Genomic DNA, 56,070 nt, shown 5'->3' with positions numbered 1-56,070 from the left:
TTGCCCGGCGTCCGCATGGTGACGGAGAAGGACATGCTTCCGATCCGGATCTCCAGCGGTTCCTCGACGGCGAGGACGTCTTCCCGGTGGCGGACGGGGAATTCGAGGGCCTGCGGGGAACCGTCGAGGACAATCTTGTGCACCTTGCGGCGCTGTGTCACGCGGCCCATCCGATACTCCTAAGCAACATGGTGTGTGATTTTTTGGACGTTACGTTGTTTCCATCATTGCAAGCGCCCGACCCTGAAGCCAGCGCGGCAGAGGCCGGGGGCGGGAGCAGGGTGCCGGGCCGTCGATATTCAGCCCAGGAGGGCGCTCCAGTCCACCGGCCCGTCGCTGGTCGAGGTTTTCCTGGCCGTCCGCTTCGCCGCCGGCTTGGGTGTGCCGGAGGCTGCCGCGGCGTCCGGGAGCGGTGTGCCCCATGGAAGCGCGAACGCGGGCACCAGTTCCCCCAACTGGACGCCGTGGGGCGGGACCACCAGTACGCCGTCGGCCGCGGCGAGGCCCCGCATCATGCCCGGGCCCGTGTGCTGCGCCGGGGACGCCATGCCGTACAACAGCCGAAAGGGCATGAGCCGAGTCCGGCCGGGATCGGCGTCAATCGTCGAACCGCAGGGGACCTCGCTGAGCGGCGGAATGGAGCAGTGGCCCAGGGCCGCGAGGAGCGGGGCTCCGATGGTGGACAGAGCCATCATGGCCGCGAGCGGGTTCCCCGGCAGGCCGAGGATGTACCTGCCGTCGGGCAGCTCGGCGAGAACGGCAGGGTGGCCGGGCCGCATCGCGATCCCGTCGATCAGCAGGCGGCCGCCGAGCTCGTCCACCGAACGCCGGAGATGGTCCGTTGCGGAACGGCCGGTGCCGCCGGTGGTGATGACGACGTCGGCGGGCAGGCTTTCGGCGGCAGGATCGGCAGCCGGCGGAGCAGCGGACCTGCCGCCGGACGCGTCGCGGAACGGGATGTCTGACGCGCTGCTTGACTGGCTGCTTGGCTGGCCGCTCGACTGGCCGCTTGGCTGGCCGCCGCCCGCGGGGACGGGCTCCCCGTCCTCAAGCGCGGCGAGCCATTCGGCGTAGGTATCGCCGATTTTCACCTCTTCGGTACAGATGCCGCCGAGCATCCCCACTACTGCCGCCAGTTGAGGACCGAACGTATCCCGAACTTGCCCGGGCGCCGGTAATCCGGACGTCACCACCTCGGAGCCGGTGAGGACGAGGCGGACGAGGGCCTTGCCGAGCACGGGCAGGGTGTCGTTACCGGCCAGCGCGGCGAGGGCCAGGTGAGCCGGGTTCAGGACGGCGCCGCGTTTGATCAGAACATCTCCGGCGGCCGCCTCTTCGCCGGCTTTCCTGATGTGGTCACCGTTGCGCGGATCCCCCGGCTTCGCGCTGCCGCCGAGCTTCAGGACGGGCAGTCCGTCCTCGTCGGTGCCGATGACGCCGCTTTCACTGCGCAGCACGGCCTTGGCCCCGGCGGGGATGAGGCCGCCGGTGGCAATCCGGCTGGCTTGGTGCGGCGCCAGCCGCTGGTTGGGCTCGGCCAGAATCCACGGACCGCTGCCGTTGACGGCCCAGCCGTCCATGGCGGAGGAGGCGTAGTGCGGCATGTCCTGCAGGGCAACCACGTCCGCTGCCAGGGTCCGGCCCAGTGCCTGGCGGAGCGGGACGGGGGCTGCGGGGATGGGAGTGGCACAGTCGAAGGCGAGCTGCCGGGCCTCCTGCCACGTGTGGGCTAGATGCCGGTGCTGGACGTCGGCACTGTCCTGGTCGGCGGCGTCCTTGTCGGCACTGTCCTGGCCGGCGGCGTCCTGGTCGGCGGCATCGTGACCGGCAATGCCCGGCCCGGCAGAGTCTGGTGTGTGAGCGTCCAGGGCGCCGGCTTGGGGGTCGCCGGGGACGGCCTCCAGGCCGTCCTCAAAGCTGTCCCCGGCGCCGCTGTCCCCGGCGCCGCCGTCGACGTTATTCCCGCGGGGGACGCTGGTGGGTCCGCTGCCGTCTGGGGCCGCAGGCGTCATGCCCCGGAAGCTTCGGCGGCTGCATAGTCTGTGGCGAGCCGGCGGGCTACTGCCATGGCGGCCTGCATGGATGAGGCGTCCGAGGCCTTCCCGGAGCCGGAGGCCAGGCCTGCTGCAAAGCCTGCGATGAACGTGGTCAGCGGCGCCGCCGGTCGCACCACCGAGTGGGCGGCTACGCCTGCCAGGGCAAGGACCTCGTTCACGTCAATCTCAACGCCTTCCAACTCCAGGGCCTGGAGCAGGGCACGGCACCAGTCTTCAAGCGTTTCATCCTGGCTTTTCACCGTTTGCCTCCATGGTCGAGTTCAGCTGCGGAGTTCCGGCCCGGAACCCGGACCGGGGTCTGAAGTCCTGCCGGATACCCCTAGTGCGGAAGCGTCATCCCAGGTGTCAACGTCATCCGTGGAACCGGGGGGAACGCGAACTTCCCGCACGTCCAGCCTAGCAAGAAGGGCGAAGACGGACGCGTTTTCCAGGCTGCCCGCACGCGCGGCGTCCGCGGCACTTCGTTGTAGCGCAGCTGTGCCATAAAACCCAACGAGCGGCTGCTTCCGGCCGTCGGCCGACACGGCCATGACGCCGTCGCCCGTCTCCCCCGGCTGGTCAGCGGCTGGCGCCGCGTCCCCGGCCTCTGCCAGGTTCTCGGTCACCGTTTCAGTCACTGCCTCCGCCAGCATCTCCGCCAGTGTCCCGGCCAGGGCACGGACCGCCACGGCAGAGCGCGGCATGTCACAGGCCAGGACAAGGGTGAACGGCGCGGGAGCGCCGGCGTCGGAACGGCCGGCGTGCCCGGCGGCCAGCGCGTTCAGTCCCGCGGCGATCGCGGCGGCCGGGCCCGCGAACGGCGGGTCTTCCCGGCAGTTCAGGGTCCCGGCGGGCAGGTCCCCGGGGTCAGGACCGACGACGACGACGCGGCGGGCCCCGCCCGCGGCGCGCAGCGACCGCTCAAGCAGGGTGGCGCCGTCGTAAGTCAGCCGCGACTTGGGCACACCGCCCAGGCGGGCCGACCTTCCGCCGGCGAGAATGATGGCATCGAACTCCACCGGATCAGCCTAGCGCGGCGCGGGCTGCCCGGAGGCTCAGGCGCCAGGGCCGGGTCCTGGCCGGGGCCGCCGTAATGCAGCAGCCGGGGCAGCGGTTCAAGCGATGGGTCAGGCGGCCGATTCCGGTAGCAGGAACGGATCCCACGCGGGGGTCGGCTTCTCGAGTTCCTTGATCTGCCAGATGGTGCCCTTCGGGGGACCCGGGACAAATCCGAGCTTCCAGCCCATCTCTGCCGGCGTGTGGTCGCCCTTGGCATTGTTGCAGCGCAGGCAGGCGGCCACGAGGTTCTCCCAAGAATCAGCACCGCCCCGGGACTTGGGCTGGACGTGATCGATCGTGTGGGCTGCCTTGCCGCAGTACGCGCAGTGGTGGGCATCGCGGCGGAGCACGCCGCGGCGGCTGACCGCCGTCATCGTGTTGTACCGCGGTCGGATGTAGCGGTTCAGGAGGATCACGGACGGGCGGCCGAGAATGTCCTGCGGGCCGACAACGGGGTCGTCCCCTTCAGCCACCACGCTGGCCTTTCCGGTCAGGACAAGGACGAGCGCCCGGCGGAAGGTGATGACCGCCAGCGGTTCATATCCAGCATTCAGAACGAGAGTGCGCATCCGCATACCTCTTCACGGCCGCACCCGCCAGGGGCACGAGGGCCGGCTGCCCTGTGCATGGTCGGGCTATGGATCGACAAGACAAGAGTAAACACTCAACTGCCAGATCACCGAATGTTTTTTCGGCGGCGCGGCCTCCTGCGCGGAAAATTCATATCCCGGTAACACGAAAGACCCCCGCCTCAAGAGGCGGGGGTCTTTGAAAGTGCGGGGGCTTGTGCCTAGCCGCCGACGCGGATGAAGACCGGGCCGGAACCGACGTTCACGCTGTAGAGAGCGGTGGTGCCGCCGTTCCAGCCGCCGTGGACTGCCATGCCGTTGCCGACGTAGACAGCGATGTGGGCCATGCCCACGCCACCGTTCTGGTAGTAGGCGAGGTCGCCCGGACGAGCTTCGGCGGCGCTCACGGTGCGGCCGAGGGACAGGTAACCTGCCGGCCAGCCGTGGTAGTGGATACCGGCCGCGGCCAGGGCGTTGGTGGCAAGGGCGGTGCAGTCCTGCGCCACGCCGAGCTGTGCGTAGGCAGCGGCAGCGATGGTTGCACCGGCGCCGCTTCCGATTCCGGCGGGGGCCAGGGCAGCTGCGCCGCCGTTGACGCCGGCCTGGGCGCCGCCGGCCTGGGTAGCTGCGGCGGTCTGGACCTGCACGACGGGCTTGGGAGCCTCGACGACGGGAGCCGGCGACGTGGTCACGGCGGGCTTCTCGTAGGAGATCGCGATGGTGGAAGCAGCCGAAATCGTGGCCGGAGCCGACGACTGGACTTCCAATGCGGAAGCGGAGGTGGATTCGCGCTGAACATTGGTCTCAGCAGCGTTGGCTGCGATTCCACTGGTCAGAACCAGACCGGAAGCTGCGGCGATGACCGCGGCCTGACGGCCCATGCCGCCGGCGTTGTCGCCGACTGCCTTGGCAATAACAGCCAGCGAGTTGGTCTTGGTGACCTCGGCGCGGTGCCGTGCAACGGTTGCACGAGTAGTCATTAAGTTCTCTCTTTCGTGATCCTTGGACCGCGCGTTTTTGGGCGCGGACTGAGGACGCTCCGGCATCTTGGGGGTACGCCGGATCGCCCCGAAATGGGTTACTTAGCGAAGGGTGTACTGCGAAGACGCGCCAAAAGCGGAAACTGCATGCTGTCCGGACTCGGTAGAAAATGAGCCAGCGGAACGTGATCCCATCCGGGCGCCGGCAAGGGCGGCACGTGATGTGGATGTCAGCGGGCTCAAAAGAGCCGCGCCAGTGCGCATACGCGCAGCATTGTGGCGTGAAGACACGAAAGTAGCCTCTCCCAATGCCTACGAGGTGAGCTGTCGGATTCGGATGGGAGTCACCCGGCCGCGCTGCTTCCTGGGAAGCGTTGCGACTTAACCCCTAGGCCTTCTTTCGAAGGCCAAAATTGGTTCCCCCGCCCCTGCCAGACGATGTAATGCGAACGGACCTTGAGCGGTGGCAGAGCTAGGCAATCCACTCAAGAGCGCCAACTTCGGAAAAGTTGGCGTGCTTCAAACCCTACAGGACTCCGGACTCAATGTCACATTCAGATCACGGCGTGTCACGGGAATTTGAGAGTTCTCCATCGTCTTTATTAGAGCCAGCCGAGGGGGTCAACAACGTCGCCGTTGACCATCACTTCAAAGTGGAGGTGGCAGCCCGTGGAGGCGCCGGTGGTCCCGCTCAGCGCGACGACATCGCCGCGGGAGACCTTCTGGCCGACCTTCACCGAAGACGAGGACAGGTGGTTGTACGTGGTCTCCAGACCGTTGCCGTGGTCAATGACCACACGGTTGCCGCCGCCGTAGGGGTGCCATCCGTTGAAGGTCACGGTGCCGCTGGCGGCGGCGTGGACCGGCGTGCCGCACTGGGCGGCGAAATCCTGGCCGCGGTGAAACTCCCCCGGGCCGCCCGTGATGGGGCTGACACGGTAGCCGAAGGGCGATGCGGTGATCAGCTGGTCCAGCGGCGGACCCAGCGTGCCGGCTGAAGCCGCCCGGGTAATGCTGCCGACGGACTGGGCGCTCAGCAGTTGCTTGAGCTTCCCGTCCGGGTCGCCTTTGGTGGCGATGGCCGTCCGGCTGAAATCGAGCTTTGCGGCGGCGGCAGCCGTGACGTCCGGCTGTACTGCGGCCGAGACTGCGGATCCGTCGGTGTTCGAGGCCATGACGGGACTCGTGACGGGGACCGTCACCGTGAGGACCAGACCGGTGGCGGCCAGCGCGATTCCGGCCTTCTGCCCCACGCCGCTGGCGGCGGCAAAGTCCGTTACCTGACGGAACGGGCTGCGGCGGCTGCGGCGCTCGTCGCGGTGTGCGTCACGCGGGCGTTCGGCCGTATGCGCGACGACGGGGCGCGGCTCCGGAGCGGGACCGGTCGCGCGGCGACGGCCCCTGGCGGTCTGGGTGGTCAAGAACGGTTCCTCTCTGAGAGCCTGCGAAGTTAGCTGTCGGATTCGGGTCAGAGAGATCAAAGACCCGGTCCGCCGTTGCAAGCACCCGGTCACCGAGGCGTCCTTAGGGGATCGTTCGATGAAAGCTGCTTGCCGCTGACGGACTTCACCCCAAGGCTGACGAAGAAGCAGCCGATAGTGGTTCCCCCGCCCCTGCCAGGAGGTGGTTCTGCGACTGATCCGCTGGCAGGGCTCGGCTTCGGATCAGGTAACGCTTTGGTATCGGTACAGGGCACTAACTATAGGTGATTAAGCCGCTCGGTGATAAATCCGTGATCGCGTTTGTGCAGAACTCATGGGTCGTCCCATGACGGTGACGTTTTGGCTGGTCAGGCGACTGTTACAAAGACATGCGCGGCAACCTCTGGCGGCAGCTCCAAGGCGCCCTCGATATCCGGGACCCGGACCGAGATGTACTCCCCCACCCGCTCCAGCGAGACGAGCGCACCGGGGCGGATTCCGCCCTCATCGAGCTGGGCCAGAAGCTCCGGTTCCACCTGGATGGGCTCCGCGAGCCGGTTGACCGTGATCCGCGAATCCGCACCGTAGCCGGCCATGGCCTCCAGCAGGTTCACGACCCCGTCCGCGTGGGCCCCCGAGGGTGCGCCGCCAAGTTCCGCGAGCCCCGGAATCGGGTTCCCGTAGGGCGAAACGGTCGGGTGGTCGAGCATCTCGAAGATCCTGCGCTCGACGCGCTCACTCATGACGTGCTCCCAGCGGCACGCTTCCTCGTGAACGTAGGCCCAGTCGAGCCCGATCACGTCGGCGAGCAGGCGTTCCGCGAGGCGGTGCTTGCGCATAACGCCGACGGCGCGTTTCCGTCCGGTTTCGGTCAGTTCAAGGTGCCGGTCGCCGGAAACAATCACCAGGCCGTCGCGCTCCATGCGGCCGATGGTCTGGGAAACAGTGGGGCCGGAGTGGCGGAGTCGTTCGGCGATGCGGGCGCGGAGGGCGACGATGTTTTCTTCTTCAAGTTCCAGAATGGTCCGGAGATACATCTCCGTGGTATCAATCAGATCCGTCATTCAGCTCAGCTCCTCGAACGCAGTCCTTGCGTCATTCCCACCGTACCGCGTGCGGGCTGCGTGTAAGGATGCGCCCTGGCGAGATCCGCCGTACGTTCGCAGAACAGCCTAGCCTATTTTGAATTACTCCGGATAATTTTTGATCCGGACTGCGGACGGTCCCCCGGCGCCGGCCGGCCGGCCCCTCGGGCCGTCTCAATGACCGGACTATGACAGAGGCTTTTCCGTATCGCCGGCGGCTGTCAGGCAGAATAAAACAGGCAGAATGACAAGGGGTGTCCGTTGTAGCCATCCGGCCAGGCCACCTCCCAGCCACGCTACGAACCAGCCGAAAATTGGAGCCACTGTGAGCGACACCAGCATCACGATCCCCGCCAACCTCCTGCCCAAGGACGGACGGTTCGGCGCCGGCCCGTCCAAGGTCCGACCGGAACAGATGGAGGCCCTCGCCGCGGCGTCGACAAAGCTGCTGGGGACCTCACACCGCCAGGCACCAGTGAAGAACCTCGTCGGTTCGGTCCGCAATGGCCTCAGCGAGTTCTTCCGCGCCCCCGAGGGCTACGAAGTGATTCTCGGCGTCGGCGGCTCCACCGCATTCTGGGACATTGCCAGCTTCGGACTCGTCGAGACCAAGGCGCAGCACCTGTCCTTCGGTGAATTCGGCTCGAAGTTTGCTTCGGCTACCAACAAGGCGCCGTTCCTCGCCGAATCCTCCATCATCAAGGCCGAGCCCGGCACCCGCCCCACCGCCCAGGCAGAGGCCGGCGTGGACGTATACGCGTGGCCGCAGAACGAGACGTCCACCGGCGTGGCCGCCCCCGTCCGGCGCGTGGCCGGCGCCGACGAAGGGTCGCTCGTGCTGGTGGACGCGACGTCGGCCGCAGGCGGACTGGATGTGGACGTGGCGGAGTCCGACGTCTACTACTTTGCGCCGCAGAAGAACTTCGCGTCCGACGGCGGTCTGTGGCTTGGCCTGTTCTCCCCGGCGGCGCTGGAGCGGGCGGCCCGGATCAAGGCCAGCAACCGCTGGATCCCCGACTTCCTGGACCTCCAGACCGCAATCGACAACTCCCGGCTGAACCAGACCTACAACACCCCCGCGCTGGCCACCCTGGTGACCCTGGATGCGCAGGTGCAGTGGCTCAACGCCAACGGTGGCTTGGACTTCGCCTCCGCCCGGACCGCGGATTCCGCCGGCCGGATCTACCGCTGGGCCGAGGCGTCCGGCTACGCCACGCCGTTCGTGGCCAAGGCGGAGGACCGCTCCAACGTGATCGCCACGATCGACTTCGACGAGTCGATCGACGCCGCGGCCATCGCCAAGGTGCTCCGCGCCAACGGCGTCGTCGACACCGAGCCGTACCGCAAGCTGGGCCGCAACCAGCTGCGCATCGCCACGTTCGTGGCGATCGAACCGGACGACGTCTCGGCGCTGCTTGAGTGCATCGACTTCGTCGTGGCAGAACTCAAGAAGTAGCCTCAGCGTCCGACGGCGTCGTCCCGGCCACGTGCCGGTGCGGCGCCGTCGTCGTTTCCCGGCATGCTCTCCGGCTGGGCGGCCGGGCCCGCGCCGGCTGCATCGGCCCCGGATCCGCCGGCTCCAATTGCGCCGGCGCGGCTTGCCACGCGGAAGTACCGCAGCCCGCGGGCCCGGCGGTTGAAGTGGAGCCGCAGCTGCTTCGCCCGGATGATCCACAGCAGCCCGATCAGGGCCGCGAGCAGGCCGGCAACGGCCGCGACACCCATGGACCAGCGGGGGCCGGCGATGTTTGCCGCCCAGCCGACGAACGGCGCCCCGATGGGCGTTCCGCCCATGAAGATCGCCATGTACAGGGCCATCACCCGGCCCCGCATCACAGGGTCCGTGGTGGTCTGGACGTACCCGTTGGCGCTCGTCATCATGGTGATCGCGAACAGCCCCACCGGCACCAGCGCGACGCCGTACCAGAAGTAGTTGGGAGCCAGGGCTGCTACGCCGGAGGTCACGCCAAACGCCCCGGCCGCCGCGAAGATCACCCGCAGGCGCGGTGTGCCCCGGCCGGCGGATAACAGGGCCCCGGCGACGGAGCCGATCGCCATGATCGAATTCATGAGGCCGAAGGCCCCCGCGTCGAGGCCGAATTCGGTGCCCACCATGGCCGCGATGAACAGGGCGAAATTCAGCCCCAGCGTTCCCACGATGAAGATGGCCACGAGCACCACGACGAGGTCCGGACGGTATCTCACATAGTGCAACCCCTCGCGGATCCTGCCCTTGCCGGCCGCTGCCCGCGGCAGCCGGCGCAGCGACGCCGCCGGGATTTTCGCCAGGCTCAGCAGCAGGGCGGCGAACGTGAGGGTGTTGATGAGGAAGACCCAGCCTGGCCCGACGACGGCCGTGAGCACGCCGGCCACGGCGGGGCCGATCATCCGGGCCACGTTGAAGGAGGCACTGTTGAGGGCCACGGCGTTGGGAAGGTAGTCGTCCTGGACCAGTTCCGAGACGAAGGTCTGGCGGACGGGGGCATCCAGCGCGGAGACCACGCCGAGCAGCAGGGCGAAGGCGTAGACCTGCCAGAGCTGCGCCGCGCCCGTTATCACGAGGATGCCCAGCCCGGCGCTCAGCAGCGCCATCGCGGACTGGGTCAGGACCAGGAGCCGTTTACGGTTGAAGCGGTCCGCGACCAGTCCGGCCACAGGGGCCAGGAAAAGCTGCGGGCCCAGTTGCAGGGCCATCGTAATGCCCACCGCGCCGGCGTCGTGCGCCGTCAGGTGCGCGAACACCAGCCAGTCCTGGGCGGTGCGCTGCATCCAGGTACCGATGTTGGAGATGAGGGCGCCGACGAACCAGATCCGGTAGTTCAGGATGTGCAGGGATTTGAACGTGGACATCAGGCCCAGCCCTCGCTATGCACTCTCCCGGACGCTTCCAACCGCTAGTCGGCCTCGTCGGCGGAGCGTTCCCGAGCATCCTCGGCGTCGTACTCGGCGGCGTCGTCTTCGGTGGCGTCCTGCTCGTCGTCGTCCTGCTCGCTGGCGGCCCGGGCATCGCCGTCGTGCTGGTCGCCGTCGTGCTGGACGTCGTCCTCGGCGTCGGGCCCCTGCGACGGCGCCTGGGCGCCGGCCGCTTCCTCGGTCTCGTCCGTCTGCGCGTCTTCGGGGCGGACCCGTTCAGCCCACGGGACCCAGGCCGGCGCCAGGATGGAGTCTTCCGAGGGCAGCAGGCCGAGCTCGTCGACCGTCACCACTTTGGACCGCGAGTTGCGGGTCAGCACGGCGTACCACTGCCAGCCCAGGTATCCGGGCAGCCTGGATTCGAACAGATGGGTCACCAGGCGGTCGCCTTCGCTGCGGGCACCGAGGTGCTCGCCGATCTGCTCGGCGGGGGCGATGCTTTCCACGGCGGCGCGGGCGACATCGACGGCGGCGGCCAGGAAGGCGTCAGGCTTGCCGGTGCGCCAGACGGGCACGCCGGCGCGAGGGCGGGGCCCCTGCTTCGGGCCGGTTCCCTTGGATCCGGCCGGCACTTTGGATCCGGCATCCGGCGCCGGCAACTGATCAGGTTCCTGAGTCATCAAGAGCCTTATACGTCCAGCTCGTCGGCAACCTTACGCAGGGCGGCTGCAATCGCCTTGCCCTTGTTGCCTTCCGGGTACTTGCCCGCGGACAGGGTTCCGGACAGGTTGTCCAGCACGCTGACGAGGTCCTGGACCAGCGGGGCAAGGTCCTTGGCGCTGGGCCGCTTTGCTTTGGCGATGGACGGTGTCTTGTCCAGCACCCGCAGGCCGAGGGCCTGGGCCCCCTTGCGGCCGTCGGCTACCCCAAATTCAACGCGCGTTCCGGCCTTGAGGTCCGTGACGCCCTCGGGCAGCGCGGACTTGGGCAGGAAGACTTCCTGGCCGTCCTCGCCAGCGAGGAATCCGAAGCCTTTTTCCTTGTCATACCACTTGACCTTGCCGGTAGGCACGTAATCAACCTTCTTCGTTCTGCGGGGACACGGCCGGCGGTCACCGCATCCGCATGGATACGCGGGTTCAGGGTATGACTGCCCGGACCGTGTTGGTCTGTATCTCCAAGGTTATCCTGCCTTGTTCACTTTAGCGGCGTGAGGCGCGGGCGAGGCCGGACTGTTAGCGTTGCCCTCATGACACTGACGCGTTACCGGCGGCCCTTCATGATCCTTGCGGCCGCCATTGCCGTGCTGTCCCTCGTCGCCGTCGGCGCTGTCATGGCCCTGGCGTTCAGCCATGTCGTGGCGCCCGTCTGGATTACCTCGGTGGCCCTCTACGGGCTCCCGGTGGCATTTATGCTCATGCTCGCCCTTGTTGTCGACGCGGCGGTCGCCCGGCGCCGCCCGCGCGGGCCCGGCGAAAGGTAACGTTGGATCGATGTCCCTCATCCGCGCGCTCAGCAAGGAACTTCAGGCACGAAGCGACGACTCGTTGCGGGCCCTGTTCTCCGCGCGGCCGGACCTGATCTCTCCCGGCGTCCCGGACTTCGCCGCCCTGGCCGCCCGCGCCAGCGGACGAGTCAGCGTGCAACGGGCACTCGAGCGGCTCAACCGTCCGCAGATGCAGGTGCTGGAAACCTTGCACCTGTGCACCAACGCCGACACCGGACACAGCGCATCCGCGGCAACGCTGAAGAAACTGATCAATGGCTCCTCGGTTGCCGCGATCGACCGCCTGCTCCATTCCCTGCAGGAACTGGCCCTCGTCCACCGCACCGATCCACCGCACGGCGCGACTCCCGCCGCCGCCAAGGCGCGGCACTACCTCCCTGTCGGCAGCCTCAAGGATGTGATCGGCATCTACCCTGCCGGGCTGGGACGCAGCTACACCGAGCTCGTGCGGCTCCAGCCGGCTTTTGCGCAGCGCGTGGTGCAGCTGGTGGGGGAACTGCACCGTAGCGGGGCATCCATCTCCCCCGCCACGACGCCGATGGAAGCGGCCCTGGCGCTGCAGCACTGGACGGCAACACCGGAGTCTGTCCAGGGCATCCTGGCCAGCGCGCCGGAACGCACGTCCGCGCTGCTGGCCCGGTTCGGCAACTGGGCCATGGGCGCCGTTCCGCAGGCGCAACGCCGTGCCACAGTGCTCCACGAAAGTTCCGACGTCGGCCCGGTGGACTGGCTGCTGGCGCGGGGACTGCTGGTGCCGCTGGACGCCGCGCACGTCGAACTGCCGCACAGCGTCGGCGTGTCGCTGCGTGGCGGGTATGTCATTGAGGACTTCTCCCTCGTGCCGCCCGTACCCCGGCTGGGCCTCACGAGCGCCGGGCTGCGCCGCAACGCCGCCCTGGGCGCCATCGCCGAGACGCTGCGGCTCGTGGGCGAAGTGCTGTACACCGTGCGTGAGCAGCCCCTGGCGACGCTGCGCAGCGGGGGCGTCGGGGTACGGGAGATGAAGCGGCTGGCGGATTCGCTGCGGATCGGCGTGCAGGAGGCCGGGGTGCTCGCGGAGCTCTGCGGCATGGCAGGCCTGCTCCGGCTGGATGTCGACAGCTCCGCGTGGGTGCAGCCGCCGCAGCTGGAGTGGCTGGCCCTTCCCCGGCAGGAACAATGGCTGTGGCTGGTCAACGCCTGGCTGGCGAGCGAGCGCGCCCCCTCGCTCGTGGGCCAGCCCGTGAATGCTGCTGCCCCGGGGCCGGCGGGCCACCGGGGCATGGCCGGGACCACCATCAACGCGCTCTCGGCCGAGGCACAGAGGCCCGACGCCCCGGTGGTCCGCAAACGGGTCCTGGAAATCCTGAACGAACTCACACTGGAGGCCGCGGCCCCCGACGGGCAGGCGCCCGTCCTCGATGCCGGTGCCGTGCTGGAGCGGGCCGAGTGGACCCAGCCCCGCATGGCTCGCCGGTTCAGCTCGCTGATCCGCGGCATCCTCATGGAGGCAGAGATGCTGGGCCTTATCGGTTCCGGCGCGCTCAGCCAGCTTGGGGCCGCCATCGCCGCCGAGCAGCCGGATGATGCCCTCGGAATCCTGGGCGAACACCTGCCGGCAGCCCTGCAGCACATACTGCTGCAGGCGGACCTGACCGCGGTGGCCCCCGGCTATCTCGATCCCGAACTGAGCGACCGGCTCCTCACCATGGCAGCGGCCGAGGGGCAGGGACCGGCAACCATCTACCGGTTCTCCGTTGGTTCGGTCCGCCGGGCCCTCGACGCCGGCCAGGACGCCGCGGCGATCCTGGAGTTCCTGCGGCGGCATTCAGCCACGGCCATCCCCCAGCCCCTGCAGTACCTCATCGAGGACACCGCCGCCCGCCACTCCCGGCTGCGCGTCGGGGCTGCGGCGAGCTTTATCCAGAGCGAGGACGAGACGGCCTTGCTGGATCTGCTCAACGCCCCGGCCGCCTCCGGCCTCGGGCTCGTGCGGATCGCGCCCACCGTGGTCATCTCGCACGCCGCACCGCGGGATACCGCCCAGGTGCTCAAAGGCCTGGGCCTGGCCCCCGTGCTGGAGGACGCCTCGTCCGCCGTCGTCCGGCTGCGCCGCAGCACCCCGGTTTCCGGCGGCGGCAGGCCGGTCTACACGGCCCCGCGCACGGCCCCGCCGGAGGCGGACATCGACGCCCAACTGGCCGTGCTGCGCAGCGACGGGACCCGCGCCCCGGGCGCTGCCGGTGCTCATCCTCCGGCGGCTGCCCCAGGCAGCGAGGAGGCCACCCAGCTGGGGCTGGAAACCCTGCTGAAGGCGATCCGCCTCAAGCAGCGGGTGGTCATGAACGTTGTGGACGGCATGGGGAATGCCAGCCGCGAGAACGTTGTTCCGGTAGCAGTGAATGGCGGGCGTGTCCGGGTGTTCGATCCTGACAAGGAGACCGAGCGGGTCCTGTCCATCCACCGGATTATCGACGTAGAAGCCACAGAGGAATTGCTCCAGTGAATGACGGGCCCCTGATCGTCCAGAGTGACAAGACCATCCTGCTGGAGGTCGATCACGAACTCGCAACAGAGGCCCGGCACGCCATCGCGGCGTTCGCCGAGCTGGAACGGGCCCCGGAGCATGTGCACAGCTACCGGTTGACGCCGCTGGGGCTGTGGAATGCCCGGGCTGCAGGGCTCGACGCCGAAAAGGTGCTGGACACCCTGCTCAAGTACTCCCGGTTCCCGGTGCCGCACTCCCTGCTGATCGACGTCGAAGAGACCATGTCCCGGTACGGCCGGCTCCGGCTGGAAAAGGACCCGCAGCACGGCCTGGTCATGCGTACGTCCGACTATCCGGTGCTCGAAGAGGTCAGCCGGGCGAAGAAGATCGCCCCGCTGCTCGGGCCGCGGATCGACGGCGAGACGGTGGTGGTGCATTCCTCCCAGCGCGGGCAGCTCAAGCAACTGCTGCTCAAGATCGGCTGGCCGGCCGAGGACCTGGCCGGCTACGTCGACGGCACGCCGCACCCGATCATGCTCAACGAATCCGGCTGGAAGCTCCGCCCCTACCAGAGGCTGGCAACGGAGAACTTCTGGGCCGGCGGCAGCGGCGTCGTCGTGCTCCCCTGCGGCGCCGGCAAAACGCTGGTGGGCGCCGCCGCCATGGCCACCAGCTCCACCACCACCCTGATCCTGGTGACCAACACCGTCTCGGCCCGGCAGTGGAAGGACGAGCTCCTCAAGCGCACATCCCTGACCGAGGAGGAGATCGGCGAGTACTCCGGCTCCGTCAAGGAAGTCCGGCCGGTCACGATCGCCACCTACCAGGTCCTGACCACGAAGCGCGGCGGGCTGTACCCGCATCTGGAGCTCGTGGACGGCAACGACTGGGGCCTGATCATCTACGACGAGGTCCACCTGCTGCCCGCGCCCATCTTCCGCATGACGGCGGACCTGCAGGCCCGGCGCCGGCTGGGACTCACCGCCACCTTGGTGCGGGAGGACGGCCGGGAGGGCGAGGTCTTCAGCCTCATCGGCCCGAAACGCTACGACGCGCCGTGGAAGGACATCGAGGCACAGGGCTACATCGCGCCCGCGGACTGCGTCGAAGTCCGGATCGACCTGCCCCGCGACGAACGCGTGGCCTACGCCATGGCCGAGGACGCAGACAAGTACCGCCTGTGCGCCACCTCGGAGACGAAGACCCGCGTGGTGGAAGAACTCGTCGCCGAACACGCCGGCGAACAGCTGCTGGTGATCGGGCAGTACATCGACCAGCTCGACGAGATCGGCGAGCGCCTCAACGCGCCCGTGATCAAGGGCGACACCACGGTCAAGGAACGCCAGCGCCTCTTTGATGCGTTCCGTGCCGGTGAGGTGCAGACCCTGGTGGTGTCCAAGGTGGCCAACTTTTCCATCGACCTGCCCGAGGCCTCGGTGGCGATCCAGGTCTCGGGCTCCTTCGGCTCCCGCCAGGAAGAGGCCCAGCGCCTGGGCCGGCTGCTGCGGCCCAAAAAGGATGGCCGCGCCGCCCGGTTCTACTCGCTCGTGGCCCGGGACACCCTGGATCAGGACTTCGCCGCGAAACGTCAGCGCTTCCTGGCCGAACAGGGTTACGCCTACCGGATCATGGACGCCAACGACGTCGGTACCGCCGGTTGAGCCGGGGCGGCGCCGCGCTTGGTGCGGCCCCGGCAGTTCCCCGAGGGCGGGAACAGCCCATGCAACACCCATCTTTCATTCAGAAAACTCCCAGAGTCTGGGAGCATCATGGGAGCATGAAGAAGAACGGTCCCGAAGCCAAGCTGCTCGTCGTCGATGATGAACCCAACATCCGCGAGCTGCTGTCAACGTCCCTGCGTTTTGCAGGTTTTGAAGTTGTCTCCGCCGGCAGCGGGCGCGAGGCACTGGCCGCCGCGGAGGAGCACGCCCCCGATCTGGCAGTCCTGGACGTCATGCTGCCGGACATGGACGGCTTCACCGTCACCCGGCGCCTGCGTGCCGCCGGCAAGCACTTCCCCGTCCTGTTCCTCACGGCCAAGGACGACACCGAAGACAAAGTCACCGGCCTGACCGTGGGCGGGGACGACTACGTCACCAAGCCGTTCAGCCTCGACGAGGTGGTGGCCCGCATCCGCGCCGTTCTCCGGCGCACGCAGCCCCAGGTCGACGACGACGCCGTGATCCGGGTCGATGACCTCCAGCTCGACGACGACGCCCACGAGGTCCGCCGCGGCGGGACCGTGATTGAGCTGTCCCCCACCGAATTCAAACTCCTGCGCTACCTCATGCTCAACCCGAACCGGGTCCTGTCCAAGGCCCAGATCCTGGACCACGTCTGGGAGTACGACTTCAACGGCGATGCCTCCATCGTGGAGTCCTACATCTCCTACCTGCGCCGCAAAGTGGACATCGATCCCGATGCCCCGGCACTGATCCAGACCAAGCGCGGCGTCGGCTACGTCCTGCGGACAGCGGAGAAGCGCTGACCTTGCTGTACCGCTGGAAGTCGGCGTCGCTGCGGTCGCAGCTCGTGGCCATCATGATGGCGCTCATGCTCGTGGCCCTTACGGCCACGGGTGCGGGCACGCTGACCCTGCTGCACAGCTTCCTGCAGGGCCAGGTGGATGACAAGCTCCGGGCCGCCGTCGATTCCGCGCGCCAGCAGCAGTCCTTCAGCCAGTTGCAGGAAACGACCTCCACCGTTCCCACCGACTATTCGCTGATGCTCTTCAGCCCGGGCGCGCCCCCTTACACGTTTGGCGGCGACAAGGACTCCCACCCCGCCATCAAGACTTTCTCCACGGTCGAAGCCCGGGAACGCCAGCAGGCGCCCTTCCAGGTGCGCGGCACCGACGGCGGCAACTGGCGGGTCGTGGCGGTCAACGTGGTGGACAACAACCAGCGCAGCGCCGTCGTCGTGATCGGCCTGCCCCTGGACCCCGTCGATTCCGTGATGGAACACGCCGCCTTGGTGGTCGTGGGGGTGGGCCTGCTGACGCTGGTCCTGGCATTCTTCATCGCCACGTGGACCGTATCGCGGTCGTTCCGGCCGCTGGCTCGCGTGGAGAAGACGGCCGCCGCCATCGCCGCCGGAGACTTGTCCCGGCGCGTGGAGGTTGAAAACCCGGGCACTGAGGTGGGCCGGCTCGGGAGTTCGCTCAATGCCATGCTCGCGCACATCGAAACAGCATTCGCCGCCCGGATGGCATCCGAGGCCAAGATGCGGCGCTTTGCGGCCGACGCCTCACACGAACTGCGCACCCCGCTGGTGACCATCCGGGGATTCTCCGAGCTCTACCGGCACGGCGCGCTGTCCACGCCTGAAGACGTGGCCACCGCGATGGGACGGATCGAGAGCGAAGCCAAGCGCATGGGGGCCATGGTCGAGGACCTTCTGCTGCTCGCGAGAATCGACGAACAGCGCCCGCTGCAGCAGAAACCGGCGGATCTGCTGCTCCTGGCCAACGATGCCGTGGTGGACACCCAGGCCAGCGACCGCAGCCGCACCATCACCCTCACCGGACTCGACGGAGCTGCCCCGGCTGCTGCCCCGGTCCTGGGCGATGAAGCCAAGCTGCGCCAGGTGGTGAGCAACCTGGTCGGCAATGCCCTGCGGTATACGCCGGAGGGCAGCCCGATCGAGATTGGCGTCGGGGTCCGGACCGCGCCGGACGGCGCACGGCACTCCGTAATCGAGGTCCGAGACCACGGACCGGGCGTCCCGGATGAGGAGGCGGCCCGGATCTTCGAGCGCTTCTACCGGGCCGATACTTCGCGGACCCGGGAAACCGGCGGCAGCGGACTTGGCCTGGCCATCGTGGCTGCCATCATCGGCGCGCATTCCGGGTCCGTGCGGGTCGAAAAGACCGACGGCGGCGGCGCCACGCTGGTGGTCAGCATCCCGTTCCTGGACGAAGACGCCACGGCATTGTCCGCGCCGGAGTTGTCCACATAGGAGCCGACGGCGGTGTCCGCCCGGTGCGCTGCCTGCCTACGCTCGAGGTGTCCGGAAGATCCGGATGAGGCAGACACTCCCCGCAAGCTTGTCCAGCAAAACTGTGTTGTGAGAAGAGACCACAGTAGATTTTTCGACTGACTCCAAGCGCTGACTGTCACGTTGCCGGGTCCCTGCTGCCTCCTTCGAACATTTGAGAGGGCACGGCCATGAGCATCATCTCCGTCGATACGGAACTCCTCCAGCTGAAATCCGCCAACGTGAAGGCCACGGTGGAGCGGATCAGCGCGGACGTCCACGCCATGAAACACGGGCTGGACGAACTTCAGGGCAGCTGGCGCGGCTCCGCGGCGACAAACTTCCAGAACCTGGTCGCCGAGTGGGCGCTGACCCAAGGCAGGGTCGAAGCATCCCTGGCGTCCATCAACCTGGCACTGAATTCGGCGGCCGCCACCTATGACCAGGCAGAGCTGGGGAACGTGCAGCGCTTCACCTGAGCCTCCCGGGTCCGGGTCAGGCCGCCCCGGGGCGGGTCAGGCCTCGGGCGTGCCCTGGTGGAAGCGCAGCCGCCACTGTGCGCCCTCAAGGACCCACAGGGAGCTGCGCAGGGCTGATCCCTCGCGCGTGTGGCTGCGGTACGTCAGGAGCACGGTCTTCTCTCCCAGCCGGTCCGCGCCCAGCAGTTCCAGTTCGGCGGGTCCGCCCGGGTTGTCCTCCAGGGCCATCATCATGGCGTCGCGGGTCCAGATGCGTCCGGAGCTGCCGATTTCGGTGAAGTCGGGGTGGAGCAGGACTGCTGTGCGGCCCATGTCCGCCCGGGTTTCCGGTTGGAGCAGTTCCCGCTCGAGCGACTCGACCACTGCTTCGGGGCTGGTCTCCGCCAAGGCTGCGGCCGGTTCTTCTTCGAGTTCGCTGAAGAGGTCCGGCTCGTCGAAGGCGCCTGGTGGGCCGAAGAGTTGCTGTTGGCCGGAGGGAGCCGCGGACTGGGTCGGTCGCATGGCCTGCTGCGGGGCCGCCGCCCTGGACGCCGGGGCCGCCGTTGCCTGCGCTGCCTGAGGGGCCGCCTGCGGCGTCGTGGAGACCGCGTGGGCTGCTGGTGGCGTCCCGACTGCCGCTGTCCCGAATCCGGGACCCTGCCGGACGGCCACGCCTTGCTGGTACGCCGTGGCAGCTGCCCGGGCGCGGTCGTCTGCCGCTTCGTTGAGCTCGTGACCTGCGTGGCCCCGCACCCATTCGAAGGTGTACTTGCGGCCGACGAGGGCCTGGTCGATGTCCTTGAGGAGGTCGACGTTCAGCACCGGCTTGCCGTCCGCCTTGCGCCAGCCCTTGCGTTTCCAGCCGGGCATCCACTTGGTCACGGCGTTGATGACGTACTGGCTGTCGCAGAGGATGAGCAGGTCTTCGCCGGGCACGTGAGCCGTGGCCCGGAACAGGTCCAGCACCGCCATCAACTCGCCCTGGTTGTTGGTGCCGTGGGGCCATCCGCCGGCGCGCCAGCAGTCGTCATTCACGTACCAGGCCCAGCCGGCCGGGCCGGGATTTCCTAAGGCCGAACCGTCGGCCGCTGCTGTAATCGTCACTGATCTATCCTGCCAGACCCCGCCGACGTCCACCGACGCCCCCTCACGTCGGCAACAAACCACCCGGCGCCCCCTCACATCCTTCCCCCACCACGCAACGCTCCCTCACCGGCCGTTCTCGGCAGAGCAGTCGCGTGATCGCCGTGATACCTGAGGCAGCGTCGGCTGGATCAGTGCGTTAAGTGAGGGAGGGTGTCCGGGCGGGGATGTGCTTAACCGACGACGGCGGCCCCACCCGAAGGTGGGACCGCCGTCGTTGAACGATTAGTTCAGGTGGCTGGAAGCCGGGTGGTTAGAAACCGCCCATGCCGCCCATGCCGCCCATGTCGTCGCCGCCGCCCATAGCCGGGGAGTTCTTCTCCGGCTTGTCGGCCACAACGGCCTCGGTGGTGAGGAACAGACCGGCGATGGAAGCCGCGTTCTGCAGGGCAGAGCGGGTTACCTTGACCGGGTCGTTGATGCCGGCGGCCAGCAGGTCGACGTACTCGCCAGTGGCTGCGTTGAGGCCGTGGCCTGCGGGCAGGCCGCGGACCTTGTCCACCACGACGCCGGGCTCGAGGCCGGCGTTGAACGCGATCTGCTTCAGCGGGGCGTCGATGGCAACGCGGACGATGTTCGCACCGGTTGCTTCGTCACCGGAGAGCTGCAGGTTCGCGAATGCCTTGGCACCGGCCTGGATCAGGGCAACGCCACCGCCGGCGACGATGCCCTCTTCAACAGCAGCCTTGGCGTTGCGGACAGCGTCCTCAATGCGGTGCTTGCGTTCCTTGAGCTCGACCTCGGTTGCGGCACCGGCCTTGATGACTGCAACGCCGCCGGCCAGCTTGGCCAGGCGCTCCTGCAGCTTCTCGCGGTCGTAGTCGGAATCCGAGTTCTCGATCTCGGCGCGGATCTGGGACACGCGGCCGGCGATCTGGTCGGCGTCGCCTGCACCCTCAACGATGGTGGTCTCGTCCTTGGTGACAACAACCTTGCGGGCCTTGCCGAGGAGTTCGAGTCCGGCGGTCTCAAGCTTGAGGCCGACTTCCTCGGAGATGACCTGGCCACCGGTGAGGATGGCGATGTCGGCCAGCTGCGCCTTGCGGCGGTCGCCGAAGCCCGGAGCCTTGACGGCAACGGACTTGAAGGTGCCGCGGATCTTGTTGACGATCAGGGTGGCCAGGGCCTCGCCCTCGATGTCTTCGGCAATGATCAGCAGCGGCTTGTTGGACTGCATGACCTTTTCGAGGACAGCAACCAGTTCCTTGACGTTGGAGATCTTGGAGTTGACGATCAGGATGTAGGGATCCTCAAGGACCGTTTCCTGGCGCTCGGCGTCGGTGACGAAGTAAGCGGAGATGTAGCCCTTGTCGAAGCGCATGCCTTCGGTGAGCTCCAGCTCGAGGCCGAACGTGTTCGACTCCTCGACCGTGATGACGCCTTCCTTGCCGACCTTGTCGAGGGCTTCGGCGATCAGGGCGCCGATCTCGTTGTCGCCAGCAGAGATGGATGCGGTGGCGGCGATCTCTTCCTTGGTCTCGATTTCCTTGGCGGAGGCCAGGAGCTCGCGGGTGACGGCTTCGACAGCCTTCTCGATGCCGCGCTTGAGGGACAGCGGGTCAGCGCCGGCCGCGACGTTGCGCAGGCCTTCCTTGACCAGGGCCTGGGCCAGCACGGTGGCCGTGGTGGTGCCGTCGCCAGCGACGTCATCCGTCTTCTTGGCAACTTCCTTGACCAGCTCGGCGCCGATCTTCTCGTAAGGATCGTCCAGCTCGATCTCCTTGGCGATGGAAACACCATCGTTGGTGATCGTGGGGGCGCCCCACTTCTTTTCGAGGACGACGTTGCGTCCCCGCGGGCCGAGGGTGACCTTGACGGCGTCGGCGAGGATGTTCAGGCCCCGCTCAAGACCGCGGCGTGCCTCTTCATCAAATGCAATGATCTTGGCCATAACGGCAGTAGTCCTTTCGGGACAGTCGTTAAGAATGAACCTTCGCTGCGGTGCCCGCGACGGACGATCCCAACCCGGCGGCCTCTGTATGCCGCTGGGTCCGGGATCTCACCCCAGCAAGGTGTTTCTTTAGCTCCTGGACCGGCCGCCTCACTTCGCAGCCGGGCGGACCGGGCGTCGTGTTAGCAGTCAGTGCGCTGGAGTGCTAACTCAATAATTAGCACTCCCCCGGGGAGAGTGCAAGCAGTGGCCGGCCCGAACCGCCCGCCACGCGGGCCCAATACGCTATGAGCGATCAGCCGCCGTTGCTGCTGGCGGTCTCCGTGCCGCTCATCTTGGCCATGTTGTCCTCGCCGTAGGTGTAGACCACGTAGTTCGCCTGAGTGATGTCCCCGTGGGAATCGAAGCTGATCCGTCCGGACTGGCCGTCGTAGTCCGGACGCTGGCCTGCACGCAGCGCGTCTTCACAGTCCTTGTAGTTCGTGCACACCTTGCTAGCGGCCGGGCTGGCGGTCTGGCCGTCTGCTGCCGCGGCGCCGCCGGAGATGGGGACGAGGGACGCCGCGATTGAGGTTCCGGCGTCGTCCTCTGCCGCGGCGGCAGCGACGGCGGCCAGGATGACGGCGTCGTACGTCTCGGCGGCGAACGTCATGTCCTTCAGCCCGGGATCTACCGCCACGAGGTCCGCCTGGAATGCGGCGGAGGGGAACACACCGGGCAGGATCCCGCGTGCGCCGTCGAGAGCGCGTGCGCCCAGCCCGGAGCCGTACTGGTTGACTGCTCCGTCGCTGAGGACGAGTTTCTTCCCGGCAAGGCCGGCGTTGTTCAGTTCGGCGATGGCGCCCTGGGCGCCATCGCGCGCGACCAGGACCACGGCGTCGGGATTCGCGGCTTTCGCGGCGGCAACAGCTTGTTGCGCCTGGCCCGGTTTGAACTCCGCGTCCGCCACGGTGTCCATGCCGGACTGCTTGGCCGCACTGCCGACGGCGGCGGCGACATCCTTGCCGTAGTCACCTTCCTCGTGCAGGACGGCCAGGGTCTTCGCGCCGCCGTCTTTGGCCAGCTTGGCCAGGACGGAGGCCTGGGCGACGTCGGCCGCCGCGGTGCGGAAGTAGTAGCCGCCGCTCTTGTAGTTGCTGAGCCCGCTGGCAGAGTTGGCCGGCGAAATGAGCGCTACCTTGGCGTTGGACAGCACGTCGATGGCGGCCGGGGCACGGCTGGAATCAGTGGGACCGATCACGACGTCGGCCTTGGCGGCCACGAGCGCTTTGGCCTGGGCGGCGGTGTCCGTGCTGATGGTTTCCGGCAGCAGCTCCACGGGTTTGCCTTTGTGGCCGCCGGCGGCGTTGATGTCCTTGACGGCAAGCTGTGCGGCCGCGAGCTGGGGGGCGTTGAGGAAGTTCTGCCGCCCGGTGTTGTCCAGGATCAGGCCGATGCGCAGGGTACCGTCGCCACTGGCGTCGGCGCTGGCCACGCGGGCGCTGCCCGCCGGCCCCAGGCAGCCTGACAGTGCCAGGGCCGTTACCGTTCCCGCTGCCAGGGCGCGGCCCAACGGGAAAGCTCCTGTGCGACGCCGGGCGGTGTCCCGCGGGGTGTCCGTGAGGGCGGGAAGTGCCACTAGGCGGGCCGAACGCTTTCAGCCTGCGGGCCCTTTTCGCCCTCGCCGATTTCCAGCTCCACCCGCTGGCCCTCATCCAGGGCGCGGTAGCCTTCCCCGATGATCGCGGACCAGTGCACGAAGACGTCGTTCTCGGACCCGTCGACAGTGATAAAGCCGTAGCCCTTTTCGGCGTTGAACCATTTGACGGTTCCCAGTGCCATGGTGTCCACACTTTCAACTAGCTTGCGTGCGGCCCACGTCGATGTGCGCCGCGGACTGCGAAGAGAAATCCGCAGCCACTGTATCCACAGCGTCCCGCAGTAATGCCGGTGACGGGCAGACCCGCCGGTGAATAGTTATTGAGGCGTAACCGGAAAGGGTTACTGGAAGCCGGGGCCGATCACCACGACGAGAGGCATGTTGAACTCGGCGGACTCCACCAGGGTGTCGATGCCCAGGAGCGTTCCCAGAGCCTCGGCGTTGCCCTTCTGGTCCACGCTGCTGTAGAAAATCACCGACGTCTGCTGGGGAACGCCGGGCCAGTTGCCCGTCTGGCCCAGGACCCAGCCGGCGGAACTGACGGTGCCGCCGACCCTGCTGGCGAGGCCGGCGGTGGTGGTCCCGTTATAGATCGTCACCGGCTGCGTCTTGTCCACGCCGGCGGCAGTGTCCCCCGGTGTTGCAGAGGGCGAGGCTTCCGGCGCCGTCGTGGCAGCTTCGGGGCTGGCCGGGGCCGTGCTGGTCGCCTCGGGACTGGGGCTCGCCGGGCTCGTAGCAGACGGGCTGCTGCTGGCGGACGCGCTGCTGCCGGCGGAGACGGCCGATGCCTGGCCCGCAGAAAAGCCGAGCTTGGGGAGGATCAGGAAGGCCACCAGGCCGATGGCCAGCGCTATGCAGCCCGCCGCCAGGATGGGAACCAGGCTCCGGCGGCGCGATTCGGCGACGGTCCGGTGGACACCCTGCCGGGTGGAGGTCTCGGGGACCCGATCAAATTCATCCCGAGCGTATTTGGTCATGGTTAAACGACGTCCTTGCTGATTTCATACGGGGTGCCCGAGGCCGGAAGCGGGCGCAACAGGACCTGCGAATCCGGCTGCGCGTGGCGCTACTTTACGAATCTGTTCCCAGACGACGGGCAGTGCGGGCACGTTGGCGTGATGTACGTAGTCTACGCAATCTCTTGACCAGCATGGGATCGTGGGCCAGCGCCTCCTCGGTATCGATGAGGGCGTTGAGGATCTGGTAGTAGTGCGTGGCGGAAAGGTCGAAGAGCTCGCGGATGGCCTGTTCCTTGGCCCCGGCGTACTTCCACCACTGCCGCTCCAAAGCAAGCATCTGCTGGTCACGGGCACTCAGCGGCGATTCGTCCGCCACCGCCCCCAGGCTGTCCCCCGACTCGGAAATTCCGTCAAAATCCCCCGCGAGCACGTGCTCTTGCGCTGTTTCGGCCACGACACACTCCCTTGGCTGGATCCGGTAAAAAGTCAGTCCCATGCTACGGCCGAACGACAGGGTTGTCATTTGGGCGCGGTCCAGGAACGGGCGGCGCGCGCGGACGTGCGGGAGAATGGGACCTGTGTTTGATTCCGATGCCCTGTTCGAGCTGGAGCCCGCAGCCGCCGACAACCTCAGCTTCGCGGAGCTGGCACGCCAGCCGCTGAGCGAGCTGGTTGCCCAGGACTGGGCCGAGGCGCTGGCGCCGGTGGAGCCACAGCTGCGGGACGTCCTGCACTACCTCGCCAGCGACGCGGCCGCGGGGCATGAGGTCCTCCCGTCGCCGTCCAACCTCCTGCGCGCTTTCCGGCAGCCGCTGTCCGGCGTGCGGGTCCTGATCGTGGGACAGGACCCGTATCCGACGCCGGGGCACGCCGTCGGGCTGTCCTTCGCCGTCGAGGGTGGCACCCGGCCGATCCCCCGCAGCCTCGCGAACATCTACAAGGAACTTGAGGCCGATCTCGGCTTCCCGCCCCGCGTCCACGGGGACCTTAGCCGCTGGGCGGAGCAGGGCGTGCTGCTCCTCAACCGGGTCCTCAGCGTCCGCGCCGGCGCGGCCGGTTCCCACCGGAGCAAGGGCTGGGAAGCCGTCACGGCGGCGGCCATCCGGGCTGTCGCGCATCGAGTGTCCGCGGACGGCGCGGGCACGGCTCCCCTCGTCGTGATCCTGTGGGGAAAGGATGCCGAGTCCGTCAGACCACTGCTGGGGTCCGCCGCCGTGATCGCCAGCGCCCACCCCAGCCCGCTCTCGGCATCCCGGGGCTTCTTCGGTTCCAGGCCGTTCAGCCGGACCAACACGCTGCTGCAGGAACAGGGCAACGGGACCGTCGACTGGGAACTGCCGCCGCTGCCGTAACAGGCCTCCCCGCCGGGGTTCCCGGCCGGGGTTCTTGGTTAGGCTTAGCTGCATGACCTCCGTCCCCGCCGCCACCACAGCCAACAAGAACTCGCGCCCCCAGACTGACCTGACAGTCCTGCGCCGGGAACAGCTCTCCCCGCACATGGTCCGGATCATCGCCGGCGGCCCGGGCTTCGCCGGGTATGTCAACAACGACTATGTGGACCGGTACGTCAAGATCGTGTTTCCGCAGCCGGGCATCGACTACCCGGACCCCCTGGACTTGTGGGCCATCCGGGAATCCATGCCGCGCAGCCAGTGGCCGTTCACCCGGACCTACACGGTCCGTTGGGTGGACGCGGCGGCCCAGGAACTCGCCATCGACTTTGTCATCCACGGCGACGAGGGCCTCGCGGGCCCCTGGGCAGCAGCGGCCAAGCCCGGTGACCGCCTCACTTTCACGGGCCAAGGCGGCGGCTACAACCCGGACCCGACGGCGGAGTGGCACCTCTTTGCCGGCGATGAATCGGCGCTCCCGGCCATCGGCGCCGCCATCGAGTCGCTGCCCCAGGACGCCCGCGGCCTCGCCTTCCTCGAGGTGGACAGCGACGCCGACATCCAGGCGATCGCGGCGCCTGCCGGCGTCGAACTGCGCTGGCTGCTGCGCAGCGGCGTCCCCGCCGGCGAGAGCGAACTGCTGGTCACGGCCGTGCGCGAGGCCGAGTGGCCCGAGGGCCGCGTCCAGGTCTTTGCCCACGGCGAGCGGGGTTACATGAAGGGTCTGCGCAACGTTTTCTACGTGCAGCGCGGGCTGGAGCGGACCCAGGTTTCCCTCTCCGGCTACTGGGCCAAGGGCCGCGTGGAGGACGACTTCCAGGCGGAGAAGAAGCTGCCGATAGGCAAGATCTGAGCCGAATATCTGACGCCACAGGATCTAACGGCGCCAGATCCAAAGGCACCGCTGGCCGGACCGCCTAGCGGCGGCGGGCCCGGCGCCGCTCGTTGCTGGCGAGGCTTCGCGTCAGGGGCCGTGCCAGGGTGTCACCGAGCACAATCCCCGCAGCGACGCCGAGCACGATCGCCCCGGCGTTCAGCATCCCCCCGGCGCCAATGAGAATCTCGGATTCCTCGATGGTCAATACATACATGGAGCGGAATATGGTGAGGCCGGGAAGCAGGATCAGGGCCGCGGGGACGGCCACGACCAGCTGGGGAGCACCCATCCGGAGGGCCACCACCCGGGCCAGCAAGCCGATCGCCACGGCCGCGAGGGCCGGCGCGAACCGGGACCCGATGCCCACGGCGTCGCCCCCGATCAGGACCAGATAGCCCACCACCCCCACGGCCGCCGTCGGCAGCAGCAGCTTCACGCTGGTCTGTTCCGTAATGCCGATCATCAGCACCGCAATGGCGATCAGGACCACGATGACCCACAAGTCATACCTGGGCGGGAATGTTTCCGTGACGTCGATCGGTTCCATGCCGGTCATGTCGCCCACGACGAAGCCGACGGCGATGCCGGCGACCAGCGCCCCGAAGGTCAGCATCGTGGACAGGAACCGGCCCGCCGCCGTGACGGGGAAGCCGTTGATCGCATCCTGCACCGAGGATACGAGCCGTCCCGTGGGCAGGAGCAGCAGGATGCCGCCGACCACCACGATCGCCGGGGCAATCTGTATCCCCACCGGGCTGCCGAAACGCCACAACAGCAGGGCAATGATGGTCACCAGAAACGAACACGAGGCCGTGATGAAGAAGTCCGGAGTACGCCAGCGGCCCAGCTGGCGGGCCAGTAGGCTCACGAACATATTGGAGATGAACGCGACCATGGACGCGCCCAGCCCTCCGCCCAGGACGCCGACGAAGACGGCGGAGAACACGCCGAAAGCCACCGTGACCATCCACCGCGGGAACGGCTTGGCGCTGCGGGTGATGTCCTCGAGCCGGCGCACGGCTTCCTCGCGGCCGACGCCGCCGGCCACGATGTCCGTCACCAGCTGGTGCACCTGCGAGAGGCCCGCGTAGTTGTTGGTCCAGGACCGCACGACGCGCAGCAAGGAGATGGGGGTCTGGTCCTTCGGGGCATAGTTGATGGCCACCGACTGGTTGGTGATGTCCACCTCGATGTTCTTCAACCCGAGCGCGGCGGTGATGGCAATGATGCTGGTCTCGACCTCGAGGGCGCCGGCCCCGTACCGGAACATGGATTCCGCCAGTTTGAGGGCGAAGTCGATGGTCTTGCGGGCCGAGGCGTCCACCCCGCCGACCTGGATCATGGGGTTGGCATAGGGGCTGCCGGCGAGCCGGTCCACGATGCTCAGCGGCGCCGTCGGCGGGTTTTCACCTTGGACCAGCCGGCGCAGCATCCGCTTGGCGGCGACGTTCTGGCGCACCTGCATGGGCGACATCGGTTCGGTCCGGGGCAGGCCGTCCGTGGGCGGCCTGCGGCGGCCGTCGGGTTCTTTGTTCATTCCGGCCTCCTCACTGTCCTTGACGGTTTTTGCCGATGGCCTAGTAGAACTGCTGGCCCGTGCGCCGGGTGTAGAGCTGGCGTGCCACGCGCTCCCCCGCCGTCATCCAGGCCTTGTACTTCAAGGGGCTCAGCACCTGGTCGTAGCAGCCGACGAAGTCGGTCACGGTCTTGCTGAAGCTCGTCTTGAAGAGGCCCAGCCCGTGGAACGGGTTCGACGTGTCCTTGAGCTTGTCGCTCGGCGGGGTGCCGCAGAAGTCGTACTCGGTGCAGCCAAGGTCCTTGAGCTGGTTGATGGCCGTCCACTGCACAAGGTGCGAGTCGCCGTACTGACCCCGCTTCTGCAGCGACCCGCCGTCCTTGTACGTGCCCTTGCGGCCGTAGTTGATCACGAACGCGCCCACCGAAGGCACGCCGTTCTCGTACACGAAGAGCAGCCTGCCCTGGTCCCGCTTCAGAAAGTTGGTCCAGAACTGGCGGTAGTACTCATACTCGCGGACCCGGACCTGGGATTTGGCCTCCACCGTGGTGGTCATCAGGGCATACATGGCCCGGAAATTCTCATCCGTGGGTTCGACGTTGTGGACCTCCACGCCCTCGCGGATGGCCCGGCGCACGGCATTGCGGCCGCGGGAGTGCAGGTTGCGCAGCAGCTGGTTTTCCTCCGGCGCAATGTCAAGAAGCGCCGTGGAGTCGTTCGGCTGCAGGTTGTGGGTCTTGACGAGTCCGGCGCCTTCAAGGACCCGGGCGGCGTCGTCGGAGAGGATGATGTCCGGCTCGATTTTGATTGCGAAGACGCCCAGCCTGGCCCGCTTCACGAAGTCCGCGTTCGCGGCGGTGATCCCGGGGATGTCGTCGACAGACGCCACGTCGGGGCCCTTGATCAGATACCACAGCTTTCCGAGCAGCGGGAAGGACTTCTCCAGGACCAGGTTGTAGCTCGTGTAGTCCGCCGTCTCGTAGACCAGGTGCAGGGGTTTCCAGCCAAAGTGCTGCTTAACCTCGGCGAAGGCTTCGGATTGCAGGAGATTGCCGCCGTTGGGGTTCGCGGTGACGTGGGCATCCCAGTTGGCAATCTCTTCGGCGGAGGCAAAGCGGGCAGTGAATTCACGCAAGGGTGCGGCATCCAATCATTGCGGTACGAGCGTCGGCGGCATGCGGACATGCAGCCCCAAGTCTATCGGTCCGCACCCTGCCGCCGGTCCGGACAAGACGGTTACGCTGGTCTCATGCAGGCTCAGCAACAACCGCTGGAAGGCCGTCCCGGGGCGCCCGGCGGACGCTCACGAGGCGCCGGAAGCGGCTCCCAGGTGATCGCACTGTTCGTGTTCCTCGGCGCGTCGGCGCTCGTTGCGGCCCTGGGCGGCCTGGCCACGGCCAACCACGTCAACGGCTGGTACGCCACGGCGGACAAGGCGCCATGGTCCCCGCCCAACTGGGTCTTCGGCCCGGTCTGGACGCTCCTGTACACCGCCATGGCCGTCGCGGCGTGGCTGGTCTGGCGCAAACACGCCGAAGGGTCCAGGACGGCGCTCACCGCCTACGGGCTCCAACTGGTACTGAACTTGTTGTGGACCCCGGCCTTCTTTGCCCTGTACCCGGTGCTCGGGACGCCGGCGCTGTGGATCGCGTTCGGGATCATCGTGGCACTCGCCGTCGCGGTGGCCGTGACCGTGGTGCTCTTCGGGCCCATCAGCCGGACGGCAGGGCTGCTGATGCTGCCCTACCTGTCCTGGATCGTGTTCGCGTCCTCGCTGAATCTGTGGGCGGCCCTGCACAACTAGCGCCCGCCGCAAGTGGCCCCGGCGGGCGCCGGCTAGCCCTCTAGCACTCCACGACGTTCACGGCGAGGCCGCCCATCGCGGTTTCCTTGTACTTGGAGCTCATGTCCTTGCCGGTCTCGCGCATGGTCACGATGACCTCGTCGAGGGAGACCCGGTGCGAGCCGTCGCCCCACAGGGCCATCTTGGCGGCGTTGATGGCCTTCGCCGCGGCGATCGCGTTGCGTTCGATGCAGGGGATCTGGACGAGGCCGCCGATCGGATCACAGGTCAGGCCAAGGTTGTGCTCCATCGCGATTTCCGCGGCGTTTTCCACCTGCTGGGGCGTGCCGCCCATGACTTCGGCCAGGCCGGCGGCGGCCATCGACGACGCCGAGCCCACCTCGCCCTGACAGCCAACCTCCGCGCCGGAGATCGAGGCCTGTTCCTTGTACAGCACGCCGACGGCGGCCGCGGTCAGCAGGAACTTGACCACGACGTCGTCGCGGTCGGCCTGGGTAGCCTTATCCATGCCGGGTGCGAAGTGCAGCGCGTAGTAAAGCACGGCCGGGATGATGCCCGCGGCGCCGTTGGTGGGGGCGGTGACCACACGGCCGCCCGAGGCGTTTTCCTCGTTCACGGCCAGCGCGATCAGGTTGACCCATTCCTGCCAGTACTTCGGGTCCCGGTCCTTGTCCTCCTTCATGAGGCGCTCGTGCCAGTCGGGGGCCCGACGCCGGACCTTAAGGCCGCCGGGCAGCAGCCCGACGCGCTTGAGGCTGACCTCGACGCAGCCCTCCATCACCGAGTAGATGTGCAGGAGCCCCTCGCGGATCTCCTCCTCGGTGCGCGAGGCGCGCTCGTTGACGAACATGATCTCACCGATCGAGAGGCCCTTGGACTGGCAGCGGCCCAGCAGTTCCGCGGCCGTCCGGAACGGCAGGGGAAGTTCCTTCTTCGATTCGTCGAGTTCCTTCAGGGCCGCGTCTTCCTCGCCCTCGCGGACGATGAAGCCGCCGCCCACGGAGAAGAACGTGGCGCTGTGGAGGACCTCGCCGTCGGCGTCCGAGACGGTGAACGTCATCCCGTTGGTGTGCCGGGGCAGGATGGTGAGCGGCCGCAGGACCATGTCCTTCACGCCGTACGGCAGGGAAACAGCTCCGGCCAGTTGCAGGATGCCGGTCTCCGCGATCGTGGCGAGCCGGCCTTCCACTTCCTCGGGGAGGATCAGTTCGGGGTGGAAGCCCTCAAGCCCGAGCAGGATGGCGGTCATCGTGCCGTGGCCGTGGCCCGTGGCGGCAAGCGAGCCATAGAGGTCAACGCGCACGGACGCCACCTTGTCCAGGTCGCCGGAAGCCTTGAGTTCTTCGGCGAAGACGGCGGCGGCCCGCATGGGGCCCACGGTGTGCGAGCTGGATGGCCCTATTCCGATGGAAAAGAGGTCAAAGACTCCAACAGCCATTGTCGGTTCCTAACTAGGTCTTGCTGTGGCCCGGCAGAGGGTCTTGCCGGAAGGCGGCGCGGCCGCCGGTAGGCGGCAGTACCGCCGGATGCACGACGCCGGGCGGCGGCTTGTGGCCGCGGCCCGCCCGGCGTCGTGTCTACTTCAGTGATACGTCGCCTAGGCGAGGTTATCAACCGAGGGGTACAGCGGGTGGGCGGCGGCGAGGGCCTCCACCCGGTCGCGCAGACCGGACAGGTCCGCGCCGGCGTCGGCGGTCAGGGCCTCGGCGATGATGTCGGCGACCTCGGTGAAGGCCGCTTCGCCAAAGCCGCGGGTGGCCAGCGCCGGGGTGCCGATCCGCAGCCCCGAGGTGACCATCGGCGGGCGCGGGTCGAACGGGACGGCGTTGCGGTTGACGGTGATGTCGATGGCCGCGAGGCGGTCCTCGGCTTCCTGCCCGTTGAGCTCGCAATTGCGCAGGTCCACGAGGACCAGGTGCACATCGGTGCCGCCGGAGATCACATTGATCCCCTTGGCGGTGACGTCCGGCTGGACAAGGCGGTCGGCGAGGATCCGCGCACCGGCCAGGACACGTTCCTGGCGTTCTTTGAACTCCGGGGACGCGGCGATCTTGAAGGCCACGGCCTTGCCGGCGATCACGTGCTCCAACGGGCCGCCCTGCTGGCCGGGGAACACGGCGGAGTTGATCTTCTTCGCGATGTCGGCGTCGTTGGTGAGGATGATGCCGCCGCGCGGACCGGCGAGGGTCTTGTGCGTGGTGGACGTCGTGACGTGGGCGTGCGGGACCGGGCTCGGGTGCAGCCCGGCCGCCACGAGGCCGGCAAAGTGGGCCATGTCCACCATGAGGTAGGCGCCCACGGAGTCGGCGATCCGGCGGAACTCGGCGAAGTCGAGCTGGCGGGCGTACGCGGACCAGCCGGCAACGATCAGCTGCGGCTTGTGCTCCTGGGCCAGGCGTTCGACCTCGGCCATGTCGATCCGGTGGTCATCCTCGCGGACCTGGTACGGGATGACGTTGTAGAGCCGGCCGGAGAAGTTGATCTTCATGCCGTGGGTCAGGTGCCCGCCGTGGGCCAGGTTCAGGCCCATGATGGTGTCGCCCGGACGGATCAGGGCGTGCATCACGGAGGCGTTGGCCTGCGCGCCGGAGTGCGGCTGGACGTTGGCGTACTCGGCGCCGAACAGGGCCTTGACCCGGTCGATCGCGAGCTGTTCGATCACGTCAACGTGCTCGCAGCCGCCGTAGTAGCGCTTGCCCGGGTAGCCCTCGGCGTACTTGTTGGTCAACACCGAGCCCTGCGCCTGCATGACGGCCCTGGCGGTGTGGTTCTCCGAGGCGATCATCTCCAGGCCCTCGCGCTGGCGGGTGAGCTCGTCGTCGATCTTCGCGGCGATCTCCGGGTCCAGGGCGGACAGGTCCGCGTCCAGGCTCGGCGAGACGACCTGCTCAAACGCCAGAGTCTCTGTTCCTACAGCCCCTTCCGCGCTCACAGTTCGCCGCCGTTCTTGGAGGCGTATTCCTGGGCCGAGAGCAGCGGGCCGTCCGAGTCGGCGGCCACCTTGAAGAGCCAGCCGGCACCGTACGGATCGCTGTTGATCAGCGCGGGGTCCTCGACGACGGCGGCGTTGATTTCGGTGACCTCGCCCGTGACGGGGGCGTACAGGTCCGAGACGGACTTGGTCGATTCGACCTCGCCGCAAGTCTCTCCGGCGGTCACCGCGGAGCCGACCTCGGGCAGGTCGACGTAGACAATGTCGCCGAGGGCGTCGGTGGCGACAGCGGAGATGCCGATGGACACGACATTCCCGGCCTCACGCGCGACCCACTCGTGCTCGTCGGAGTACTGCAGTTCAGGGGCAACTTTTGCCATGTGTTTTTCCTAAGTCTTGGAGTGGTCGTTGGTGCTAAATCAATTGTGGTTGGGTTACGCGGCGGCCGTGGTCGGCTGGGTGGCGGATGAGGCAATTCCTCCGCGTGCTCGGTCGCGAAGGCGCCCGCTGGGCGGACGCGTCGCTCCCTTAGACGCACGCTTCCGGAATCCCCTCTCCCGCCGCTATTCAGTTCAGTTCTGGACGCCAATAGTTTTCAACAGGACACCAGTTCCTCGGAAGAAACCGTGGCCGTTCGAATCTTCTAGGGCCGGGCTGCTTCTTGGCTTTAAGGGTGTCATCAAGCTCACCCCCCAATGTTCGAGCTTGACAGGGCACCCGTTGGAACAAGCCGACCCCCGGTAGGCGGCTCATCCCCCAGCACCCTTGGTGTTCGAAGGCGCTTGTTTCCGCTGCTCCGGTTCCAGGGCGTGGTCTCAAAGGTGACGTGCCCCCGAGGGGTTGGCTGGCCGCGGTTTTCGAAAGCGTGCGTCTAAGCGAGGAACGAGCGAGCACGCGTGAAAACTGGGGCCAGCCAGCCCCGGAGCCGGGCACCGGTGAGGCACACGGCTCCGGGACCGACCCAGCCGGGCTACTTTTGGCGCTTGTAGAACGGCAGTGCGACAACTTCGAAGGGCTCCGTCTTGCCGCGAAGATCGATGTCCAAGGCCGTGCCGGGTTCGGTGAACTCAACATCGACGTAGGCCATGGCAACCGGGTAGCCCAAAGTGGGTGAGGGCTGGCCGGAGGTGACCTCGCCGACCACGTTGCCGTCCTTGAGGACCGGGTAGTGGCCGCGGCCTGCCCGGCGTCCGAGGCCCTTGAGACCGACGAGCTTGCGGCCCGTGGTGGAGCCGGCGCCGGCTTCCTTCCTGGCGGCCAGGGCCGCCTTGCCGATGAAGTCGCCTTCCTTGGACAGCGCGACGACGGGGCCCAGTCCCGCGGCGAAGGGGTCGCCTTCGAGGGAGAGTTCGTTGCCGTAGAGCGGCATGCCGGCCTCGAGCCGCAGGGAGTCGCGGGAGGCGAGGCCAGCGGGGGTCAGCTCGCCGTCCTCGGCGATGGCGATGAGCGCCTGCCAAAGGGCGGCGGCGTCGTGGTTGTCCACGAAGATCTCGAAGCCGTCCTCGCCGGTGTAGCCGGTGCGGGCCAGCAGGAGGTCCTGGCTGGCGCCGCCGACCATGAAGGGCACCTCGACGGCGGCGTAGTACTTCAGGCCGGTGACGAGCTCGTGCTGCGCGGCCGGGACAAGGCGGAGCAGGATGGCCTCCGCTTTGGGACCCTGCACGGCGATCAGCGAGGTTTCGGCGGAGGCGTCCTGGACGGTGACCTCAAAGCCTGCAGCGCGCTCAGCCATGGCAGCTGCGACCACCTTGGCGTTACCCGCGTTGGGGACCACCAGGAACTTCTGCTCGCCACGGCGGTAGGTGATGAGGTCGTCGATGATGCCGCCGTCCTCGTTGCAGATCAGCGAGTACTTGGCCTTGCCGATCGCCATGGCGGAGATCTTGCCGACCAGGGCGTAGTCGAGGAAGGCCGCGGCGTCCGGGCCGGTGACCCAGACTTCGCCCATGTGGGAGAGGTCGAACAGGCCCGCGGAGTTGCGGACGGCGTGGTGCTCGGCGAGTTCGGAGCTGTACTTCAGGGGCATCTGCCAGCCGCCGAAGTCCGTGAAGGAGGCGCCGAGCTTCTTGTGCTCTTCGTACAGGGCCGTGTAATTCTCAGTCATCGTTGGCTGTCCTTAGTTGGCGGAGGCGGAGTCGTCGGAGTGGTCCTCGAAGGCTTCGAGGGGTGGGCAGGAGCAGATCAGGTGGCGGTCGCCCGCGGCGCCGTCGATCCGGCCGACCGGCGGGAAGTACTTGTCCTGCTTGAGCGTGTGGACCGGGAAGACGGCCTGCTCGCGCGGGTACTCGCGGGTCCAGTCGGTGCTGATCACGGCGGCGGCGGTGTGCGGCGCGTTGCGCAGCGGGCTGTGCTCCACGGTGAAGTCACCGTGGGCCACCTGGTCGATTTCGGCGCGGATGGCGACCATGGCCGTGATGAAACGGTCGATCTCGCCGAGGTCCTCGGATTCGGTCGGCTCCACCATCAGGGTGCCGGCCACCGGGAACGCCAGGGTGGGGGCGTGGAAGCCGTAGTCGATGAGGCGCTTGGCGACGTCCTCGGCGGTCACGCCGGTCTTGGCCGTGAGTTCGCGCAGGTCCAGGATGCACTCGTGGGCAACCAGGCCGCCTTCGCCGGTGTAGAGCACCGGGAAGGAGTCGTTCAGGCGGGCCGCGATGTAGTTCGCTGCCAGGAGGGCCGACTTGGTGGCTTCGGTGAGGCCCTGGCCGCCCATGAGCTTCACATAGGCCCAGGAGATCGGCAGCACGCCGGCCGAGCCGTAGCGGGAGGCGGAGATCGGGGTGCCGTCGGCGCCGTTGGCCGGGTCCGCAGCGTTGCCCGGCATGAAGGGTGCCAAGTGTGCCTTGGCCGCGACCGGGCCGACGCCGGGGCCGCCGCCGCCGTGCGGGATGCAGAAGGTCTTGTGCAGGTTCAGGTGCGAGACGTCGCCGCCGAACATACCCGGCTGGGCCAGCCCGACGAGGGCGTTGAGGTTGGCGCCGTCGATGTAGACCTGGCCGCCAGCGGCGTGGATGGCGTCGCAGACCTCGCGGACGTCGGCGTCGTACACCCCGTGGGTGGAGGGGTAGGTGATCATGATCGCGGAGAGCGCGTCCTTGTGCAGTTCGATCTTGGCCTGCAGGTCCGCGTGGTCGATCGTGCCGTCGGAGGCGGTGGCCACGACAACGACCTTCATGCCGGCCAGCACGGCCGAGGCGGCGTTGGTGCCGTGCGCCGAGGCCGGGATGAGGCAGATGTTGCGCTGGGCGTCGCCGCGGGAGAGGTGGTAGCCGCGGATGGCCAGCAGGCCGGCGAGCTCGCCCTGGGATCCGGCGTTGGGCTGGATGGAGACCTGGTCGTAACCGGTGATCTCGGTCAGCTGGGCTTCGAGGTCCTCGATGAGTTCGCGCCAGCCGGCGGTCTGGGATTCCGGGGCGAAGGGGTGAATGGAGGCGAATTCCGGCCAGGAAATCGCTTCCATCTCGGCCGTGGCGTTCAGCTTCATGGTGCAGGAACCCAGCGGGATCATCGTGCGGTCCAGCGCGAGGTCGCGGTCTGAGAGGCGGCGGATGTAGCGCAGCAGCTGGGTCTCGGAGCGGTGGGTGTTGAACACCGGGTGCTGGAGGTAGTCGGAGGTCCGCTCGACGGCGGCGTCCAGGACGAAGCCATCTACGGAATCCACCACGGTGGCCCCGAAGGCGGCGACGACGTCGGCGACGATGCCCGCCGTCGTGGCTTCATCGGCGGAGATGCCGACAGTGTCGGCGTCGATGGCGCGCAGGTTAATGCCCTTGGCGTCGGCGGCCGCGATGATTTCCGCGGCCTTGCCGGGCACGGAGACGGTGATGGTGTCGAAGAAGGAGGTGTGCAGCACGTCCAGGCCCGCGGCCTTCAGGGAAGCGGCGATGGTCTTGGCGTGCCCGTGGACGGTCTGCGCGATGGCCTTCAGTCCGTCGGGGCCGTGGTAGACGGCGTAGAAGGAGGACACGATCGCCAGCAGCGCCTGAGCGGTGCAGATGTTGGAGGTGGCCTTCTCGCGGCGGATGTGCTGCTCGCGGGTCTGCAGGGCCAGACGGTAGGCGGGGACGCCGGCGTTGTCCTTGGAGACACCCACGAGGCGGCCGGGCATGGAGCGCTCGAGGCCCTTCTGGACGGCCATGTAGGCAGCGTGCGGACCGCCGAAGAACAGCGGCACGCCGAAGCGCTGGGCGGAGCCGACGGCGATGTCCGCGCCCTGCTCGCCCGGGGACGTGATGAGGGTCAGGGAGAGGAGGTCGGCGGCGACCGTGACGAGCGCGCCGCGCTCCTTGGCCTCGGCGATCACGGCGCTGTGGTCGAACACCCGGCCGGAGACGCCCGGCTGCTGCAGGACGACGCCGTTGATGACGCCTTCTGGCAGGCCCTTGGACAGATCGGCGACCTCGACCTCGAAGCCGAGGGCTTCGGCGCGGCCCTTGACGATCGCGATGGTCTGCGGGAGGCAGTCGGCGTCGAGGACGGTCTTTCCGTCGTGCGCTTCCTTGTTCTTGTTGGCGCGGCGCATCATCAGCACGGCCTCGGCGACGGCGGTGGCTTCGTCCAGCAACGAGGCGTTGGCGATCGGCAGGCCGACGAGGTCCTGGACCATGGTCTGGAAGTTCAGCAGCGCCTCGAGCCGGCCCTGGGAAATTTCCGGCTGGTAGGGCGTGTACGCGGTGTACCAGGCCGGGGCCTCGAGGATGTTGCGGCGGATCACGGCCGGGGTCACGGTGTCGTAATAGCCCTGCCCGATCATCTGCACGGCCGTCTTGTTCTTGCCGGCCAGCTTGCGCAGCTCGGCGAGGACTTCCACTTCGCTCAGGGCCGCGCCGAGAGCGAGGTCGGAGTCCTGGCGGATGTCTTTCGGAACGGCGGTGTCCACCAGGGCGTCGACGGTGTCGTAGCCGACAGCCTTCAGCATGGCGTCGACGTCGGACTGGCGACGGGCACCGATGTGCCGGTCGACGAAGGACGTGGAGGCTGGGGTAACAGTCACAAGGAACTCCATAACTCAGGCGGCGCTGGGTACGCCACATTGATTCGGGTTCCTCCCCGCTCTGTATTGGACCTGAGAGTTTCCGCGCAGCCGTGCATATAAGAGGGCTTCGCTTGCACCGTCGGTGAGCACAGCGTGTCGAGGACAGCCTGCCACTTTCCAGAGGTGCCTTGCCGCGGCGGTACGTGGGCCTGAGAGATTCCTGGGGAGGATTTGCTCCTACGGCGCCTGCTTGTACCTACTTGCAGGACTCTCCCGCCGCAGATCAAAGGCGTATTCAATTGGGTGTTCAATCGGGGGTGACAACAGTCACAACAATCATTGTCCTATGCCGGGCGCGCGTCCGCAAACTCCCGCCCGCCTTCGGCCCCACGTTACGAGGAGCGACGGCACCGCGAATTCGCCGGAAACGTGCCGGGTCGCCGTAACGTTCGAGCGAACTCGCACACTTCCGGCGACTTCGGCGGACTCGGAGGTCGCAGCGCGAGCAGTTCAGGGCCTCAGCGGCGCAGCTTCTCGACGGCGGCCAGGAGGCCCTCGACGTCTGCCTCGATTTCAGCGGGCGGACCGGCGGGCCCCCGTCCGAGCATGGCGTTGAAGTACAGCCCGTCCCCCATGTACAGGACCGCCTTCGCCATGGCGGGCCCGACGTCGGCCGCCAGCAGTTCCAGCCAGCTCGCCTGGCCTGCGGCGAAGCGGCGCTGGGTTTCCTCGTGCGCCACCTCGGCGAGCCGGGTGGCCGCCACGAAAACCCGGTCCATGGGCGTGTCCGCCCATACCGAGGACTTGATGAAGTACGCCGCCGCGCCTTCCGGAGCCGCAGCCATGGCGGCGACATCCGCGGCCAGGTGCCGGTCCAGCCGTTCGAGCAGGACCGAGATCATCGCCTCCTTGGTCGGGAAGTGGTAGAGCAGGCCGCCCTTGGAGACGCCGGCCCGCCGGGCGACGGCGTCCAGCGTCGCGGCGCGTTCGCCCACTTCGATGAGCAGGGATTCAAAGGCGTCGAGGACGGCCTCGCGGGCCACGGGTTTTCTGGGCATGCTTCCCATCATGCCCGTCCGGCCCCGCATTTCTTAACTGTACCGTCCAGACGGTATAGTTAAGACTTATGAGCATCACATCGACTACCACAGCCACCAGCAACCCGGCGGCCACCCGGCCCCAGGCACCCTGGCGTGACTGGGTGGCGCTGGCCCTGCTGATGTTCCCCGTTCTGCTCGTGGCCGTGGACAACACCGCCCTGACCTTCGCCCTGCCGGCCATCGCCCGCAGCCTGTCCGCCTCCGGCGTCCAGCTGCTCTGGATCATCGACGCCTACCCCCTGGTCCTGGCCGGGCTGCTCGTCGCGATGGGCAGCCTGGGCGACAGGATCGGCCGCCGCAGGCTGTTGTTCGTGGGCAGTGCGGGTTTTGCCGCGGTTTCGGCCGCGACGGCGTTCGCCCCGAGCGCCGAATGGCTGATCGCCGGCCGCGCGGGGCTGGGCCTCTTCGGCGCCATGCTCATGCCCTCTACGCTCTCCTTGATCCGCAACATCTTTCCCCAGCCCAACCGGCGCCGCCTGGCGGTGGCCATTTGGGCCGCGGGCTTCTCCGGCGGTGCCGCCCTCGGCCCGATTGCCGGCGGCTGGCTCGTGGAACACTTCTGGTGGGGCGCCGTCCTGCTGGTCGCGGTGCCGATCATCCTGCCGCTGCTGCTGCTCGGGCCGGGGCTGATCCCGGAATCCCGAGATCCGAAGCCCGGCCGCGTGGACGCGCCCAGCATCATTTTGTCCCTGCTGGTCATGGTGCCCGTGGTCTATGGGATCAAGGCGCTCGCCACGCACGGGCCGGCACCGGAGGCCTTCGCGAGCATCGGCGTCGGCCTGTTGATGGGCTATGTCTTTATCCGGCGCCAGCGCAACCTGGCCGAAGGCCACAGCACAGCCCGCGCGACGGGCCACAGTACCGCGCCGATGCTCGACGTTAGCCTCTTTGGCAACCGGATCTTCAGCACGGCCATCATCGCCAACGTCCTGGCGCTGTTCTCCTTCAACGGCTTCATTCTCTTCCTGGCCCAGCACCTGCAACTGCTGGAGGGCCAGTCCCCCTCGGCCTCGGGCGTCGCCATGGTCCCGGCCCTCATCGCCACCGTCGTTGCCGGCCTGCTGGTGGTCCCGCTGGTGCGGAAGGTCCGGCCCGGTTTCGTCGTGGCCGGCGGCCTGCTGCTGAGCGCGGCGGGCTATTTCATGGTGGCGTTCGGCGACCACAGCCACGGGCCGTCACTGCTCCTGGCCGCCCTGATGGTCCTCTGCCTGGGAGTGGGTGCCGCGGAGACCATCTCCAACGACCTGATCCTGGGCGCCGCGCCGGCCGACAAGTCGGGGGCCGCCGCCGCGATCTCCGAGACCGGCTATGAGGTGGGGTCCCTGCTGGGCACCGCGATCCTCGGTTCCATCCTCACGGCCTCGTACCAGGGCAACCTCCGGCTCCCCGCGGGTGTGTCCGAGCTCGCGCCGGCCGGAGCGACGAGCCAGGCCGGCGAAACCCTCGCCGGCGCGGTGGAGCTCGCCGGGATGCTCCCCGCTCCCCTGGCGGAATCCGTGACGTCGGCCGCGCGTACTGCCTTCGACTCCGGCGTCCACATCACGGCCGCCATCGCACTGGTCCTGATGTCCGGGGCCTGCGTCCTGGCCGCGATCGTGCTCCGTACGGTGCCGAAGGCCAAGTAGCAGGCTCAGTTGCCGTCGACGTACTTCTGCAGGGCGTCAAGGAGCTCGCCCGTGCCTTCCTTGCGCCCGGCGACCTGAGCCCCGTCACTTTCCGGGGACCCGGTGAAGAAGGCGCCCTGCTCGGTCAAGGTCAGCAGGGTGCCGCCGCCGTCGGGCTCGAGTTCGACCGTACTGAGCGAGACGGACATGCGTCGTCCATCAAGCAGCATTTCGTAGCTGTAAACGATCCGCTCGTTCTCGACGATGTCGTGGTAGATGGCATGCATGGTCGAAACCCAGCTGCCCACCGGACCTCCGACGTCGGTCTCGCGGCCGCCCTCCCGGAAGTCGAGGCTGGATTCGCCCTGGTACCACTCCGGCGGACCGCCAAACCACTTCTTCTTGCTGGCATGGTCGGCAAACGCGGCAAAGACGCGCGACGGCGGTGCGTTCAGCCGGCGCTCCAGGGAAAAACTCGCGTGCGTAACGGGGACACTCATGACGGACTCCTCATTGCTCAGTGTGGAGGCTGGGATTGCTCCAGCCGGTCGAGGCGGCGCTCCCCGGGCGTCCGGCGCTGACCCAGCCAGCCCTCTGCGCGCCGGACCGTGACAGGGTCGATGCTGCAGCTGCGGACCCTGCCGATCTTTTCGCTGCGGATCAGGCCGCTGGCTTCCAGGACCTGCAGGTGCTGCACAACGGCGGGCAGGCTCATCCCGAACGGCGCGGCCAGCTGCGAGACCGAAGCCGGCCCGTCGCAGAGCCGGACCACGATCGCGCGGCGGGTGGAGTCGGCGAGCGCGTGGAAGACGCCGTCGAGCTCCCGCTCACTGAGCCCGCGGCCCGCTGAATTGTTAAGCACATCCTTAAGTATTCGCCGGTCCGGAAGGAAGTCAAGAGGGCGCTTAAACGCAACGGCCGGCGCCGGGACAACCCGACGCCGGACACTGTGTTTTAGGGAAGGGCGGGCGGTGGGAGCCGACCCCTACTTGCTTTCAGGTGTGGTCACGCTGGCGGTGGCCTTCATGGTTTCCGCATTGACCATCCAGGCGTACTGTTCAAACTTCGCAATGAACTCATGCAGGAGGTCTGCGGTGGTGGGGTCTTCCTCGTCCACTTCATCGTGCACCTTGCGCATTGTGCCGACGGCCGCTTCCAGGGCCGCGACAATCCGTTCGATGGCGTCCTTGGTGTTGATCAGGCCCGCGGGGAACTCCGCGAGTGCGGTGGATTTGGAAACCGTGGAGCTGCGGCCGTCCGGCAGGGCGTGGAGGGCGCGCATGCGCTCGGCGAGGTCGTCGGCGAATCCCCGGGCGGCGTCGATGATTTCATCAAGCTGAAGGTGGAGGTCCCGGAAGTTGGTTCCCACGATGTTCCAGTGCGCCTGCTTACCCTGGACATGCAGTTCAATCAGGTCCACCAGAACCGCCTGCAGGTTGTTCGTCAGTGTGGGTGATGCTTTCATGCGTCCTCCTCGATAGAACCGGTGCAGTGAAGGCCTCGTGCGCCATCTGGTGGCGCTCCGGCCGGTATCTTCGACGCTACCGCAGGGCATCGCCGCGCCGCGATGGTTCCGGGAGGAATTTCTCAATCAGCTTACTAAGTAGGCTGACTAACCGTGAAGGGCCCGCTCAGACAGCCTCGTTGAGGACCGGGCCCTGCGGAAAAATGGCCCGGGTGATGCCTCCCGAAGTGGCCTCGGAGAGCTGGCTGAGGTAATCGTTGCGGCGTCGGGGGGTAATCCTGGACTGTGGTTCGAAGGCCTGTTCGGGGTCGTCGGCGTAGTGGGCCGTCAGTCCGTCGCGCATTAGCCGGATGGCCTCGGACCGCTGCTGGGATACTGCGGCGTGCGTGGATCCGAGTTCCGCGGCGAGGTCTTTGACCGTCCGGTCACGGAAGTAGATTTCCTCGACAACGTAGCGCATCCGTTCGGGCAGGGACTTCACGGCGGCCCGGAGGTACTGGAGCCGTTCGTCCGCCAGCACGGAGTGCTCGGGTGAGAGGGATTCAGCGGCGAGGGTGTCCACCACGGCCTCATCGAGGGGCGTCAGCGTGCGGGACGCATCGGCCAGCGCGGCCTCCACCACGCTTTGCTGGACACCCAGTGCGGACGCGATTTCGTCCACCGTCGGAGTGCGGCCCAGCGCGGACGCCAGCGTTTCCTGCACGGACATGGTTTCTTTGATCCGCCGGCGGGCGGAGCGGGTGGCCCAGTCACTGGCCCGCATCTCGTCCGCGAAAGCGCCAAGGATGCGCCGTCGCGCAAACGCGCCGAAGGGCACACCGAGGTCCGGATCGAACGAATCGGCCGAGGTGATCAGGGCAATAGCGCCGGCTGAGGCCAAGTCATCGCGAGAAAGGTGTGACGCCTTTGAGCACAAATCTGAGACGAGATACCCCACCAGCGGAAGGTGCTGCGTGACCATCTCGTTGCGTTCCACGCGATTCACTACTGTGTCCCCCCATGAGACCGGATCCGAAGGGTCGTAGACCCTTAAAACGCCGAGAGCCGCACCCAAGAACGGACCGGCACTCCCCCCATAGGAGTCAGCGTTCGATAGTGGGGTGCAGCACCCATGGTGGAAACCTATCACTTGATCCGCGATCTGCGTGTACCCTCAGGAAAAAGCTTGGCCAAAAATGCGGTAACCGCGCGATCGCCTGTTTCAGCTCTGGTTCAGGCGGCGGCAAGGGAATGGGGCCCATGAGCGCAAGTGATCTCTCCGCAGCACTGTGGCAGGAGCGGCGACAGCTGGAGCTGCTCCTGTTCAGGCTGGAAACGCAGCGGCTGCACGTCGACGCCGGGAATCTGGAGTGGCTGAACTTCATGGCGTCCGAGGTCGAAACCGTGCTGGACCGTCTGCGCTTCGAAGCCCTGGCCCGCAGCGTCGAATCTGCGGCTGTGGCGGCCGAATGGGGCCTGCCGGCACAGACAACGCTCGTGGAACTGATTTCGGCCGCACCCGCCGGGCCCTGGCCCGAGATCCTGGGAGAGCATCTGGACGCCCTGCGTGGACTCCTGGCCCGGCTCGGCGAGGCCGCCCGCGTGAACGAACAGGCGCTGCGGGCCCTCCCGCTGCGGGGACGTCCCGGCCCGGCGGGCACGGCCGGGCTTCTGGATCAGCTCACTACGGCGGGGAACCTGGAGCGGTCCCTGGCCGTGGTGCGGCGCACGTCCCAGCCCCTCCTGGCACAATACCTGGGCATGGAACGGGACTGATCCGGAGCCGGCTCAGTCCGTAGCGGGGGCGGCGGCCGGCGGCATGAGACCGCGCAGCGCGTCTTCAGTATCCGGTCCGGCTTCCGCCGCGGCGAGGTTTGCCGCCGCGATGGCCTCAATGACTTCCCGGCGCTGGATCGGCACGCCCCGGGGCGCCTCAATGCCTATGCGAACACCGTCACCGCGGCCTTCCAGAACCGTGATGACGATGCCGTCGCCGATCATGATCTGTTCGCCCGGCTTGCGTGTAAGTACCAGCATCCTCTCAATCTACCCTTCGCCGCGGGGACCGCCGGACGATTCCCGCCGGTTCTGCCATGTCACATCAGGGCCGGCCGGGCGCGCGTCGATCCAGCCCACGGGCAGTCCCAGGGCGTTGACGCTTTCCGGGGTCCCGGTCTCCGAGGCGCCGACCACCGCCACGGCGGTCAGGTTGAGCTGGGCCGCGAGTACACCGACCCAGCGCGCGGTGTCCTCATGCTTGCGCCCTGCGTCGACCACCACCCAGATCTGGTCGGCCGAGAGCGCGGCCACGGACTGCACCCGGGCCAGGGTGTTCCGGGCCCTGCCGATTCCGAACGCCACCAGGACGGTGCGCTCCGTGACCACAGCGTGCGCGCGCGCGGCCGTGGCGCCTTGGCGGCCGTCAACGTGCAGGTGGCCGTAGGCGGAGAGGTCGCCGGCGGTCCGCACATCGGCACCGCCGGCGGCCATGGACATCGCCAGGGCGGCATCCATGGCGTCGTCCCCCAGCCCGACCAGGGCCACGAGGTCGCCGACGCCGCTCAGCGGGACCGGGACCGCCGCCAGCGGCGTCTCGGGGCGCCCGGCGTCGCGGGCGGCAGCCACCTTAACGGCAGGGATCCCGGCTTCAGACGCCGGAACGGCAGGCGGGTGAACGATGGAACCGTGAACGGCGGGAGCTTGGGTTGCCGGAGTTCCGGGGGCGGAAAGCGGACCTGCGGGGGTTCCGGCGGCACGCCCCGCGGGACCGGCCACCGGTTCCGCCGGGGCGCGCAGTCCGGCGCCGAGCTGCTCCAGGATCTCGGCGAAGTCCCGCGACTCGGTGGAAACCCCTGCAGCTGCGGGCCGGTGCAAGCTCAGTTCAGCAGCGTCTGCCTCTTCCAGCAGTGCGGCGATGGCGGATCCGTGAAGGTGATGGGCCGGTCCGACGGCGGGCCGGGCCTCGGGCGGCCCGCCCGGCTCCCCGGCGGGGGACGCGGACGGAGCCGCCCCGGCCTTGGCGCCGGCGGCAGCGCCGGCGTCGAACTTCCCGGCATCGGGAAGCTTCCCCGCGGAGGCCGTCGCGCGGGTCCCGCCGGCGGCGGTGCCAATGGCGGGGCTGGCGGCGGGGTCTGCGTCGGCCCCGGCGAGGATGTCGGCGTCGGGCACCACTTCGCCGGTGACGACTTCATGCTTGGGCAGGACCTCAACCATGGCCTCGTAGCGGTCCTGGGCGAAGAGCCCGACGATTCCGGGACTACTGACCCGTTCGGCGGACACGATCCGGGCGGCCGGCCCGTACTGCTGCTCCGCCTTGCGGCGGATCTCCTCGAGCGAGGCTCCCTTAAGCCGATAGCGGTTCGGCATGGCGCACGACTCCTACTGTCTCGATCCGGACGTTGGCAGAGGTCACCTCGCGGTAGGACAGCACCGGAACCGACCCCGGCTGTGCCCCCACGAGGCGGTGGATGGCCGGCCGGAGCGCCGGGGCGCACACGAGCACGGCCTGGCGGTTGGCGGCGGCCGCGGCGTCGACGGCGGAGCTCACGGACCGCAGCACGGCGTCGAGCCTGTCCTGCCCCATGACGATCTGGCTGCCGCCTTCCGCGGGCCGCATGTCCTCGAGCATGTGCTGCTCCAGGACGGGGTCGATCATGATGACGTTGAGTACCGGACCGTCCATGAACTTTGCCGTGAGGGCGGGGCCGAGGGCCTGCCGGGCGGCTTCGACGAGCGATTCCGGGTCCGTGGAGATCTTGGCGCGCAGCGTGAGGGCCTCGTAGATCCGGGCGAGGTCGTTGATGGGCACCTGCTCGTCCAGGAGCCCCTGGAGGACGCGTTGCAGCTCGGCGAGGGAGAGCAGGGCGGGGGTCAGTTCGTCGACGGCGGAGGGGCTTTGCTTGCGCACGCCCTCGGTCAGGACGCGGACGTCCTCGCGGGACAGCAGCCGGGCCGCGTTCGCCGAGACGATCGAGGACAGGTGGGTGACCAGGACGGAGACCCTGTCGATCACGGTGGCACCGGTCATTTCGGCGTTGTGGCGCATCTCCCCCGGAATCCACTTCCCGGCGAGCCCGAACACGGGTTCGATCATCGCAGGACCGGGGAGCGAGTCCAGGTTGTCGCCCAGGGCGAGCATCTGGCCGCTGGGGGCCGTGCCGCGCCCGGCTTCCACGCCCGCGATCCGGATCGAATAGGTGGCCGGCGGCAGGTCCACACTGTCCCGGGTGCGCACCGGCGGGATGACGAGGCCCAGTTCCATGGCGATCTTGTGCCGGAGGGAGCGGACCCGGGCCAGGAGGTCGTCGGAGGCGCCCGAGACCATGTCCACAAGGTCCGGAGCCAGCAGGATCTCCACGGGGTGGATGCGCATGTCCTCCAGAAGTTTCTCGTTGGGGTCCATCTCCGGGAAATTCAGCGCGGTGGACTCGGCCTCCCGGGCCCTCTCCGCCAACTGCTGGCTGGCGGCGGTGCGGCGGGAGGCGAGGATCAGTGCGGCGCCGACCAGGATGAACGGGATGGGCGGCATGCCGGGGATCAGGGCCATGGCCATGGCGGCGACACCGGCGATCATGAGCGCGTTGGGTGACTGCAGCAGCTGGGTGGACGCGGTCCGGCCCATGTCCGACTCGGCGTTGGACCGGGTGACGATCATGCCGGTGGAGACGGCCATGAGCAGGGCCGGGATCTGGGTGACGAGCCCGTCTCCCATGGTCAGCAGGCCGTAGGTGTTCAGGGCGTCGCCGATGTCCAGACCGCGCTGGATCATGCCGATGGCGATGCCGCCGACGAAGTTGATGATGATAATGATGATGCCCGCGATGGCATCGCCCTTGACGAACTTCGAGGCGCCGTCCATGGCGCCGTAGAAGTCTGCCTCGGCCGAGACCTCGGCCCGCCGCTCCCTGGCCTGGGTGTCGGTGAGGAGCCCGGCGTTGAGGTCGGCGTCGATCGCCATCTGCTTGCCGGGCATGGCATCGAGGGTGAAGCGCGCGCCCACCTCGGCCACGCGCTCGGCGCCCTTGGTGACCACGACGAACTGGATCACCACAAGGATCAGGAACACCACCGCGCCGATGATCATGGAACCGCCGACCGTCACCTTGCCGAAGGCCTCAATGACCTGCCCGGCGTACCCGTTGCCCAGGACCAGGCGGGTGGAGGCGACGTTCAGGCCCAGCCGGAACAGCGTGGCCACCAGCAGCAGGGAGGGGAACACGGAGAAGTCCAGGGGCTTCTTCACGAACATGCTGGTCAGCAGCACCAGCAGTGCCAGCAGGATGTTGCAGACGATGAGGAAGTCGAGCAGGGGCGCGGGCACGGGAACCACCAGCAGCAGCACGATCCCCACGATGCCGATTGGCACCGCCAGCCGGTTCAGCCTGTTGTTCATGGTGCGGTCCTTTCACAGACGCTGATTCCCAAAGTTGTCCCGCGGCGCTTCATCTGCCGTTGCCTCATGCGGTGCCTCATACAGCGCCTCCCACAATGGCGGCCGGGCGGCTCATGCGGTGCATCCCGGCGGCGGCGCCCCGGGCCTTGAGCGCCATGACGAACGCGAGGACGCCGGCCACCGCCCGGTAGAAGTCCACCGGGATCTCATCGCCCAGCTCACAGGCTCCGTGGAGGGCCCTGGCCAGCGGGATGTCCTGGACCATGGGCACGTTCTTCTGCTCGGCTTCTGCCCTGATCCTGGCGGCCACGTGGCCGGCGCCCTTGGCCACCACTCGGGGGGCTGACTTGCCGGGCTCATACTTGAGGGCCACGGCCACGTGCGTGGGGTTGACCAGGACGACGTCGGCATCACCGATCGCGGCGATCATGCGGTTCCGGCTCATGGCCATCTGGCGGGCCCTGCGCTGGGACCGGATCAGCGGGTCGCCCTCGCTGTTCTTGTTCTCGTCCTGGACTTCCTTCTTGGACATCCGGGTCTTCTTGCGGTTGCGCCGCATGACGACGAAGAAGTCCGCCGCGGCCAGCACGATGCCGGCGGCCACAGCGAACTGGACCAGGGAGGCGATGCCGCCGGCCGCTGCCGCGGTAACACCAGCCACGGGGAGTCCTCCCGCGGTCAGCAGCACCGGGACGAGCCCCTGCACCACCATGTACAGCACCAGCCCCACCACGCTTGCCTTCAGCAGCGCTTTGATGCCGCCCCACACCGCCTGGGCGCCGAAAAGCCGCTTGACCCCGCTGAGCAGGTTGAAGTGCTCGAATTCGAACCGGAATTTCTTCAGGTGGACGCCGCCCTGCAGGGCGGAGGCGGCTAGGACGGCCAGGAACACGACGACCAGCAGGGGCCCGACAATGCCGGCGATGGACGCAAAACCGTCCTCCAGCGCCTGGACGGCTTTGCCGGGGTCGGGTGCCGAGATGACGCCGCGGATGCTGAAGAGCCGGTCCGCGGCGGCGTTGGCGCCCCGCTCCACAGTGCTGGGCAGCATGAGGGCGGCCGCACCCACGCCTACCCAGGCGGTGAGGTCCTGCGAGCGGGAGAGCTGGCCCTTGGAGCGGACCTCCCTCATCCGTTTGTCGGTGGCTTGCTCGGTTTTCTCCTGTGAATCCGCCATCAGCCCACCCCCAGCACAGCTTTGGCCGCCTGTCCGGCGAGGCTGGAAACGATCCGCGGCAGGGCCAGGAACATGAAGCCGGCCAGCATGAGGGTCAGGAGGATCTTGAGCGGGAAGCCCAGCGAGAACGCGTTCAGCGCCGGTGCAACGCGGGTCAGGAGGCCGAGTCCGACGTCGGCGAGGAACAGGACCACCAGCAGGGGCCCGGCGATCTGCACGGCGGCCAGGAACATGCCGGATACTGCCGCGATGATGGCTTGGACGGGCTGTGTCAGGTCTATTCCCCCGGCCAGGGGCAGGGCCGCGAAACTGCCGGTGAGGCCCGTGATGACCAACTGGTAGCCGTCGGAGGCGAATAGCAGGGCCAGCGCCGCCATCTGCAGGAGGCGGGTGAACTGGGCGCCGTTGACCATCATTTGGGGGTCGAAGGCCTGGGCCATCTGGAAACCGCTGGCGAGGTCGATCAGGCTGCCGGCGGACTGGATGGCGGAGAAGATCACCAGGACCAGGAATCCCAGGGCAAAGCCCGTGACGAGCTCCAGGACCACTCCGGTGAGGAAGCCGGCGGTATCCCGGGGCGTGTAACCGCCCGCCAGGCGCTGGGTCACTGCCAGCCCCAGGCCCAGTCCCAGCATGGCCTTCACGCGCCCCGGAAACGCCTGGTGCGAGAACGGCGGTGCCACGATCAGGAAGGCGGTCATCCGGACCGTGGCCAGCAGGAGGACTTCCAGCCAACTCGGGTCGATGGGGATGCCCACCTCACAGGCCTCCGAGCAGGGACGGAATCTTCGCGAAGAGGTCGTTCGTGAACGTAACCATCTCCGAAATCATCCAGTGTCCGCAGACGATCAGGGCCACGGCCACGGCGGCGGCCTTCGGCACGAAGGACAGGGTGGCTTCCTGCAGCTGTGTGATGGACTGCAGCAGCGAGATGGCCAGGCCCACCACCAGCGCCGTGACCAGCACGGGTGCGGCGAGCTTGGCGGCCACGATCATGGCCTGGAGGCAGATGTCCAGGACGGCGTTGGCGTTCATCCGCTGCCCGCATAGCTTTGCACGAGCGCGGTGATGATCAGGCCCCAGCCGTCCACGAGGACGAAGAGCAGGATCTTGAAGGGCAGCGAGATCATGACCGGCGGCAGCATCATCATGCCCATGGACATCAGGGCCGCGGACACCACGAGGTCGATCACGAGGAACGGGATGAAGATGACGAAGCCGATGATGAATGCGGCACGAAGCTCGGAGATCATGAACGCCGGAATGAGGGTCTGCAGCGGGACGGCCTCAGGGGATGCCGGGTTCTCGGCCCCGGCGGCGCGGGACATCAGGGCAATGTCCTCTTCCCTCGTGTGAGCGAGCATGAAGTGCTGCAGCGGACCCGACGCGGCGCTGACCGCACCGTTGAAGTCCAGGGTGCCGTTGAGGTACGGCTGGATGCCGGCGGTGTTCATCTCGTTGATGACGGGCCACATCACGAAGATCGACAGGAACAGTGCCAGCCCCGCCAACACCTGATTGGGCGGGATGGACGGCAGGGAAAGCGCGTTGCGGGTCATCGCCAGGACCACGAAGATCTTGGTGAACGACGTCATCATTAGCAGCAGCGAGGGCGCAACGGCCAGCAGCGTGATCCCGATCAGGGTCAGGACCGCGGTGGAGGGTTTGCCGTCCACCCCGTTGATCTGGATGTTGACGTTACCGGTTCCGGGAGTGGCCGGATCGGTCGGCGCCACCGGCGGGGCCGGGTCGATGGGTGCTGCGTGGCCGGTGGAGGCGTTCAGCCACAGCAGAAGGACCGCAAACAGCACGGCGGCGAGCCCCAGGGCCAGGAGGCGGAAGGGTCCAGTGCGGGCGGGACGCAGGCGGGTCGTGCCGGTGGTGAGGGGGCGGATCAATTGCGGCGTCCGCTCCTGAGAGCGGCGGCGGCCTGCTTCCACGTGGAGCCGGCAAGGATGGACCCGTGCAGGGGCGGATGGGCCGGGGCGCCGGCAGCACTGCCACGGCCGGCGGGGCCGCGGGTGTGCGGGTTCCGGTGCAGGGAACTGCGTCGCGACGGCGGCAGGTCCGGGCCGCCGTCGGCGTTCTCAACGAACGGGCCGTCAACCACCGGGCCGTCAGCGAGCAGTCCGTCAGCGAGCAGTCCGTTGTGGCCGTCCGCGGCCGGGCGGCCCGGCTGGCTGCTGAAGTGGTCGCCGGCGAGCGGCCGGGCGTCGGCGAGGATGCGGGCGAAATCCCCGAAGCCGCGGCTGATGCCGGGGACCGGAACGTCTTCGGGTTCGGGCGGGATGTCCCCCGTGTGCAGGACGTTCACGGCGTGTTCGGTGACGCCCAGCAGGAAGCGCTGCCCGGCGGCGTCGACCACCACTACGGAGGCTTTCTGTCCGAGGCTCTGCCGGCTGACGATGGTCAGGGCGCGGTCAGCCCGGCGCCGCCCGGTGCCCTTGCCCAACCGGCGCTGCAGGAACCACATGAGGCCAAGCACCGCGCCCAGGGCCACGACTACCCGTAGCCCGAGGATCAGTGCGTCCATTCAGCTGAGTCCCTCGGCGACGTCGAGGATGCGGGTGATCCGCACTGCGTAGTCCTGGTCCAGGACCACTACTTCGCCGTGCGCGATCAGGCGGCCGTTGAGCAGGATGTCCGCGGGGGCTCCGGCGGAGCGGTCCAGTTCGATGATCTTGCCCGGTTCCAGGGAGAGCACGTCGCGGACGGACATCCGGGTGCGGCCGATCTCCACGGTCAAGGCCATCTCGATGTTGTTGATGCGGCCGAGCCGGCCGGCCGCCGTGTCCCCGCCGGCAAAGACGTCCCCGGCGCGGTCCTGGCTGTTGCCGTGTTCTCGGAGCCGGACAGCAAACCAGGCCGCGGCGTTGCTGCCGTCGGACAGTTCAAAGACAGCCGTGTCGGGGTCCGAGAGGAGCCCGGAGACATCGGATTCGCGCAGGTCGGACAGGACGCCGGCCCCGAAGACGGAGCTGGCGCTTTCCATGGCCGGGCGCAGCACATCGGTCACGGAGACGTGTCCCAGCTGGGTCCCGGCGCCGGCCGCCTCGTCAAGGAAGGTGCGGTCGCTGAGCATGAGCGCGAGGTCGGCGGTGACCGCCCCGACGAAGGTCGCCGTGACCGCCTGGCGGGCGTAGGCCGCAGCGGCGCGGGCGGGCACCAGGGCAACGACTTTCAGGGCCACCGGGCTGGGCAGTTCCTCGACGAGCCGCTCCGCCGACAATTCGTGCTTGGTCAGGGTGATGCTCATCGTTGGTTCTCCTCGATTGTGACAATGACTGCGGCCGCACGGGAGCCGTTGCGGGCCGGTGCGGCGGTGGCCAGCCGGGTTCCGTCCAGGGTGAGGTCAAAGGGCCGGTTTTCCAGGTGGGGCAGGGTCAGGACGTCGCCGACGGCGAGGCCCAGGACCTGGCCGGGGGTGACGAACGACGTCGAAAGCCGCACCGACAATTCCACCGGCACCTGCTCCAGCTGGGCGCTGATGCGCGCTGCGGCGTCGCCGCGGTTGTCGGTGGGGTTGACCTTCTTGAGCCGTCCCAGCAGGATGGCGGCCGGCACGGCCAGGGTGGCGGGGGCGTTGACGTCGCCGACACTCATGGTGAAGGAGGCGACGATCATCAGTTCGCTCGGCGCGGCGGCCTGGGCGAACTGGGAGTTGTACTGGATGGTGTCCACCCGGACGGTCTCGCTGAGCAGCGGGCCCAGCGAGTAGCCGAGGTCTTCGAGGGCCTCGTCCATGAGGCCCTTGATCAAGGCCTGCTCGATCTGGGTAAATTTCCGGTCCGGCATGGGCGAATCATTCGAGGCGCCGAGCATGCGGTTGACCCAGCCGAGGGCAGCCGGGCCGGGGAACTGCACCACCAGCTTGGAATCCTGGGCCTCCACGGTGCACAGGACCATGGCCGTGACGGCGGGCAGCGAGGCGGCGTATTCGTCGTAGCTGAGCATGCTCACGTCTTCGAGGCGCACCACGGACTTGACCCGGACCTTGGCGGTCAACTGGGTTCCCCACTGGCGGGCGAAGGTTTCGAAGGCGAGCTCCAGCACGCGGCTGTGTTCGCGCGCGAGCGTCGCGGGACGGCGGAAGTCATAGACGCTGACGGTCCGCTCCCGTGCCACTTCCCGCTCATCCAGAACACTCACGGTTGCCACTATCGGCAAGGGATCCGCCGGCGTAAGCAGTATGCCCTAGGCAATACGGTGCAATCCGCTGTAAGCAAGGGACAGCCTATTTCTCGCTCAGCTTCAACGCTTCCGGAATGAGGGCGCGGACGACGTCGGGCTTGTCCGAAATGACCACGATGTCCACCCGGCGGTTCCGCTCCATGAGCTCCGGGGTGGAATCGTCGTTGACCTGGCGGGCCGAGCCGAAGGCGACGGCGCCGATGGTCGCGGGGGCAATGCCGCCGTCGTCCACCATGTAACGCAGGACGTTGACGGCACGCGCCGAGGACAGTTCCCAGGTGGACGGGTAGGCCGTAATGCCGTTCGCGGCATGCCCCTCGACCATGATTTCCATCCCGGCCGGCTTCAGGACCGGGGAGATGATCTGCAGGACCCGGGTGGCCCGGGACGTGAGTTCGGGCCGGTCGGGCTCGAAGAAGGCCTGTGACCCGACGAGCTTGACCGTCAGGCCGCGTTGGTCGATCTGGAACTCGACGTTTTCGCTCAGCCCGGCCGCTGCCAGGCCGGCCTGCATTTTCGCCTGCAGCGCCTTGAGCCGGTCCACTTCCTTGATCGCCTCGGCCATGTTCTCGGGCGACGCCGTTGCCGCGCCCTTCACGGCGGCGAACGCCTCGAGGTTCTTGTCCACGAGTTCCGGCGGCACCACGGTGCCCGACGCCGTGTCCACTGTCTGCGACGCAACCGCGCCGAAGCCCGTGGCCAGGGAGTTGCGGAGCTTTTCGAACTTGTTGGCATCGACGGTGGACATCGCGAAGAGGACGATGAACATGCACATCAGCACGGTGACCATGTCCATGTAGGACGCCATCCAGCGTTCGTCGACGTGGTGTTCTTCCGGCTTCTTGCGTCCGCGCCGCCTGGGGCTCACGCGGCCTGGTCCATCTTGCCGGGTTTGTCGCTGTCACTCTTCTTGCCGCCCCGAGCCGTGCTTTTGAGCTGGTGCTCCGGGACCATGGCACGGAGCCGTTCGGCGAGCAGCAGCGGCTGGGCGCCGGACTGGACCGACAGCATGCCTTCCATGAGCAGCGTCATCCGTTCGATGTCCAGTTCCGAAAGCCGGCTCATCCGGGCGCTGAAGGGAAGCCAGATGAAGTTGGCCGAGAGCAGGCCCCACAGGGTGGCGACGAAGGCTGCCGCGATCATCGGGCCCAGGTGGTCCGGGGTGGAGAGGTTTTCCAGGACGTGGGTCAGGGACACCACGGTGCCGATGATGCCCACAGTCGGGGCATAGCCACCGAGGCTGGCGAAGAATTTGGCGTTGGCGTGGTCGCTGCGGGACTTCGAATCGATCTCGTCCTCCATCAGCATCCGGAGGTCCTCGGCGTCGGTGCCGTCGGCGATGTTCTGGAGTGCACGGGCGAGGAAGGCATCTTTGACGCTGGCCGCTTCTTCCTCCAGGGACAACAGGCCCTCGCTGCGGGCCTTTTCGGCGAAGCGGACCATCTGGTCGATGCTTTCCTGCGGCTTCGCCGTCTTGCCTTGGAACATTTTGGGCAGGGCTTTGAACGCCTGGACGACGTCTTTGAGGGTGTTGCCGGCGATCCCGACGGCGAGCGTGGCACCGAAGACCAGGATCATGGGGGCCGGGAGAAGCAGTGCCGACAGGCTGGCGCCTTCAAGGGACACCATGGCGATAACTGAGCCAAAGGCGAGGAGCAGTCCGATGACTGTTGCGGGATCCATGGTTACTTTCTGGGTTTCACGGGCGCCGTGGTTCCGGCTCCGTCGGTGTCGTCTGTGTCGTCATCCGGCTCAACAGTCCGGACCAGGCTCAGCGGATAACCGGTGATGGCCGGGAAGTCCCGGGCCTTACTCAGGATGTAAGCCCGGTAGTCGGCGATGAGTTCGACCACTTCCGCGAGGCTTTCCAGGACCACGTAGGCGGCGCCGTCGAGCGTCACCAAATGCGTATCCGGGCTCTCGTGGATGCGTTCGATGAGGTCCGGATTGACCGCGAAGCGCGTTCCGTTGAGGCGTGTGACGACGATCATGGGCCGATTCTGCTCTGTGAGGGGAAGGGTGTTCTCCTCCGTACTGTCGGCAGCCCCTGCCCCTTCGTTAGGCGGCCGGGCCAGGCGCCGGCGCTGACGGGTGGCCGAGGCGACAGGATTTACCGTGAATGCCTGTAATTGCCGGTGATTTCCTGTGCGCCGCATGCCGGGCGGTACTAGGGTGGGTCCTGACGGGGCCATGCGGCCCGCCCCGTTGGAGCCTTGGTCCGATGCGGTTGGTCCATCGCGTTCACAGCTCTTAGCTCTGCCCCACGACGCATCGGCCGCCCGCCTCATCAGGAAGGCCAGCCATGGTGCATTTTCCGGCTCTGGAGCCGTTGAACCCGTTTCCCCAGTACGAAGCCATGCGGCGCAGCGACCCCGTCTTCCAGGATGAGGAGACCGGTGCCTGGCACGTCTTCGGCTATGACGACGTGCAGCGCGTTCTGTCCGAGCACGCCACGTTTTCTTCCCGAATGGGCGGGGACAATCCAACCGAAACAGGGCAACTGTTCGCGGCCAGCCTGATCAATACGGATCCGCCCAGACACCGCCAGCTGCGTTCCCTCGTGACGCAGGCGTTCACGCCGCGGTCGGTGGAAGCACTCGCACCGCGCATCTTGGCACTCACGCACGAGTTACTGGATCCGGTCGTTGCCACGGGCAGCACGGACCTGATCGATCAGCTGGCCTATCCACTCCCGGTGATCGTGATCGCGGAGCTCATGGGCATCCCGGCCGCGGACCGGGACCGGTTTAAGCAGTGGTCTGACATGATCGTGAGCCAAGCCCCGGGCGCCGACGAGTCCGGCCACCCCGATACCCACCGGGAAATGGCGGAGTACTTCATGGGTATGATCGAGGAGCGGCGCCGCCAGCCGGGCAGTGATTTGATCAGCGCGCTCCTCGCGGCCGAGATCGACGGGCAGAAACTCAGCGTCATCGAGCTGCTCGGATTCTGCGCCCTGCTGCTCGTCGCGGGCAACGAGACCACCACCAACCTGATCGGCAATGCCGTACTGTGCTTCGCCGAATCGCCGGGCACGGCGGAGCGCCTTGTCGCCGACCCGGCCCTGCTCCCGCAGGCGATCGAAGAGGTGCTGCGCTACCGCTCCCCCGTACAGTCCATGTACCGGATCTCGGCCGTGGACACGACGCTGCGCGACCGGTCGATTCCTGCGGGGTCGCCCCTCGTGGCCTGGATCGGTTCGGCGAACCGCGACGGGGAGCAGTTCCCGGATCCCGATGTGTTCGACGTCGGCCGCTCACCCAACCGTCACCTCGCCTTCGGGCAGGGCATCCACTTCTGCCTCGGGGCTCCCCTGGCCCGGCTCGAGGCCAAGGTCGCGCTGCAGGCCGTGCTCTCCCGGTTGCCCGGGCTGGCAGTGGACCCCGGTGCGCAGCTGGAGCGGATGGAAAGCACGATTGTCTATGGGGTAAAGCATCTTCCCGTGTCCTGGCAGGCCGGCTGACCGCGAGCGCCGCGGCCGCCCTTCCCCTCTTGTTGCGCTATCACTTATGGCGGCCATTTCGACGGCAAAGTCAACTGGTTGGAGCAACGCCGGGGTTTAGGCTGCGTGCAGCAGCTGGTTCAGCCGGTTGGCTGGGGTCTCCAGGTTCAGGGTGGGTCGGGG

The 56,070-nt window shown here is 67.7% G+C and carries 55 protein-coding genes and 4 riboswitches (1 of these 59 only partly in view); of the genes, 13 read left to right on the top strand and 42 right to left on the bottom strand.

Translation table 11 applies throughout. The features are described from left to right. The 8 genes from fdhD to ABD243_RS06685 all read right to left on the bottom strand — a co-directional run. A protein-coding gene (gene fdhD, locus ABD243_RS06720; RefSeq protein ID WP_091251418.1) for a formate dehydrogenase accessory sulfurtransferase FdhD crosses the window boundary here: on the bottom strand, nt 1–170 show its 5' portion. It extends 703 nt beyond the left edge of the window; 170 of the gene's 873 nt are visible here — the first part of the coding sequence; the start codon lies at nt 168–170; its stop codon lies off the left edge, out of view. Between the two features lie 129 nt (nt 171–299). Beyond that, nucleotides 300–2,012, bottom strand: coding sequence for a molybdopterin molybdotransferase MoeA (locus tag ABD243_RS06715; protein WP_344363566.1), 1,713 nt, complete (start codon nt 2,010–2,012; stop codon nt 300–302). Beyond that, nucleotides 2,009–2,296: a DUF6457 domain-containing protein gene (locus tag ABD243_RS06710; RefSeq protein WP_175460449.1), complete on the bottom strand. Its 288-nt coding sequence runs from the start codon at nt 2,294–2,296 to the stop codon at nt 2,009–2,011. Before ABD243_RS06710 ends, ABD243_RS06715 begins: the two co-directional genes overlap by 4 nt. A 21-nt stretch (nt 2,297–2,317) precedes the next feature. Continuing rightward, nucleotides 2,318–3,055 (bottom strand): molybdenum cofactor guanylyltransferase, encoded by a 738-nt coding sequence (gene mobA, locus ABD243_RS06705; RefSeq protein ID WP_344363561.1) that lies wholly within the window; start codon nt 3,053–3,055, stop codon nt 2,318–2,320. Nucleotides 3,056–3,163: 108 nt separating this feature from the next. After that, nucleotides 3,164–3,664, bottom strand: coding sequence for an HNH endonuclease (locus ABD243_RS06700; protein WP_091251585.1), 501 nt, complete (start codon nt 3,662–3,664; stop codon nt 3,164–3,166). A 221-nt stretch (nt 3,665–3,885) separates the two neighbouring features. Further along, nucleotides 3,886–4,644 (bottom strand): NlpC/P60 family protein, encoded by a 759-nt coding sequence (locus ABD243_RS06695; protein WP_116766961.1) that lies wholly within the window; start codon nt 4,642–4,644, stop codon nt 3,886–3,888. Nucleotides 4,645–4,939: 295 nt separating this feature from the next. Then, nucleotides 4,940–5,109: riboswitch (cyclic di-AMP (ydaO/yuaA leader) on the bottom strand. Nucleotides 5,110–5,246: 137 nt separating this feature from the next. Next, a complete protein-coding gene (locus ABD243_RS06690) occupies nt 5,247–6,065 on the bottom strand; it encodes a M23 family metallopeptidase (protein ID WP_344363557.1) in 819 nt (272 codons plus the stop codon). Nucleotides 6,066–6,069: 4 nt separating this feature from the next. Next, a riboswitch (cyclic di-AMP (ydaO/yuaA leader) is annotated at nt 6,070–6,283 on the bottom strand. A gap of 150 nt (nt 6,284–6,433) precedes the next feature. After that, nucleotides 6,434–7,129, bottom strand: coding sequence for an iron-dependent transcriptional repressor DtxR (locus ABD243_RS06685; RefSeq protein WP_116766963.1), 696 nt, complete (start codon nt 7,127–7,129; stop codon nt 6,434–6,436). A 346-nt stretch (nt 7,130–7,475) separates the two neighbouring features. Here ABD243_RS06685 and serC point away from each other — a divergent pair, with 346 nt between their 5' ends. Continuing rightward, nucleotides 7,476–8,606, top strand: coding sequence for a phosphoserine transaminase (serC, locus tag ABD243_RS06680; RefSeq protein WP_344363554.1), 1,131 nt, complete (start codon nt 7,476–7,478; stop codon nt 8,604–8,606). Between the two features lie 2 nt (nt 8,607–8,608). Here the strand turns inward: serC and ABD243_RS06675 are convergent, their stop codons facing one another. Genes ABD243_RS06675 through ABD243_RS06665 form a run of 3 tightly spaced genes read right to left on the bottom strand, consistent with a single transcriptional unit; the run spans nt 8,609 to nt 11,075 of the window. Then, entirely contained in the window at nt 8,609–10,000 is a 1,392-nt protein-coding gene (locus ABD243_RS06675) for an MFS transporter (RefSeq protein ID WP_344363552.1), read from the bottom strand. A gap of 44 nt (nt 10,001–10,044) precedes the next feature. Next, nucleotides 10,045–10,683 carry a DUF3027 domain-containing protein gene (locus tag ABD243_RS06670; RefSeq protein ID WP_344363551.1) on the bottom strand — a complete coding sequence of 213 codons (639 nt, stop codon included), beginning with the start codon at nt 10,681–10,683 and terminating at the stop codon, nt 10,045–10,047. An 8-nt stretch (nt 10,684–10,691) separates the two neighbouring features. Further along, nucleotides 10,692–11,075: a cold-shock protein gene (locus ABD243_RS06665; RefSeq protein WP_091251405.1), complete on the bottom strand. Its 384-nt coding sequence runs from the start codon at nt 11,073–11,075 to the stop codon at nt 10,692–10,694. Nucleotides 11,076–11,252: 177 nt separating this feature from the next. On the opposite strand from ABD243_RS06665, the gene ABD243_RS06660 reads away from it, so the two are divergent. From ABD243_RS06660 to ABD243_RS06635, 6 genes are all read left to right on the top strand, one after another. Continuing rightward, nucleotides 11,253–11,486: a hypothetical protein gene (locus tag ABD243_RS06660; RefSeq protein WP_344363548.1), complete on the top strand. Its 234-nt coding sequence runs from the start codon at nt 11,253–11,255 to the stop codon at nt 11,484–11,486. Nucleotides 11,487–11,496: 10 nt separating this feature from the next. After that, on the top strand, nt 11,497–13,995 hold the full coding sequence (locus ABD243_RS06655) for a helicase-associated domain-containing protein (protein WP_344363545.1): 2,499 nt from the start codon (nt 11,497–11,499) through the stop codon (nt 13,993–13,995). Beyond that, nucleotides 13,992–15,638 carry a DNA repair helicase XPB gene (locus ABD243_RS06650; protein WP_344363543.1) on the top strand — a complete coding sequence of 549 codons (1,647 nt, stop codon included), beginning with the start codon at nt 13,992–13,994 and terminating at the stop codon, nt 15,636–15,638. The genes ABD243_RS06655 and ABD243_RS06650 overlap by 4 nt, the downstream gene beginning before the upstream one ends. Nucleotides 15,639–15,754: 116 nt before the next feature. Beyond that, entirely contained in the window at nt 15,755–16,465 is a 711-nt protein-coding gene (locus ABD243_RS06645; protein WP_091251396.1) for a response regulator transcription factor, read from the top strand. A gap of 2 nt (nt 16,466–16,467) precedes the next feature. After that, on the top strand, nt 16,468–17,934 hold the full coding sequence (locus ABD243_RS06640) for a sensor histidine kinase (protein ID WP_116766970.1): 1,467 nt from the start codon (nt 16,468–16,470) through the stop codon (nt 17,932–17,934). A 209-nt stretch (nt 17,935–18,143) separates the two neighbouring features. Further along, on the top strand, nt 18,144–18,431 hold the full coding sequence (locus ABD243_RS06635) for a WXG100 family type VII secretion target (RefSeq protein ID WP_091251583.1): 288 nt from the start codon (nt 18,144–18,146) through the stop codon (nt 18,429–18,431). A 36-nt stretch (nt 18,432–18,467) separates the two neighbouring features. Here the strand turns inward: ABD243_RS06635 and ABD243_RS06630 are convergent, their stop codons facing one another. The 6 genes from ABD243_RS06630 to ABD243_RS06605 all read right to left on the bottom strand — a co-directional run bounded on the left by ABD243_RS06630 (nt 18,468) and on the right by ABD243_RS06605 (nt 24,496). Continuing rightward, nucleotides 18,468–19,514, bottom strand: a complete 1,047-nt coding sequence (locus ABD243_RS06630; protein ID WP_344363539.1) for an RNase H family protein — start codon at nt 19,512–19,514, stop codon at nt 18,468–18,470. A gap of 292 nt (nt 19,515–19,806) precedes the next feature. Beyond that, on the bottom strand, nt 19,807–21,444 hold the full coding sequence (groL, locus tag ABD243_RS06625; RefSeq protein ID WP_091251391.1) for a chaperonin GroEL: 1,638 nt from the start codon (nt 21,442–21,444) through the stop codon (nt 19,807–19,809). Between the two features lie 295 nt (nt 21,445–21,739). Beyond that, on the bottom strand, nt 21,740–23,062 hold the full coding sequence (locus ABD243_RS06620) for an ABC transporter substrate-binding protein (RefSeq protein ID WP_425547141.1): 1,323 nt from the start codon (nt 23,060–23,062) through the stop codon (nt 21,740–21,742). Next, nucleotides 23,062–23,265 carry a cold-shock protein gene (locus tag ABD243_RS06615; protein ID WP_139184482.1) on the bottom strand — a complete coding sequence of 68 codons (204 nt, stop codon included), beginning with the start codon at nt 23,263–23,265 and terminating at the stop codon, nt 23,062–23,064. The genes ABD243_RS06620 and ABD243_RS06615 overlap by 1 nt, the downstream gene beginning before the upstream one ends. Nucleotides 23,266–23,424: 159 nt before the next feature. Continuing rightward, entirely contained in the window at nt 23,425–24,060 is a 636-nt protein-coding gene (locus tag ABD243_RS06610) for a LytR C-terminal domain-containing protein (protein ID WP_344363493.1), read from the bottom strand. A 94-nt stretch (nt 24,061–24,154) separates the two neighbouring features. Next, nucleotides 24,155–24,496, bottom strand: coding sequence for a DUF3263 domain-containing protein (locus ABD243_RS06605; RefSeq protein WP_344363491.1), 342 nt, complete (start codon nt 24,494–24,496; stop codon nt 24,155–24,157). Between the two features lie 115 nt (nt 24,497–24,611). On the opposite strand from ABD243_RS06605, the gene ABD243_RS06600 reads away from it, so the two are divergent. Together ABD243_RS06600 and ABD243_RS06595 are read left to right on the top strand one after the other, a co-directional pair. Beyond that, nucleotides 24,612–25,394, top strand: a complete 783-nt coding sequence (locus ABD243_RS06600) for a uracil-DNA glycosylase (RefSeq protein ID WP_344363488.1) — start codon at nt 24,612–24,614, stop codon at nt 25,392–25,394. Between the two features lie 52 nt (nt 25,395–25,446). Then, entirely contained in the window at nt 25,447–26,286 is an 840-nt protein-coding gene (locus tag ABD243_RS06595) for a siderophore-interacting protein (protein WP_344363485.1), read from the top strand. Between the two features lie 64 nt (nt 26,287–26,350). On the opposite strand, the gene ABD243_RS06590 is transcribed toward ABD243_RS06595, so the two are convergent. Beyond that, nucleotides 26,351–27,847, bottom strand: coding sequence for a threonine/serine exporter family protein (locus ABD243_RS06590; RefSeq protein WP_116766975.1), 1,497 nt, complete (start codon nt 27,845–27,847; stop codon nt 26,351–26,353). Nucleotides 27,848–27,887: 40 nt separating this feature from the next. Next, the gene (locus ABD243_RS06585; RefSeq protein ID WP_344363481.1) at nt 27,888–28,961 is read right to left on the bottom strand and encodes a lipid II:glycine glycyltransferase FemX; all 1,074 of its coding nucleotides are present in this window, start codon (nt 28,959–28,961) and stop codon (nt 27,888–27,890) included. Between the two features lie 114 nt (nt 28,962–29,075). Between ABD243_RS06585 and ABD243_RS06580 the strand changes: the two genes are divergently transcribed. Further along, nucleotides 29,076–29,630: a TspO/MBR family protein gene (locus ABD243_RS06580; RefSeq protein ID WP_344363479.1), complete on the top strand. Its 555-nt coding sequence runs from the start codon at nt 29,076–29,078 to the stop codon at nt 29,628–29,630. Nucleotides 29,631–29,670: 40 nt separating this feature from the next. On the opposite strand, the gene ABD243_RS06575 is transcribed toward ABD243_RS06580, so the two are convergent. The 6 genes from ABD243_RS06575 to ABD243_RS06550 form a co-directional block, all read right to left on the bottom strand. Beyond that, nucleotides 29,671–31,068, bottom strand: coding sequence for an L-serine ammonia-lyase (locus tag ABD243_RS06575; RefSeq protein ID WP_344363477.1), 1,398 nt, complete (start codon nt 31,066–31,068; stop codon nt 29,671–29,673). Nucleotides 31,069–31,227: 159 nt separating this feature from the next. Further along, nucleotides 31,228–32,562 carry a serine hydroxymethyltransferase gene (gene glyA / locus ABD243_RS06570; protein ID WP_344363474.1) on the bottom strand — a complete coding sequence of 445 codons (1,335 nt, stop codon included), beginning with the start codon at nt 32,560–32,562 and terminating at the stop codon, nt 31,228–31,230. Then, nucleotides 32,559–32,942: a glycine cleavage system protein GcvH gene (gene gcvH, locus ABD243_RS06565; protein ID WP_091251371.1), complete on the bottom strand. Its 384-nt coding sequence runs from the start codon at nt 32,940–32,942 to the stop codon at nt 32,559–32,561. Before gcvH ends, glyA begins: the two co-directional genes overlap by 4 nt. A 590-nt stretch (nt 32,943–33,532) precedes the next feature. After that, the gene (gene gcvT / locus ABD243_RS06560; protein WP_344363472.1) at nt 33,533–34,666 is read right to left on the bottom strand and encodes a glycine cleavage system aminomethyltransferase GcvT; all 1,134 of its coding nucleotides are present in this window, start codon (nt 34,664–34,666) and stop codon (nt 33,533–33,535) included. A 12-nt stretch (nt 34,667–34,678) separates the two neighbouring features. Then, nucleotides 34,679–37,567, bottom strand: coding sequence for an aminomethyl-transferring glycine dehydrogenase (gcvP, locus tag ABD243_RS06555; protein ID WP_202615839.1), 2,889 nt, complete (start codon nt 37,565–37,567; stop codon nt 34,679–34,681). A gap of 39 nt (nt 37,568–37,606) precedes the next feature. After that, nucleotides 37,607–37,723: riboswitch (glycine riboswitch) on the bottom strand. 1 nt (nt 37,724) lies between these two features. After that, a riboswitch (glycine riboswitch) is annotated at nt 37,725–37,823 on the bottom strand. 232 nt (nt 37,824–38,055) lie between these two features. Then, the gene (locus ABD243_RS06550; RefSeq protein ID WP_116767039.1) at nt 38,056–38,595 is read right to left on the bottom strand and encodes a TetR/AcrR family transcriptional regulator; all 540 of its coding nucleotides are present in this window, start codon (nt 38,593–38,595) and stop codon (nt 38,056–38,058) included. A gap of 68 nt (nt 38,596–38,663) precedes the next feature. Between ABD243_RS06550 and ABD243_RS06545 the strand changes: the two genes are divergently transcribed. Continuing rightward, the gene (locus tag ABD243_RS06545) at nt 38,664–40,262 is read left to right on the top strand and encodes an MFS transporter (RefSeq protein WP_344363467.1); all 1,599 of its coding nucleotides are present in this window, start codon (nt 38,664–38,666) and stop codon (nt 40,260–40,262) included. Between the two features lie 5 nt (nt 40,263–40,267). Here ABD243_RS06545 and ABD243_RS06540 read toward each other — a convergent pair whose 3' ends face one another. From ABD243_RS06540 to ABD243_RS06525, 4 genes are all read right to left on the bottom strand, one after another. Beyond that, complete coding sequence (locus ABD243_RS06540; protein ID WP_344363465.1) at nt 40,268–40,741, bottom strand: SRPBCC family protein; 474 nt, start codon at nt 40,739–40,741, stop codon at nt 40,268–40,270. 17 nt (nt 40,742–40,758) lie between these two features. Further along, nucleotides 40,759–41,103 carry an ArsR/SmtB family transcription factor gene (locus ABD243_RS06535; protein WP_344363463.1) on the bottom strand — a complete coding sequence of 115 codons (345 nt, stop codon included), beginning with the start codon at nt 41,101–41,103 and terminating at the stop codon, nt 40,759–40,761. 123 nt (nt 41,104–41,226) lie between these two features. Further along, entirely contained in the window at nt 41,227–41,706 is a 480-nt protein-coding gene (locus ABD243_RS06530; RefSeq protein WP_091251364.1) for a Dps family protein, read from the bottom strand. 166 nt (nt 41,707–41,872) lie between these two features. Beyond that, the gene (locus ABD243_RS06525) at nt 41,873–42,691 is read right to left on the bottom strand and encodes a sigma-70 family RNA polymerase sigma factor (protein ID WP_344363459.1); all 819 of its coding nucleotides are present in this window, start codon (nt 42,689–42,691) and stop codon (nt 41,873–41,875) included. Between the two features lie 254 nt (nt 42,692–42,945). Here ABD243_RS06525 and flgN point away from each other — a divergent pair, with 254 nt between their 5' ends. Beyond that, on the top strand, nt 42,946–43,461 hold the full coding sequence (flgN, locus tag ABD243_RS06520) for a flagellar export chaperone FlgN (protein WP_344363456.1): 516 nt from the start codon (nt 42,946–42,948) through the stop codon (nt 43,459–43,461). Nucleotides 43,462–43,473: 12 nt separating this feature from the next. On the opposite strand, the gene ABD243_RS06515 is transcribed toward flgN, so the two are convergent. The 13 genes from ABD243_RS06515 to ABD243_RS06455 all read right to left on the bottom strand — a co-directional run bounded on the left by ABD243_RS06515 (nt 43,474) and on the right by ABD243_RS06455 (nt 54,436). Continuing rightward, on the bottom strand, nt 43,474–43,722 hold the full coding sequence (locus ABD243_RS06515; protein ID WP_344363454.1) for a carbon storage regulator: 249 nt from the start codon (nt 43,720–43,722) through the stop codon (nt 43,474–43,476). Between the two features lie 9 nt (nt 43,723–43,731). Beyond that, nucleotides 43,732–45,051, bottom strand: coding sequence for a serine/threonine-protein kinase (locus tag ABD243_RS06510; protein ID WP_344363452.1), 1,320 nt, complete (start codon nt 45,049–45,051; stop codon nt 43,732–43,734). Further along, nucleotides 45,029–47,077: a flagellar biosynthesis protein FlhA gene (locus tag ABD243_RS06505; protein ID WP_116766987.1), complete on the bottom strand. Its 2,049-nt coding sequence runs from the start codon at nt 47,075–47,077 to the stop codon at nt 45,029–45,031. Before ABD243_RS06505 ends, ABD243_RS06510 begins: the two co-directional genes overlap by 23 nt. Before the next feature lie 76 nt (nt 47,078–47,153). Further along, nucleotides 47,154–48,254 carry an EscU/YscU/HrcU family type III secretion system export apparatus switch protein gene (locus tag ABD243_RS06500; protein ID WP_344363450.1) on the bottom strand — a complete coding sequence of 367 codons (1,101 nt, stop codon included), beginning with the start codon at nt 48,252–48,254 and terminating at the stop codon, nt 47,154–47,156. After that, nucleotides 48,254–49,012, bottom strand: coding sequence for a flagellar biosynthetic protein FliR (locus ABD243_RS06495; RefSeq protein ID WP_116766989.1), 759 nt, complete (start codon nt 49,010–49,012; stop codon nt 48,254–48,256). Before ABD243_RS06495 ends, ABD243_RS06500 begins: the two co-directional genes overlap by 1 nt. 1 nt (nt 49,013) lies before the next feature. Further along, nucleotides 49,014–49,289: a flagellar biosynthesis protein FliQ gene (fliQ, locus tag ABD243_RS06490; RefSeq protein ID WP_090956900.1), complete on the bottom strand. Its 276-nt coding sequence runs from the start codon at nt 49,287–49,289 to the stop codon at nt 49,014–49,016. Continuing rightward, on the bottom strand, nt 49,286–50,152 hold the full coding sequence (gene fliP / locus ABD243_RS06485; RefSeq protein WP_344363447.1) for a flagellar type III secretion system pore protein FliP: 867 nt from the start codon (nt 50,150–50,152) through the stop codon (nt 49,286–49,288). Before fliP ends, fliQ begins: the two co-directional genes overlap by 4 nt. After that, nucleotides 50,149–50,787 carry a flagellar biosynthetic protein FliO gene (gene fliO, locus ABD243_RS06480; protein ID WP_344363445.1) on the bottom strand — a complete coding sequence of 213 codons (639 nt, stop codon included), beginning with the start codon at nt 50,785–50,787 and terminating at the stop codon, nt 50,149–50,151. The genes fliP and fliO overlap by 4 nt, the downstream gene beginning before the upstream one ends. Then, a complete protein-coding gene (fliN, locus tag ABD243_RS06475; protein WP_344363443.1) occupies nt 50,788–51,510 on the bottom strand; it encodes a flagellar motor switch protein FliN in 723 nt (240 codons plus the stop codon). Beyond that, nucleotides 51,507–52,403, bottom strand: a complete 897-nt coding sequence (locus tag ABD243_RS06470) for a flagellar motor switch protein FliM (RefSeq protein WP_237563415.1) — start codon at nt 52,401–52,403, stop codon at nt 51,507–51,509. The genes fliN and ABD243_RS06470 overlap by 4 nt, the downstream gene beginning before the upstream one ends. An 85-nt stretch (nt 52,404–52,488) precedes the next feature. Then, complete coding sequence (locus tag ABD243_RS06465) at nt 52,489–53,313, bottom strand: OmpA/MotB family protein (RefSeq protein ID WP_116766993.1); 825 nt, start codon at nt 53,311–53,313, stop codon at nt 52,489–52,491. Next, the gene (locus ABD243_RS06460; RefSeq protein ID WP_344363438.1) at nt 53,310–54,128 is read right to left on the bottom strand and encodes a motility protein A; all 819 of its coding nucleotides are present in this window, start codon (nt 54,126–54,128) and stop codon (nt 53,310–53,312) included. The genes ABD243_RS06465 and ABD243_RS06460 overlap by 4 nt, the downstream gene beginning before the upstream one ends. A 2-nt stretch (nt 54,129–54,130) precedes the next feature. Further along, a complete protein-coding gene (locus ABD243_RS06455; RefSeq protein WP_344363436.1) occupies nt 54,131–54,436 on the bottom strand; it encodes a flagellar FlbD family protein in 306 nt (101 codons plus the stop codon). 311 nt (nt 54,437–54,747) lie between these two features. Here ABD243_RS06455 and ABD243_RS06450 point away from each other — a divergent pair, with 311 nt between their 5' ends. Further along, nucleotides 54,748–55,908: a cytochrome P450 gene (locus ABD243_RS06450; RefSeq protein WP_344363433.1), complete on the top strand. Its 1,161-nt coding sequence runs from the start codon at nt 54,748–54,750 to the stop codon at nt 55,906–55,908. Nucleotides 55,909–56,070: the final 162 nt, after the last annotated feature.

The sequence above is a fragment of the Arthrobacter humicola genome, assembly GCF_039531445.1.
GTDB lineage: Bacteria > Actinomycetota > Actinomycetes > Actinomycetales > Micrococcaceae > Arthrobacter > Arthrobacter humicola.
Note: the sequence above shows the minus strand (reverse complement) of the source record. Positions and strands in the feature narration are given on the sequence as shown.

Bases quoted from the DNA above. Each gene is read 5' to 3' on its own strand.
- ABD243_RS06715 (WP_344363566.1), bottom strand. From the start codon at position 2,012: ATGACGCCTGCGGCCCCAGACGGCAGCGGACCCACCAGCGTCCCCCGC.
- ABD243_RS06700 (WP_091251585.1), bottom strand. From the start codon at position 3,664: ATGCGCACTCTCGTTCTGAATGCTGGATATGAACCGCTGGCGGTCATC.
- ABD243_RS06695 (WP_116766961.1), bottom strand. From the start codon at position 4,644: ATGACTACTCGTGCAACCGTTGCACGGCACCGCGCCGAGGTCACCAAG.
- ABD243_RS06685 (WP_116766963.1), bottom strand. From the start codon at position 7,129: ATGACGGATCTGATTGATACCACGGAGATGTATCTCCGGACCATTCTG.
- ABD243_RS06675 (WP_344363552.1), bottom strand. From the start codon at position 10,000: ATGTCCACGTTCAAATCCCTGCACATCCTGAACTACCGGATCTGGTTC.
- ABD243_RS06670 (WP_344363551.1), bottom strand. From the start codon at position 10,683: ATGACTCAGGAACCTGATCAGTTGCCGGCGCCGGATGCCGGATCCAAA.
- ABD243_RS06660 (WP_344363548.1), top strand. From the start codon at position 11,253: ATGACACTGACGCGTTACCGGCGGCCCTTCATGATCCTTGCGGCCGCC.
- ABD243_RS06655 (WP_344363545.1), top strand. From the start codon at position 11,497: ATGTCCCTCATCCGCGCGCTCAGCAAGGAACTTCAGGCACGAAGCGAC.
- ABD243_RS06645 (WP_091251396.1), top strand. From the start codon at position 15,755: ATGAAGAAGAACGGTCCCGAAGCCAAGCTGCTCGTCGTCGATGATGAA.
- ABD243_RS06635 (WP_091251583.1), top strand. From the start codon at position 18,144: ATGAGCATCATCTCCGTCGATACGGAACTCCTCCAGCTGAAATCCGCC.
- groL (WP_091251391.1), bottom strand. From the start codon at position 21,444: ATGGCCAAGATCATTGCATTTGATGAAGAGGCACGCCGCGGTCTTGAG.
- ABD243_RS06615 (WP_139184482.1), bottom strand. From the start codon at position 23,265: ATGGCACTGGGAACCGTCAAATGGTTCAACGCCGAAAAGGGCTACGGC.
- ABD243_RS06610 (WP_344363493.1), bottom strand. From the start codon at position 24,060: ATGACCAAATACGCTCGGGATGAATTTGATCGGGTCCCCGAGACCTCC.
- ABD243_RS06600 (WP_344363488.1), top strand. From the start codon at position 24,612: ATGGGACCTGTGTTTGATTCCGATGCCCTGTTCGAGCTGGAGCCCGCA.
- ABD243_RS06595 (WP_344363485.1), top strand. From the start codon at position 25,447: ATGACCTCCGTCCCCGCCGCCACCACAGCCAACAAGAACTCGCGCCCC.
- ABD243_RS06590 (WP_116766975.1), bottom strand. From the start codon at position 27,847: ATGAACAAAGAACCCGACGGCCGCCGCAGGCCGCCCACGGACGGCCTG.
- ABD243_RS06580 (WP_344363479.1), top strand. From the start codon at position 29,076: ATGCAGGCTCAGCAACAACCGCTGGAAGGCCGTCCCGGGGCGCCCGGC.
- ABD243_RS06575 (WP_344363477.1), bottom strand. From the start codon at position 31,068: ATGGCTGTTGGAGTCTTTGACCTCTTTTCCATCGGAATAGGGCCATCC.
- gcvH (WP_091251371.1), bottom strand. From the start codon at position 32,942: ATGGCAAAAGTTGCCCCTGAACTGCAGTACTCCGACGAGCACGAGTGG.
- gcvT (WP_344363472.1), bottom strand. From the start codon at position 34,666: ATGACTGAGAATTACACGGCCCTGTACGAAGAGCACAAGAAGCTCGGC.
- gcvP (WP_202615839.1), bottom strand. From the start codon at position 37,567: ATGGAGTTCCTTGTGACTGTTACCCCAGCCTCCACGTCCTTCGTCGAC.
- ABD243_RS06550 (WP_116767039.1), bottom strand. From the start codon at position 38,595: ATGCCCAGAAAACCCGTGGCCCGCGAGGCCGTCCTCGACGCCTTTGAA.
- ABD243_RS06545 (WP_344363467.1), top strand. From the start codon at position 38,664: ATGAGCATCACATCGACTACCACAGCCACCAGCAACCCGGCGGCCACC.
- ABD243_RS06540 (WP_344363465.1), bottom strand. From the start codon at position 40,741: ATGAGTGTCCCCGTTACGCACGCGAGTTTTTCCCTGGAGCGCCGGCTG.
- ABD243_RS06530 (WP_091251364.1), bottom strand. From the start codon at position 41,706: ATGAAAGCATCACCCACACTGACGAACAACCTGCAGGCGGTTCTGGTG.
- flgN (WP_344363456.1), top strand. From the start codon at position 42,946: ATGAGCGCAAGTGATCTCTCCGCAGCACTGTGGCAGGAGCGGCGACAG.
- ABD243_RS06515 (WP_344363454.1), bottom strand. From the start codon at position 43,722: ATGCTGGTACTTACACGCAAGCCGGGCGAACAGATCATGATCGGCGAC.
- ABD243_RS06510 (WP_344363452.1), bottom strand. From the start codon at position 45,051: ATGCCGAACCGCTATCGGCTTAAGGGAGCCTCGCTCGAGGAGATCCGC.
- ABD243_RS06505 (WP_116766987.1), bottom strand. From the start codon at position 47,077: ATGAACAACAGGCTGAACCGGCTGGCGGTGCCAATCGGCATCGTGGGG.
- ABD243_RS06500 (WP_344363450.1), bottom strand. From the start codon at position 48,254: ATGGCGGATTCACAGGAGAAAACCGAGCAAGCCACCGACAAACGGATG.
- fliQ (WP_090956900.1), bottom strand. From the start codon at position 49,289: ATGAACGCCAACGCCGTCCTGGACATCTGCCTCCAGGCCATGATCGTG.
- fliO (WP_344363445.1), bottom strand. From the start codon at position 50,787: ATGGACGCACTGATCCTCGGGCTACGGGTAGTCGTGGCCCTGGGCGCG.
- fliN (WP_344363443.1), bottom strand. From the start codon at position 51,510: ATGAGCATCACCCTGACCAAGCACGAATTGTCGGCGGAGCGGCTCGTC.
- ABD243_RS06460 (WP_344363438.1), bottom strand. From the start codon at position 54,128: ATGGATCCCGCAACAGTCATCGGACTGCTCCTCGCCTTTGGCTCAGTT.
- ABD243_RS06455 (WP_344363436.1), bottom strand. From the start codon at position 54,436: ATGATCGTCGTCACACGCCTCAACGGAACGCGCTTCGCGGTCAATCCG.
- ABD243_RS06450 (WP_344363433.1), top strand. From the start codon at position 54,748: ATGGTGCATTTTCCGGCTCTGGAGCCGTTGAACCCGTTTCCCCAGTAC.